The sequence below is a fragment of the Variovorax sp. M-6 genome (assembly GCF_052114385.1).
In the GTDB taxonomy this organism is placed as follows: domain Bacteria; phylum Pseudomonadota; class Gammaproteobacteria; order Burkholderiales; family Burkholderiaceae_C; genus Variovorax.
In genome coordinates this window covers 1-54,640 of sequence record NZ_JBFREQ010000029.1, presented here as the reverse complement: position 1 = coordinate 54,640, position 54,640 = coordinate 1, and the positions used below count along the sequence as shown (strand labels likewise).

The window sequence follows — 54,640 nt, the reverse complement described above, 5'->3', positions numbered from 1 at the left end:
GGCGGACGGCTTCGAGGCAGTGCCGGGCCATGGTCTCGATGCCGTGCTTCATCGCGTGGCCGGGCGCAAGCGCATCGGTGTCGATGTCGGCGCCCAGCCGCCAGACGCGGTGGAGGGTTCCTGCCTTCATGCCAGCACCTCCCTCGGATCGGTCACGCGTCCGCGCAACGCGGCGGCGGCGACGGTGTACGGCGAGCCCAGGTAGACCTGTGCTGTCGCCGAGCCCATGCGGCCCTTGAAGTTGCGCGCGGTGGTCGAGATCACGGTGATGTCGTCGCCCATCGGATCGCCATAGCCCGCGCAGGCACCGCAGGCGGTCGGAAAAAGCTCGGCGCCGGCATCCATCAGAGCCTGCAACACGCCCTCCTCGCGTGCCCGGTCCTGATCGCGCAGGCTGGCCGGCGCCACGATCAACCGCACGCCGGCGGCAACCTTGCGGCCGCGCAGCACCTGGGCGGCGGCCCGCAGGTCATCCAGCTTGGCGCCGGTGCAGGCGCCGATGTAGGCGACGTCGATCGGCGTGCCGGCGAAGCGGCCGACGCCATGCGCGTTGGCCGGACTGTGCGGCGCCGCCACCTGTGGCTCCAGCGCGGCGGCATCGAATTGATGGCGCGTGAATTCGGCGCCGGCATCGGTGAACCACGGCGCCGGGTCGACCGGCGGCGCGCCCGCTTCGGCGAGGAAGGCCGACGTCGTGGCGTCGGGCGCGATCAGCCCGGCCTGCGCACCCAGCTCGGCGCTCATGTTGGACAGCGTCATTCGCTCCTGCATCGACAGCGCGGTCACGGCCGGTCCGCAGAACTCGACCGCCTGGTAGCGGCCGCCGTTCATGCCGAAGCGGCCGATCATGTGCAGCATCATGTCCTTGGCGGTCACGCCGGCCGGCAGCGCGCCGTCCCACCACATCTGGATCGTCTCGGGCACGCGCAGCCAGATCTCGCCGGTGACCACGACGCCCAGCATCTCGGTGCTGCCGACGCCGAACATGTAGGCGCCGAAGGCGCCGCCGGTGGGCGAATGCGAATCGCCGCCCACGCACAGCATGCCGGGGCGGATGTGGCCGTGCTGGGGCACCACCACATGGCAGATGCCCTGGCTGTCGTAGACATGCGGCAGTTGCTGATCGCGCGCCCACTCGCGCGCAATGCGCACGATGCTGCGCGAATCCTCGTCGCGCTCGGGCACGTAGTGATCCATCACGAGCACCACGCGCGAGCGGTCCCAGATCTCGGCGCCGAGTTCCTCGAGCATCGGTTGCAGGCGCCGCGGACCCGAAGAGTCGTGGAACATCGCGAGGTCGACCGCGCAGGTCACGATCTCGCCCACCGCCACGCGGTCGTGTCCGCTGGCGCGCGCGATCAGCTTCTGCGCCAGCGTCTGGGGCATGGTCCGGGCGGTTTCCAAGGCGTTCACTCCGGCTTGGCCCCGGAAAACTTCACGACCCGGGCCCAGCGCTGGATCTCGCTCTGCACGAAGGCCGAGAACTGCTCGGGCGAATTGCCGACCGGGATCGCGCCTTCGCTGTCGAGCCGCCGCCGCATCTCGGGCTGCTCGATCGCCTTGCGGGCCGCGTCGCTGACCTGGCGCGCCAGTGGCGCCGGCATGCGGGCCGGGCCGAACAGACCGAACCAGGCGCTGGACTCGTAGCCGGGCAGCACCTCGGCGATCGCCTGCACCTCGGGGAATGCGGGCAGGCGCCTGGCCGTGGTCACGCCCAGTGCCTTCAGCTTGCCGGCCTGGATGTGGGCCTGGACATTGCCCACGGCCGCGAACATCAGCTGCACCTGCCCGGCGAGCACATCCTGCACCGCCGGGGCGGTGCCGCGGTAGGGAATGTTCACGATCTCGGCGCCCGACTGCATCTTGAAGGCCTCGCCGGCCATGTGCAGCGACGAGCCGACCGCGCCGATCGCGAAGTTGAGCTCTCCAGGCCTGGCCTTGGCCAGCGCGATCAGCTCACGCACATTGTTCGCGGGAACCGACGGATTCGCCACCAGGATCGATGGCGAGGTCGCGACGCAGGTCAGCGCCGTGAAGGCCTTGACCGGATCGAAAGGCAGCGAGGGATAGAGCGTCGCGTTGATCGCGTGGCTGGTGAAGCTCATCAGGAGCGTGTTGCCGTCGGGCGCCGCCTTGGCGACCGCGTCGGCCGCGATGTTGCCGCCGGCACCGGGACGGTTCTCGACGATCACGGTCCGGCCGAGCAAGGGCCCCATGCTCGCTGCCAGGGTGCGCGCCAGGGTGTCGGTGGAACCGCCGGCCGGCGCCCCGACCAGGATGCGCACCGGCGCGCTGCCTTGTGCAAGAGTCCGGCCCGCGAGGGCCGAGGCCACGGAGGCGATCAGGATGTCACGGCGTTTCACTTGGGTCTCCTTCTTGTCTGGCTTCAAAGGCCCAGATAGGCCCGGCGAAGCTCGTCGCTGCCGAGCAGATCCTGCGGCAGGCCGGAGAAGCGCACGCTGCCGTTCTCCAGCACATAGGCGCGGTCTGCGATCTCCAGCGACTGGCCGACGTTCTGTTCGACCAGCAGCACCGCCAGGCCGTCGTCGCGCAGCTGGCGAATCAGCGTGAACATCTCCTCCACCAGCAGCGGCGACAGGCCCAGCGACGGCTCGTCGAGGATCAGCAGCACGGGCTCGGCCATCAGGCCGCGGCCGATCGCGAGCATCTGCTGCTCGCCGCCGCTCATGGTGCCGGCGTGCTGGCGCAGGCGCTCCTTCAGGCGGGGAAAGATGCCGAACACGCGCTCGAGATTGGCCACGCGACGGGCGCGGGCGCGCGTGAACGAGCCCAGCTCGAGGTTCTCCAGCACGCTGAGGTTCGGGAACACCTTGCGGCCCTCCGGCACCTGGATCAGGCCGGCCTTGACCACCTCGCGGTAGTGCGCACCGCTGAGGTCCTGGCCATCGAAGCGCACCGTGCCGCTCCAGGCGGGACTGAGGCCGCAGACCATCTTGTTCAGGGTCGACTTGCCGGCGCCGTTGCTGCCCAGCAGCGCGACCATCTCGCCCGCGTTCACCTGCAGGTCGACGCCGCGCAGCACTTCGACCCGGCCATAGCCGCCACGCAGCGCGCGGATGTCCAGCAGCGGCGTCATGCCCGCACCCCCTGCGACGCCGCCGCCTTGCGCAGCCGTGCCGCCGTGCCGTGGCCCAGGTAGGCCTCGACCACCTTGTCGTTGCCGGTGACCTCGGCCGGGCTTCCCTCGGCGATCAGCTGTCCCTGCGCCAGCACCCAGACATGCTCCGCCAGGTGCATCACGGCCTGCATCACGTGCTCGATCATCAGCACGGTCACGCCGCCGTCCGCGATGCCGCGCACCACCGGCATCATCTCGGCGATCTCCTGCGGGTTGAGGCCGGCGAGCACCTCGTCGAGCAGCAGGAGGCGCGGCTGCGTCGCGAGCGCGCGGGCCAGCTCCAGCCGCTTGCGCCCCGCCACGGTCAGGTCCGAAGCGGGCTTGTCGAGCTGGGACGCCAGGCCCACGCGCTGCGCGATCTCCTGCGCGCGCTGCAGCGCCGCGCCGCGCCCGGGCAGATGCAGGTGGGCGCCGACCGCGATGTTCTCGCGCACCGTCTGCGCCGCGAAAGGCTTGACGATCTGGAAGGTGCGCGTCATCCCCAGCAGCGCGTTGCGATGCGGCTCGCGGCCAGTGATGTCCTGGCCGGCGAAGCGCACCGTGCCGCGGTCGGGCTTGAGGAAGCCCGACATCAGCGCGAACAGCGTGGTCTTGCCGGCGCCGTTCGGACCGATCAGGGCGCACAGGCTGCCTTCGGGTACCGAGAGACTGACGTCCTGCACCGCCTTCAGGCCGCCGAAGGAGCGCGAGACGCCGCTCAACGCAAGCAGCGCTTCAGTCATGGCGCCCTCCCTTCCCGGCCCAGAGCTGGCGCACCGACAGCCCCATGCCCGCGATGCCGCGCGGCAGGAAGACCACGATCAGCACCAGCACCACGCCGTAGATCACCATGTTGATGCCCGGCAGTTCGCCGAACAGATTGCGCGTGAGGTCCGACAGCACATGCAGCACGGCCGCACCCAGCAGCGGGCCCCACAGCGTGCCCATGCCGCCCACGATGGCCGCCACCAGCGCCTCGATCGATGTGGCCGAGCCGTAGGCGATGCCGGGGTCGATGTACTGGAACACCTGCACGTAGAAGGCGCCGGCCGCGCCCATGAAGGCGCCCGAGATCGTGATCGCCGCGAGCTTGACGCGAAACGGATTCACGCCGACGGCGCGCGCCGCATCCTCGTTGTCGCGCACCGCCTGCAGGTAGGCGCCGAAGCGGCCGTTGCGCAGCCACCAGGTCACGAGCAGCGCGGCGGTGACGAAGGCCAGCATCAGCCACAGGTAGCCGCTGCGCGACGCGAACTGCAGGTTGCCCGCCGATTCGCGCAACGGCACCATCAGCCCGACGCCGCCGCCGGTGAAGGGCACCGACAGCGCGACGATGCGGAACACCTCGGCGAAAGCCAGCGTGACGAGCGCGAAGTACGAACCCTTGAGCCCGTAGCGGAAGGTCAGCGCGCCCACGAAGAGCCCGACTGCCGCGCTGCCCGCCACCGCCAGCGGCAGCGCGACCCAGGGATTGATGCCGCCCTGCAGCTGGGCGATCGCCTGGATGTAGGCGCCGGTGCCGAAGAACAGCGCATGGCCGAAGGAGAACTGCCCACCGAAGCCGCCCAGGATGTTCCAGGCCTGCGCGATCAGCGTCGCGTACAGGGCCATCATCACGAAGTTGAGCGCCACGCCGGACGAGGTCGCGAGCGGCAGGCAGGCCACCGCCAGCGTGAAGAGCGCGATGCCGGCAAGGTCGCGCAGACCGCTGCGGGAAAGCGTCGGGCGGCTCATGCCCTGGCTCCGAACATGCCTTCGGGCCGGAACAGCACGACGCCGATGAAGATCGCGAAGATGCCGATCTGCCCCAGCGACTCACCCAGGTAGAGCCCGCCGAGCGACTCCACCACGCCCACCAGAAAGCCGCCCACCAGCGCACCGACGAAGCTGCCCATGCCGCCGAGCACCACGATGGTGAAGGCCACCAGGACGAAGCCGCCGCCCACCTGCGGATTCACGTAGTAGGCCGGCAGCAGGAAGCAGGCGGCCGCACCGAGACAGGCCAGGCCGATGCCGAAGCTCATCGCATAGACATGGTCGACGTCGATGCCCATCAGCTTGGCGCCCTCCTTCTCCTTGGCCACCGCGCGGATGGCGCGGCCGAGGTCGCTGCGGCCCATGATCCAGAACAGCACCGCCGACACCACCAGCGCGCCCGCGAACGCCACCAGCTTGGGCACCGCGATCATGGCCGGGCCGATGGCCACCGTGGCGAGCGAATAGGCGGTGTCGATGCTGCGCGTGTCCGACTTGAAGAACAGCAGCGCGAGGTTCTCCATGACGATCGCGATGCCCAGCGTGGCGAGCAGGATGTTCTCGTCCTTGCCGTGGCCCGCACGGTTGATCACCAGGCGCTGCAGGCCATAGCCCAGCGCGAACATGCCGGGCACCACGATCGGCAGCGCCAGGTAGGGATCGATGCCCCAGCGCTCCTTGAGGAAGTACACCGCATACAGCGCCAGCATCAGACAGGCGCCATGGGCGAAGTTGATGATGTGCAGGACGCCGTAGATCAGCGTGAGTCCGAGCGCGATCAAGGCATACACCGCGCCGGTCGTCAGGCCGTTGAGCACCGACGGAAAGAGAATGCTGAAATCCAACATCCTGCGGGCGCGTCAGGCAGAACGCAGAGGAAACATCGGCTCCACCTCGCGGAAGTCGCGCGGGATGATCACCTTGATGTCGTTCTTCACCACCTGCGTCATCAGCGGCTGCGCGCCCTCGTTCTGGCCGTTGACGAAGCGGGTCGGCCCGTACGGCATGATGTGGCCCGAGAAAGTGCTCTTCTCCAGCGCGTCGATGATCGCGGCCCGCTCGCTCGATTTCGCCCGTTCCAGCGCATCGGCCAAGACGCCCATGGCGGTGTAGGTCATGAAGACCTCGTAGCTGAAGAACTGGCCCTTGGCCTCGACCCGCTTGCGCAGTTCCTGCGCGCGCCGGTCCTTCGGGTTGAACCAGTGGTTGCAGTCGATGATGCCGTTGGCCGCGTCCGGGAACTCCTTCACGAACTTGTAGCTCGACGCGGCACCGCCCAGCACCGAGAAGATCGCCTTGGGCGCCACCTTCTGCTGCTGCATCGTGCGCACCAGCAGCGMGTACTCGTTGTAGTAGTTGGCCGGAATCACGATGTCGGGGTTGAGCGACTTCATGCGCAGCACGATGTTGTTGAAGTCGCGCGTCGGATTCGCGTGCTTCACCACCTCGACCACCGTGAAGCCGAAGCCCGGCAGCTCGCGTGCGAGCAGCTGCGCCGTGCCGGCACCGAACAGCGACTCCTCGTGGACGATCATCACGGTCTTGGCCGGGCTGCCCGCCGCCTTGTTGAGCACCAGCAGGTTGGCCATCGCGACCTCGGTCGACTTCTTGTAGCCGGGCCCGAAGCGGAAGGTGTTCTTGAGGCCGCGCTCCACGATCTGGTCGGCCACGCCGACGTCGACCACGTGCGGCAGGTTGTACTTGGCCGCCGCCTGCGTGGTCGCCAGGCAGATCGCCGAGGCGAAGGCGCCGACGATCGCCGAGACCCCGGCTTCGTTCATCTTCTCGACCTCGGCAGCGCCGGCCTGCGGCTGCGACTGCGCATCGCCCAGCAGCGCCTCCAGCTTGGCGCCGCCCAGCGACTTGATGCCGCCTGCCTGGTTGATGTCCTCGATCGCCATCTGCGCACCGAGCCGGCATTGCTGGCCCGAGTAGGCCAGCGCGCCGGTGACCGGATGGAGCACCCCGACCTTCACCGGCTTGGGCTGCGCGCCGCCCACCAGCGGAAAGGCGATCGAGGTACCGAGGGCGGCAGTCTGCGACAGGAAGCGGCGGCGATTCTCCATGGGGAACTCCTAGGGTTAGATGAACTGGGCGGAAAGCTCTTTGCTGACCCACACCTTGGCGTCGATGTCGCCGACGCGGGACAGCTGCATCTCGTAGGCGTAGCGGTCGGGGCGGTACAGGCCGTGCAGCCATTGCACCGGCCGTTCGTCGGCGTCGTAGACCAGCCGGCGCACTGCCAGCAGGGCCGAGCCGACCGGGACGTCGAGGTGCTGCGCCAGCGTGGCGTCGGCCAGCCGGGCCGTGATGGTCTGGTGCGCGCGGCCGACCCGCACGCCGGCTTCCTCCAGCAGCACCAGGATGGGCTTGCGGGACAGTTCGCGGCGACCGAAGCGGCGCGCGACCTCACCCGGGACATAGGTCGTGATGTGAGACAGCGGGCCCTCGCGCGTGGAACGCACCCGCACCGCTTTCTGCACCGCATCGCCCGGGCGCAGCTGCAGGGCGGCGGCGACGCTGGCCGAGGCCGTGACGGTCTGCACATCGATCACCTTGACCGAAGTGCGCAAGCCCATGCTCACGAGGTTCTCGAGCAGGCCGCCGAGGTGGGCGCGCTGTGCGCCGTCCGCGCCCTGGGCGACCGACGGCACCGGCGCGCCGATCGGACGCGTGCCGCGGCCGGGTTCGCGGGCGATCAGGCCGTCGGCCGCCATCTTCTCCAGGGCGCGCCGCACCGTGACGCGGGCCACGCCGAACTCCTCCATCAGCGCGAACTCGCCCGGCAGGCCCTCGGCAAAGCGGCCTTCGGCGAGTTGCTCGCACAGCACCAGGTAGATCTGGTGGTACTTGGGCAGCGGCATCTGGGACATGGGCGCTGATGGTGGCGCTGTTCACATGTCCCGTCAATAGGACATTTGAGGGCATGTCCTGCGCCCCATGCCGACACGGGCCCGGCCCGCCCTCTGCGGGCGCTTCGCTACCGCGCCGGGAAGCGCTTCAGCATGGTGCGTCCCAACGAGGTGATCTCGTTGACGGTGGCCGGCGGCTGCGTATAGCCGTCCAGCGTGCGCAAAGGCTTGGGAATCGTCGCCTTGATATGCCCGGCCATGCTGAGCACGCGCACGGCGTCGACCTCCGCACCGGAGGTGACGGCGACGGGCAGCTCCTGGGCTGCCAAAAGGTGAAGTAGATACATGGCCACGTCGACAGTATGCCGCCTGCGCCCGGGGCGGCTGCTTACACTCGCCCCACCTCCGCACCCCGTCCAGCGCCATGCACATCCAGGAAGCCGTTGCCAGTCGCCACTCCATCCGGGCCTTCCTGCCGACGCCGGTCGACGGTGCAACCATCCGCAAGGTGCTGGAACAGGCGGCACGCGCGCCTTCGGGCGGCAACCTGCAGCCCTGGCACATCGACGTGCTCGCGGGCGATGCGCTCGCGTCGCTGAAGTCGCGCATGCGAGAGCGCCTGGCCCAGGGAGGCGAGCCGGAACCGACCGACTACGACGTCTACCCCCCCGCCCTGCGCGCGCCCTGGCGCGACCGCCGCTTCCAGGTCGGCGAGGCGATGTACGCGCGCCTGGGCATTCCGCGCGAGGACAAGGCCGCGCGGCGACGCTGGTTCTCCCGCAACTTCGACTTCTTCGGCGCGCCCCTGGCGCTGTTCTGCTCGGTCGATCGCACGATGGGCCCGCCGCAGTGGTCGGACCTCGGCATGTACCTTCAGACCGTGATGCTGCTGCTGCGCGCCGAAGGCCTCGACAGCTGCGCCCAGGAATGCTGGGCCATCTACCCCGCCACCGTCGCCGGTGCCATCGCGTTGCCGCCCGAGCGCATGCTGTTCTGCGGCATGTCGATCGGCCACCGGGATCCCGCGCATCCGGTCAACGGCCTCGTGAGCGACCGCGCGCCCACGAGCGAGTGGCTCACTTTCCGGGGGCTCTAGGCTCAGCCCGCGGGCTTGACGTCGCTGAAACGCGGCGCGCGCCGCTCGACGTTGGCGCGCACCGCCTCGGTCTGGTTGGCGCTGCCGATCAGCGCCTTCTGCTCGAGCGATTCGGCCAGCAGCAGCTCGGCGGCGCCCGCGCCCATCGCCGCATTGAGCAGCCGCTTGCCGGCGCGGATCGCATCGGGGCTCTTCTGCGCGATCTCGTGCGCCATCTTGAGCGCCTCGGCCAGCGGGTCGGCCGCCAGCCGGGTGGCGAAACCGAGCGCCACGGCCTCCTCGCCCGAAAAGATGCGCCCGCTGAAGGTGAGCTCGCGCACCACGTCGTCGCGTGCCAGTTCGCGCATCAGCACGATGCCGCCCATGTCGGGCACCAGGCCCCACTTGATCTCCATCACCGACAGCCGGGTGTCCGGCGCGACCAGCCGCACGTCGGCGCCGAGTGCCACCTGCAGGCCGCCGCCGAAGGCGACGCCATGCACCGCCGCGATCACGGGCACCGGCACCTGGCGCCAGACCATCGCCACCTGCTGCGCAGCGTTGGCAATCCCGTGGGTGCGCGCCATGATGTCGGCGTTCGCCGCGCCTTCGCCCAGGACGGCGCCCGCGCCCTGCCCCATGCGCTCGAAGGACTGCATGTCGAGCCCCGCGCAGAAGGCCTTGCCGCGGCCCGCCAGCACCACCGCGCGCACGCCGGCGTCGCTGCACAGGCGGCTGCCGGCGTCGATCAGGGCGTCGAACATCGCCGGGTCCAGCGCGTTCATCTTGTCGGCGCGCGACAGCTGCAGTTCGACCACGCCGTCGGCATGGCGGATGGATTCGATGCGATCGTTCACGGTGTCTCCTGGTAATCGGTTGGGCTTGGGTGAAAGCGAGTATCGATGCTCGGCGATGATCGCGGTGTCGCCTAGCCAACAGACCCTTGCCATGCCGCTCGCCCGCCGCCAGTTCCTTCGATCCGGAGCCGCCGCCGCCGTCGTCTCCCTGTTGGGCGAGGCCTGCGCCGTGCCGGCCGGCGAACGCCGCCTGGGCTTCAGCGCCGTGACCGCCACGCTGCGCGACGCGGTCACCGTGCCGCCCGGATACGAGGCGCAGGTGCTCTATCCCTGGGGCACGCCGACCGGCGTCGCGTCGTCGATGCCGGCCTTCGCCCCCGATGCCTCGAACAGCGCGGCCGACCAGGCGATGCAGGCCGGCATGCACCACGACGGCATGCACTTCTTCGCGCTCGACGGCCGCGCCGATCGCGGCCTGCTGGTGATGAACCACGAATACACCGACGAACAGTTGCTGCATCCGGACGGCACCACGCCCTGGACCGCGGACAAGGCCCGCAAGTCGCTGCACGCCATGGGCGTCTCGGTGATCGAGATCGAACTCGGCGCGTCGGGCTGGCGCCAGGTGCTGCCGTCGCGCTACGCCCGGCGGGTGCACGGCCGCACGCCGATGCGCATCGCGGGCCCGGCGGCCGGCAGCCCGCTGATGCGCACCGCCGCCGACCCGGCCGGCGACCGGGTCGACGGCACTTTCGCCAACTGCGCGATGGGCGTCACGCCCTGGGGCACCTACCTGACCTGCGAGGAGAACTTCCAGGTCTATTTCGGCGCGCCCAAAGAGGCTGCGACGCAGGTCAGCGCGGCGCAGCGACGCTACGGGCTGGGCAGCGGCTCATGGGTCGACTACTGGCGGGTCGACGAGCGCTTCGACCTCGCGAAGCACCCGAACGAATCGAACCGCTTCGGCTGGGTGGTCGAGATCGACCCCTTCGATCCCGCGTCCGTGCCGGTCAAGCGCACCGCGCTGGGCCGCAAGCACCAGGAGAGCGCCACCTGCACGCTGACCCGGGACGGCCGGCTCGCGGTCTACATGGGCGACGACTCGAACTTCGAGTACATCTACAAGTTCGTGAGCCGCGACAAGGTCCGGCCCGGCAGCGATGCGGCCGCACGGGCCGCCAACCGGCACCTGCTCGACGAGGGCACGCTGCACGTCGCGCGCTACGACGCCGGCGGCCGCGGGCAGTGGCTGGAACTGCGGCACGGCCACGGCGGCATCGACGCCGCGAACGGCTTCGCCGGCCCGGCCGAAGTGCTGATCCATGCGCGGCTGGCCGCCGACATCGTCGGCGCGACCTGCATGGACCGACCCGAATGGATCGCGGTCGATCCGGCGAGCGGCGAGGCCTACGTCGCGCTGACCCACAACCGCCAGCGCGGCCGGCCAGGCATGCCGCCGGTCGACGCCGCGAATCCGCGCGCCGACAACCTGTTCGGCGGCATCCTGCGCTGGCGCGAGGACGGCCGCGACGCGGCGAGCACCACCTTCGACTGGGACCATTTCGCGCTGGCCGGTGACCCCGCCGTGCCGGGCGCGGCCGTGCGCTATCCGAGCGCCGACGCCGACGCCTTCGGCAGCCCCGACGGCCTGCACTTCGACAGCGGCGGGCTGCTCTGGATCCAGACCGACATGAGCGGGCCATCGATCGGCAAGGGCCCGATGGCCGCGCTGGGCAACAACCAGATGCTCTGCGCCGACCCCGCGAGCGGCCGCATCAAGCGCTTCCTGGTCGGCCCGAGCGGCTGCGAGATCACGGGCTGCGTGCTGACGCCGGACCGACGCAGCCTGTTCGTCAACATCCAGCATCCGGGCGAGACGCGCGACGGGGCCAGCGGCAAGCCGAGCAGCGCCTGGCCCGATGGCACCGTGCCCGGCAGCGCCCGCCCGCGCTCGGCCACGGTGGTGGTGCGGCGGCAGGACGGCGGTATCGTGGGCAACTGAAGCAACAACGGAGAGGAAACAGGAAATGGCCATTCGCATCGTTCGCCTCGGCAGCGACCGCGCACCCGACGAGGGCCTGCGCATCGGCACCGTGCGCCGGCCGCCGCGCGGCGTCCCCAAGGCCGAATTCGCCTCGCAGAACTGGTATGACGTCTGGTATCCGAACCTGGCGCCCTCGGTCGAGACGATGAAGCAGGCGCAGGCCGCGCTGGCTTCGGGCGTGCCCGCGCAATGGGCCGCCTTCGGCCGCAAGTACAAGAGCGAAATGGCCGAGGCCGATGCCAGCCGCAGCCTGGACCTGCTGGCGGCGCTCTCGCACCAGAGCGCACTCTCGGTCGGCTGCTATTGCGAGGACGAGGCGCATTGCCACCGCTCCTTCCTGCGGGCGCTGCTGGCGGAGCGCGGCGCGAAGATCGTGGATTGATGGCGGGACGTGGCAAGGATCAGGCCGCGCGGCAGTCCTTGAACTTCACCACGAGTGCCGGGGGCCCGTCATAGGCCTCGTTGCTCGCGTACTTCCCGATCAGCTTGCCGGTGTTGTATTTGCCGGTGCCGGTCAGGCATTCAGCAAAGAGCCCTTTCTTGCGATCGACGTCCATGAAGCCCGTTTGCTTGTGCGGCGCCTTTGCCTTGAACGCCACCTCGCGGCCGATGAATGCATCTTCATCGCCGGCACCCTTCATGATGATCTTCACGAGCGGCTGCAGTTCCATCGGTGCGGCGGACCTTGCCTTCGGTGCTTGCGCAGTCGAAGGCGCGGGCGCAGGAGCCGGCGCCGCAATGGGCTGAGCGGGCGCAGGCTGAGCGCTCTTTGCCGGGGGCATGGCACATCCAGTGATCATCGAGGCGGCAAGGGCCAAGGTCGTGAAGCCGATCGAGTGGATGGCCGAAATGCCGCGGGTGCTTTTCTTCATTGGGTTCAAATTTGCACGTAATTGGGATGCATGGAGTTTCTCCAACTAATGCCACTCCACAAAAAGTCCGGCACGAAAACCGCGCATTAAGTCACAACCCCTGGACGTGGCCCAGCGAGTCGCCCGAGCCATCGGTGGCCTCAGGGCTGTGGCAGTATCCCGCCCTCCTCGCAGCTTCGACAAATCAGAAACGGCCATGTCCCTGACGCTCCTCTTCCTGCAGCTCACCGTCATTCTGGCCACCGCTCGCGCCTGCGGACTTGCGCTTCGCATGGTCGGCCAACCGATGGTGATCGGCGAGATGGCTGCCGGCCTGCTCCTGGGGCCGGTGGTGCTCGGCGCACTTTTTCCTCAGTGGCACCAGCAGCTCTTTCCCCCGGCCTCGCTGCCAGCCTTGTCGTCTCTCGCCACGGTGGGTGTCGTCCTTTTCATGTTCATCGTCGGAGCCGAACTGCGCGCCCCCAGCGGCATGGGGGCACAGCTCAGGGCCGCGACCCTGGTGGGGATCTCGAGCATGGTCCTCCCCATGGCCCTGGGGCTGGCGATCGCCCCGTTGCTGTATCCCGTGCTCGCGCCACGGGCGGTGGCCTATTGGCCCTTTGCGCTTTTCGTCGGCGTGGCGCTGTCGATCACGGCGTTCCCGGTGCTCGCCCGCATCCTCAAAGACCGCAACATGACCCGCACGCGCGTGGGCCAGCTGTCGCTTGGCGCGGCGGGCGTGGTCGACGCGCTGGCGTGGGTCCTGCTGGCGCTGGTCGTCGCGCTGGCGAATGCCGGCACCGGCCTGCAAGGATTCGTCCGGATTGGGCTCGGCATGGCGCTGCTCGTGGCGGTGGTGTTTCTCGCCCTGAAGCCGGCGCTTGCCTGGATGCTGCGCACGTACGCGCCAGACGGCGAACCCTCTTCGATGGTGTTGGCGGCGCTTTTGATCGGCTTGTTCGTGTGCGCGATGCTCACCGAATGGCTGCACCTGCACGCGGTGTTCGGCGCCTTCCTGTTCGGCATTGCGCTTCCGCGCGACGACCGGCTGCTGCGTGCGCTGATCGACCGGATCGAGCCCCTATCGATCGTGGTGCTGATGCCGATCTTTTTCGCACTCGCCGGCCTGGGGACCAGCGCCAGCGCGTTTGCGAGCACCGGCCTTGGCCTCCTGGGCCTGATCCTGCTGGTGGCTACCGTCGGAAAGATCGTGGGTGGCGCCGTTGGCGCGCGGGCATGCGGCTACGGCTGGCGCGAGAGTCTGGCCACGGGCTCCCTCATGAACTCGCGCGGTCTGATGGAACTGATCGTGATCAAGGTCGGACTCGACGCCGGGCTGATCGGCTCCGAACTGTTCACCATGCTGCTGGTGATGGCGCTGGCCACCACCGCCGCAACCGGCCCGCTGCTGTCCTTGATCTCCTGGCGCAGCCCCGCGCCTGGAGACCGCTCCACGCGGGCCTAGCGTCGCCGGTGCGCGCACCCTTGACACCCCCTACTCGTAGAAGGAGGGCGACAGCTTCTGTCCGTCACGCTGCGCCTTGTCGTGGTTGATCCAGAGCTGGGCCTTTTCCTTGGCCAGGATGTTCGCAAGCCGCTGCATCGAGGCCACGGTCTGCTGCGCGTTGAAATTGATCGAGGGGACGCGCCCGTTGTCCCAGTTGTCCTTGAAGTGGGCGGCATCACCGGAAAGCAGGACGGCGCCGGTCCGGGGCAGCTTCACGAGCAGCGATTGGTGCCCCACGGTATGCCCAGGTGACGAGATGATGACGACACTGCCGTCGCCAAATACGTCGCGGTCGCCCTCGAGCGTGGTCACCGTGTCGCTGGGCCGGGACCGAAGGGGGCTTCCGGTCGGGGATTCGTATTCGGCTTTTTGCACCAGCAGCATCGCGTTCGGGAACATGCCGACATTGCCGATGTGATCGACGTGGCTGTGAGACAGGGCGACGTACTTGATGTCCGACGGCTTCAACCCGAGTTCATCGATCTGCGCCGCGAGCGTCTTCGGCAAGCGCCAGGTGATCGCGCGCGGGTCGGAGGGTCGCAGGCCCTCGGGCATGGCCGCCACCGCATCGGAGACGCCCGTGTCCCACAGCATCCAGCCCTGCGCATGCTTGATGAGGTAGCAGCTTCCGGCAAATGGCATCGACTTGCCCACGTTGACGCCCGGCGACCAGCGCGAGATATCGCCCGCGACGCCCTCGCCACAGTTCAGGATGTAGAGACGCTGCACGCCGGACGGCGGCGCTTGCGAAACGATGGGCTGCGAGCACGCCTGCAGCAGGGACAGGACCGCCGCGAGGCCGGCCGCCATCAGGCCGAGACGCTTGACAAACATCATGTGCTTCCTTTCCACCTCTCGAATTGCAGGCGACGCTGCCCGCTCGACGGTCCGGCGGGCAGCGTTCCGTTGGCACCTACCGAGCTGCGAGCTGGACTTTCGAGACGGCCTGCTTGATCAGGTCGGCAACGGCCTGCGGCTTGGACACGTAGACCGCGTGGCTGCCACCGGTTTCCGCAACGGTCGCACCTGCGCGCTTGGACATCAGCCGCTGCGCAGGCGGCGGGATCATCCTGTCGTCGGTGGCCACGAGGTACCAACTGGGCTTTGACTTCCACGCCGGATCGGAAACCGCGCCGCCGAGTGCGTCGACACCCCAGGGCACTTGCGAGTTGGCCATGAAGGCGGCGGTGTCTGCGTCCACATCGGCCGCGAACGAGGCGGCGAACTTCGACTTGTCGAGCAGCAGGAAGCCGTCTTGCGGCGGCAGGATCGGAGGCACGGGAGCGCCGGGCGGCGGATCCTTGATCAGGGTGTTGACGGACTCGCCCTTGTCGGGGGCGAACGCGGCGATGTACACCAGACCGGCGACCTTGTCGTGCGTGCCCGCTTCCGTGATCACGACACCCCCGTAGGAATGCCCGACCAGGACCACGGGTCCGGGCTGCGCCGCGATGACGCGCCGGGTGACGGCGACGTCGTCGGCCAGCGAAATCGTCGGGTTCTGGACGATGGTCACGTCGTAGCCGTCCTTCCTCAGGATCTTGTAGACGCCTTCCCAGCCCGACCCGTCCACGAACCCGCCATGGACGAGTACGACACTCGGCTTGGTCGCCGTGGCTGGCGTTGCGGCCGCGGCACCGCCGCCTCCTCCTGCGATCATGGCTGTGCTCATGGCAGCGGAGAAGAACCTGGAGAACTGACGCAGGGACATTTGAGACTCCTTCTGCGCGCGATGCGCGCTCAACACATTGAGTGCGATGGAGGAACGCCGCTGAAAGCCGCACACAAATCTCTCCGCGGTCAATCAACTTTAGATCTAGATTGTTTAAATGTCAACTATCTAGACTTGAAGTATTGTCACTGTTGCTCCTTGGCCTCCACGTAGTAGGTCCGGATCGGCTCCGCCTTGCCTTTGACCAGTGCCGGCGGCATGGGCCGCAGGCGAAACTGACCATCGACCGCGCGGCGAATGTCCTCCGTGATCAGCAGATCGACTTCGAACTTGCTGGTCAGCCCTTCGACCCGGGAGGCGACGTTGATCGGGTCGCCCGTCACGCTGAATTTCGAAAGGCCCGCCGTGCCGATCACGCCCGCCACCACCTCCCCGCCATGAATGCCGATGCCGAAGCGGAGCTCAGGCAGGCCCTTCTCACGCAAGGTGGCGTTGTAGCGCGCCAGTTCCGCGCGCATTTCCAGAGCGGCCAGCACGGCATCTCGCGCCTGCCAGGGGTTGGACTCCATGGCGCCGAACAGGGCCAGCAGGCCGTCGCCCACGAACTCGGTGACATGGCCGTGATGAGGGGCAATGGCCACCGTCATGTGGCGGAAGTAGTCGTTCAGGATGCTCACCGTGACGGCGGGGTCAAGCCGATCGCACAGGGCCGTGAAGCCGCGCAGGTCGGCAAACAACATCGTCACCTGGCGTCGCTCGGGCGCGAAGGCATCGCCCGGACGCGTGAGCCGCTCCACCACGTCGGCCGGCGCGAAACGCTCGAACTGACGCTGCAGTTGCTCCAACCTTTCATCGGCGGCCAGCAGCAGCTTCTCGAGCTGGTCGTTCTGGCGCTGACCGCGCAGGACGAACACTGCCAGGCCGGACAGGACGATCGCCCCGACCGCGGCAAGGACCCAGGCCAGCGCCATCATTCCAGCAACATCGCCAGCCGAACGGTCCCATTCGCCAGCGATGCCACGCCAATGGCTTCCAGCAGCGCGTCGGCGCCCAGTTCGGCACCGAGGGCGCGTGTCTTTTGCTGGATCGACGAAGGTTCGTAGTACACCGTGTCGCGCGCCCAGGCCAGGAGGCCGGCTTCGCGTTGCGCCAGGCGGGGGCAACGAAGCGTCGCCATTGCGCTTTCGATTTCGGCCCGACTCAGGCCCTCTTCGAGCAGCATGTGGATCGCCGCAGCTTCGCAATGCGGGCAGCCGAGCGTGCGCGCGACCACGGCGAACATCAGCGCCTTTGCGCTGCGGCTCAGCACCCCGGTCTCGAACGAACCGTCGAGCGCCGCCTTCATGACGTTGCCTGCACGCAGGCCGGCAAGGGGCGCAACCACCGCCCCGAAGGGGCCGGCAGCCAACGCGGCCCGATCCAGCGGCGGTTCGGCCGGCCTGCCCGGCGCGAACTTCTTCATCAACGGCATCGCGAGCGCGAGCAGCCAACGGAACGGTCCGCTGGCCATGCGTTCGAACTTCTGTTCCGGTGGGCACGCCAACAGGGTGCTGACGCGGTTGTAGAAGCAGCCGAGCGAGATCGCAAAGGCGATCTCGCCTATTTGCGCCGGGGTGTAGCCGAGCTGGAGCAACGCGGCACGCTCGGCCGCGGCCGGACGTGGCCTCGATCGAGCCAGACTGCGACAGAAGACGATGTACGCGCGCTCCTTGTCGTCCAACTCGGCTGTCTGCACGTCGCGTTCGACTTGCTGGATGAAGGTCTCGGAATAGCCCAGCACCTTCATGTAGGCGCGGTTCGCGCCATAGCAGTAGCGGCACGAATTCTCCTGTGCCGTCACCATGCTGCCTATGCGGTACAGCCGCTCCGGCAAGGCGACCGGCACATAGTTCGTCGCCTCGTAGGCGGCCTCGCGCAACCAGCGGCTGGGCGCGACCCGGCGGTCGACCTCGAGGACGTGGGCGCCGCGTCGCTTGAGTTCGGCTTCCCAACTCGCATCGTGCACCGCCGGCAGGACCGGGTCGCTCCACTGGATTTCGCTCAGCAATACAGCCATCAGCCACTCCACCGAGATCGGACGCAGCGTTCTTCGCCGGCATTTTCATGCCGACCCCTTGCTGCACAGGGCTTCCGGGGTTCATCCGCGGACATGATCTTTCGAATGTCCGCGATCAACGCTTGCGAGGCAATCCCCCAGCACGAGAATCAAGCCTCTCGATGGCCGCAGTATCCGGCGCGCATCTCATCGCGCAGAGCCCCGGCAAAGCCGCTGCCTGCTACAGCGGCACCGCCTTCAGCACGCCGCCAGCGCGCACGAAGTTGCCTGCGCCAAGGTGATGAATGGTCTGCAAGTCCACGTTGTCCTCTCGAAACAACCAATGCCCTCCGGCGAAGATGCGCGAATCCGCCGCCGCGGCCACCACCTCGCCGAAGCAGGTGTCATAGGCATCTTCGGTATGCGGCTCGCTGATCAAGCGGCATTCGAGCCAAGCGGCGCAGCCCGCCTCCGGCACGGGCATGCCCAGCACAGGGCCGCGGCTCGCCTCGATGCCGAAGCGCTCGAACTTGTCGAGCGTGCGGCCGCTCGTGCCGCCGATGGCGTAGGTCAGATCCACGCGCGCCGTGCCGGGCAGGCAGATGCCGAATGCGCCACTGGCCGCAACCAGTTCGCGCGTGAAGGTGTTCTTGTCGATCACCACCGCGATGCGCGGCGGCGTGAACTCCACCGGCATCGACCAGGCGGCGGCCATCACGTTGCGGCGGGCGCCGTCGGCGCTCGTCACCCAGACGGTCGGGCCATGGTTGACAAGGCGGCTCGCATGTTCGAGCGCGACCGGCTGGAAGTGATTCATCATGGGCATCCTTGTGATTCGCACCCGGCATTGTGGACGCCCCTCCCCGCCCTGAAAAAAACAACAGGCCGCGGCCTCAGCGCATCGCTCGCGCAATCCCCTGCGCCGCATTGCGCAGCTTGTGCAGCTGCTGCAGCGCCTGCGGCAGCGGCATCCGCACCGCCGGCGCCTGCAGCGCCACGGCGCAGCGCACCGGCCCTTGCGCATCGTCGCGCACCGGCACGGCGACGCAGACCAGCCCAGCGATGAACTCCTCGGCATCGACCGCATGGCCGTCGCGCCGGATACGGTCGAGTTCGCCCTCCAGCACTTCGCGCGAACCCAGCGTGTGCGCGGTGTAGCGCCGGTACTGGAGCTGGTCGAGCAGGCGCTCGCGCTGCGGCTTCGGCAGATGGGCCAGGAACAATTTGCCGCTCGCCGAGCAATGCAGCGGCACGCGCGAACCGGGGCCGAGTTCCAGCCTGAGCGGAAACGCGGTCTCGACGCGATCGAGGTAGATCACCTCGGCGCCCGACAGCGCCGTGAGGTTGCAGGTCTCGCCCACGTCCGCCACCAATTGGCGCAGCGCCGCATGCCGAACGCCGGTCGACGTGCTGCCGCGCAGCACCGTCTCGGCGAAGCGCATCAGCCGCGGCGTGATCGCATAGCGCCGGCCGTCGCCCCCGCGTGCCAGCAGGCCGCCGACTTCCAGCTGCTGCAGCATCCGGTGCACCGAGGGCTTCGGCTGGCCGCTCAGGCGCACGACGTCGACCAGCGTCTGGGGCTCGGGGGTGGCGCACACCAGTTCCAGCAATTGCAGCAGGCGCAGGCCAGGCGTGGCGGCGTGTTCGGCCTCCTCGGCAGGAGACAGTTCGGAGTAGCTCATCTCAAATCTCGATAAACGAGACAAAAAAACAATAATTCAGAGATTTTGCCGCAAAACTTCGTTAAAGTACGCGACAGTACATTTTGATTCCGATGAGTATTCCCCTAGACAACCTGGTCATCACCGGCGCCTGCGGCGGCCTGGGCAGCGCCTTGGCCGCCGAGGCGCTGGCGCGCGGGGCCAAGGTCGCCCTGGTCGGGCTGGACCTCGCCACGCTCGAAGCGCTGGCCGCCCCGGCGCCCGGACGCTGCGCCATCTATACGCCGGACGTCAGCGACAGCGCCGCGATGCAGGCGATGGCCGAGGACTGGACTGGCCGCTTCGGCTCGCCCGATGCCGTGATCGCGAACGCCGGCGTGGCCGGCGGTTTCGACACCGCGCAGGCCTGCGACCTGGCGGTGTTCCGCCGCATCCTCGAGATCAACCTGCTGGGCGTCGCCACCACCTTCCAGCCCTTCGTCGCGCCGATGCGCGAGCGCGGCCGCGGCATGCTCGCGGGCATCGCCAGCCTGGCCGGTCGCCGCGGCCTGCCCGGCAACGGCGCCTACTGCGCCAGCAAGGGCGGCCTGATCCGCTACCTGGAAAGCCTGCGCGCCGAGTTGCGGCCGAACGGCGTGCGGGTCTGCACCGTGAGTCCGGGCTACCTGCGCACCGCGCTGACCGCCGGCAACCGCTTCGCGATGCCGGGGCTGATGGCGCCCGAAGCCGCGGCCAGCGCCATCCTGCGCGCCCTGTCGCAAGGGCAGGAGCAGCTGGTGCTGCCGCGCCGTCTCGGCTGGCTGTCGAATGCCCTTGGCCTGCTGCCCGATGCCTGGCACGATGCACTGCTGCTGCGGCAGCCACGCAAGCCGCGCGCGGGCGATCCCGGCGCCACGCCGATCCCGGGCTTGCCCGCAGACGCCACGTCCCGCGCGCCAGCCGCCCCGCCCGAATCCACCGTGCACTGATCGCGCGGCCACCCTGAAGCCGGAGTTTTCTTTCGTGAGCCAACCTGTGACCGCACCCGTGCCCTCGCACCAGCAGATTGCCCTGATCGGCGCCGGCCCCTCGGGTCTCGCCGGCGCGCGCAACTTGCAGAAGCTCGGCATCCCGTTCCAGGGCTTCGAGGCCTACGCCGACGTCGGCGGGCTCTGGAACATCGGCAATCCGCGCAGCACGGTGTACCAGTCGGCGCACCTGATCTCGTCCAAGCGCACCACCGAGTTCGCCGAGTTCCCGATGGCCGACAGCGTGGCCGACTACCCGAGCCACACCGAGCTGTGCCGCTATTTCAGCGACTTCGCCGATCACTTCGACCTGCGCCGCCACTTCCGCTTCGGCACCCGCGTCATCCGCGTGGAGCCGCTGACCGAGACCGCCTCGACGCTCTGGCGCGTGAGCGTGGACGCCGGCGACGGCCGCATCGAGAGCGCCGACTACAAGGGCGTGATCATCGCCAACGGCACGCTGTCCGAACCCAGCATGCCGCGCTTCGAAGGGCACTTCGACGGCGAGCTGCTGCACACCTCGGCCTACAAGCATGCGAAGCTGTTCCAGGACAAGCGCGTGCTGGTGGTCGGCGCCGGCAACAGCGGCTGCGACATCGCGGTGGATGCGGTGCACTATGCGCAGAGCGTCGACCTCTCGGTGCGCCGCGGCTACTACTTCGTGCCCAAGTACATCTTCGGCAAGCCGGCCGACACGCTCGGCGGCAAGCGGCCGCTGCCGGCCTGGATCAAGCAGCGGCTCGACGCCAAGGTGCTCCAGTGGTTCACCGGCGACCCGGTGCGCTTCGGTTTCCCGAAGCCCGACTACCGCATGTACGAATCGCATCCGGTGGTGAACTCGCTGGTGCTGCACCACATCGGCCATGGCGACATCGGCGTGCGCGCCGACATCGCGCGCCTCGACGGCCACACGGTGCACTTCAAGGACGGCAGCGCGCGCGACTACGACCTGATCCTGTGCGCCACCGGCTACAAGCTGCACTACCCCTTCATCGACCGCACGTGGCTCAACTGGCAGGGCATGGCGCCCAAGCTGTACCTGAACATCTTCGCGCCGGGCTTCGACAATCTCGCCGTGCTCGGCATGATCGAGGCCAGCGGCATCGGCTGGCAGGGACGCTACGAGCAGGCCGAGCTGGTGGCGCGCTACTTCAAGGCCCAGGCCGACGGCCGCCCGCAGGCGGCCGCGCTGAAGCTTGCCAAGGCCGGCCCGACGCCCGACCTCTCGGGCGGCTACAGCTACCTGAAGCTCGAGCGCATGGCCTACTACGTCCACAAGGACAGCTATCGCCGCGCCGTGCGCGAGGCTGCCGCCGCGCTCGCCTGAGGAACCCACCCATGCTGCCTGTCGACGAGATCCGCCTCAATTTCAATCCGGCCTCGCTGATCGCGCTCAACGCGGTGCTCGGCTTCCTGATGTTCGGCATCGCGCTGGACACGCGCGTCGCCGATTTCAAGCGCGTGATGCGCATGCCGGTGGCGATGGCGGTCGGCATCGCGGCGCAGTTCATCGTGCTGCCGGCGGTCACCTTCGGGCTCACCCTGCTGCTGAATCCGGCGCCGAGCATCGCGCTGGGCATGATCCTGGTGGCCTGCTGCCCGCCCGGCAACGTGTCGAACATCCTGACCCATCGCGCGGGCGGCAACGTGGCGCTGTCGGTGTCGATGACCGCGATCTCGAACCTGATCTCGATCGTCGTGATGCCGCTCAACTTCGCCTTCTGGGGCGGGCTGCATCCCACGGCGGCGCCGCTGCTCAAGGCCATCGCGCTCGACCCGGCCGAGATGGTGCTGCACATCGTGGCGATCATCGGCGCGCCCTTCGTCATCGGGCTGGCCTGCTCGCACTGGCTGCCGCGGCTCACCGAGCGCATCAAGAAGCCGGCCCGGATCCTGAGCTTCGTCTGCCTGATCGGCTTCATCCTGGCGGCGATCGCCGGCAACTGGCGCTACTTCCTCGACTATGTCGGCCTGGTGCTGGTGGCGGTGGTGCTGCACGACGCACTCGCCTTCGCCACCGGCTATGCCTGCGCCACGGCCACCGGCCTGGCGGAGTACGACCGCCGCGCGGTCAGCTTCGAGGTCGGCATCCGCAATGCCGGCCTCGGGCTGGTGCTGATCTTCGGTTTCTTCGGCGGCCTCGGCGGCATGGCGGTGGTCGCCGGCGTCTGGGGCTTCTGGGACATCGTCGCGGGCCTCGGGCTCGCCGCCTGGTGGGCGCGCCGCCCGCTGTCTTCACCGGCCGCGCGTTCGGCCTGAATCATGGATGCAGTTCTGCCCCTCGCGGCACGGCGGGTGCTGGTCACCGGCGCCGACGGTTTCCTCGGCCGCACGGTGGTGGCCGCCCTTGCCGCCCTGCCCGACATCGACTGCGTGCTGGCGCTCGACGTGCGCGAAGTGCCGGCCACGCGCCGCGTGCCCGGCGTCACCTATGCGGTGCAGGACGTGCGCGGCGCGGAACTCGGCGCCACGCTCGGGCAGCATGCGCTCGACGCCGTGGTGCACCTGGCCTCGATCGTCACGCCCGGGCCCGGCAGCACGCGCGAGTTCGAGCACTCGGTCGACGTGCTCGGCACCCGCAACGTGCTCGAGGCCTGCGTCGCGCACGGCGTGCGGCACATCGTCGTGTCCTCGAGCGGCGCCGCCTACGGCTACCACGCCGACAACCCGGCCTGGATCGACGAGGACGATGCGCTGCGCGGCAACCCCGCATTCGCCTACTCGGACCACAAGCGACTGGTGGAGGAGATGCTGGCCCACTACCGCGTCGACCACCCGGCGCTGCAGCAGACGGTGCTGCGCATCGGCACCATCCTGGGCACCCGCGTGCACAACCAGATCACGGCGCTGTTCGACAAGCCGCGCATCCTCGCGATCCGCGGCAGCGACAGTCCCTTCGTGTTCATCTGGGACGAGGACGTGACCGGTTGCGTGGTCCATGCCATCACCACCGGCCGCACCGGCTGCTTCAATGTCGCCGGCGACGGCGCGCTCACGTTGCCGCAGATCGCGGCGCTGCTGCACAAGCCCCTGTTGTCGATGCCGGCGTCGCTGCTGAAGCTCGCGCTGGCGGTCGGCTCGCGGCTCGGCATCAGCCGCTACGGCCCCGAGCAACTCGACTTCCTGCGCTATCGCCCGGTGCTGTGCAACAAGCGGCTCAAGACCGAATTCGGCTATGTGCCCAAGAAGACCAGCCTGGAGGCGTTCATGGCATTCAAGGCCGCGCGCTGCGCGCACGGGACGCAATCCGGGCCGGTGTCCACGTGAGCGCGGCGAAGGCCGCGCTTCGCGCCAACGGGCGCTCTGCTGACGCCCCCTTGGGAGGCCACGACCACACGCAGTGAGGGAGCGTGGGGGCCATTCCTCTTCAGCGCTGCGCCTTGTCCTTCTGGTTCTGCGCCTCGATGCGCTCGCGCGCCGCCAGCCAGTCGGCATCGCTCCATTGCCGCAGCTCGTAGAAGTTGCCGCCGGTGGCCAGCGCGTTGCCGCCGTCCATCATGATGCTCTGGCCGGTGAGCCAGTCGCACTGGCCGCGCGCCATCAGGAAGGCGGCCAGGTTCTGCAGTTCGCTCATCATTCCGGTGCGCGCCATCGGATTGCTGGCCTTGCTGCGGGCGCCGGGTTCTTCGCCGGGGTTCAGGCGCTTGCTCATGCCCTCGGTCGGGATCTCGCCCGGTCCCACGGCGTTGAGACGGATGCCGTAGCGCGCCCACTCGGTCGCCAGCGACTTGGTCATGACCTCGATGCCGGCCTTGCTCATCGCCGACGGCACCACGTAGGGGCTGCCGTTGTCGACCCAGGTGACGATGATGCTCATCACGCTGCGGTACGGATCGCCGGCCTTCCACTTGCCTTCCTTGGCCTCGGCGACCCAGCGCTTGCCCACCGCCTGGGTGACGTAGAAGCTGCCGTGGAAGACGATGTTGGCGACCGCGTCGAAGGCCCGCGGCGACAGCGCCTCGGTGGGCGAGACGAAGTTGCCGGCCGCGTTGTTGATCAGGCCGCTGAGGCCGCCGCTCTCGAACAGGCTCTGCACCATCTCGTCGACCGCCTGCGCATTGCGGATGTCGACGCCGAAGGTGTCGATGCGACGCGCCGGAAACTGGTTGCGCCACTCGGCCGCGGTCGCTTCGCAGACGGCCTGCCGGCGGCCGCAGATCGCGACGTCGGCGCCCAGGCTCAGGAAGCGCTCGGCCATCGCGCGCCCGAGGCCGGTGCCGCCGCCGGTCACGAGGATGCGCTGGCCGGCCATGAGATCGGATTGGAACATGTGGGTCTCCTTGTCTTCGGTGTGGATCGGGCTTCTGCCAGCCGCATCGTAGAGCGCTTGCCCCAACCCGGTAAGCTCCCAAGGTGACACCCTCCGAAGGACGCCCACCGATGCCGAACCCCACTTCCGCCACCTACGCGCCGCTGGCCGGCGTGCGCGTGTTGAGCCTGGCGCTCAACCTGCCCGGCCCCGCCGCCCTGCTGCGCTGCCGCGCCATGGGCGCCACCTGCCTCAAGTTCGAGCCGCCCTCGGGCGACCCGATGGGCCACTACAACCCACCGGCCTATGCCGCGCTGCACCAGGGCGTGACGGTGGAAGTGGTCGACCTCAAGGCCGAGGCCGGCCGCGAACGCCTGCACCGGGCGCTGGCCGACTGCGACGTGCTGCTGACCTCGTTCAGGCCCTCGGCGCTCGCCAAGCTCGGACTCGGCTGGGAGGCGCTGCAGGCGCGCCATCCCAGGCTGTCGCAGGTCGCGATCGTCGGCGCGCCGGGCGAGCGCGCCGAAGAGCCGGGCCACGACCTCACTTACCTGGCCGAAAGCGGGCTGGTGACCGGCACCGCGCTGCCGCCCACGCTCTACGCCGACATGGGTGGCGCGCTGCTCGCGAGCGAGGCGGTGCTGCAGGCGGCGCTGCACGCGCGGAGCTCACCGGATGCGGGCATCTATCTGGAAGTGGCGCTCAACGCCGCGGCCGACTGGCTCGCGCTGCCGCGCACCTGGGGCCTGACCACGCCCGCCGGCGCGGTTGGCGGCGCCCATGCGGGCTACCGGGTCTATCCGTGCGCCGACGGACGCGTGGCGGTGGCCGCGCTGGAGCCGCACTTCGCGGCCCGGCTCTGCGAGGCGGCCGGCCTGGCCGCCGGCGACATGCTGGCGCCCGTCACGCACGAGGCGCTGGCCGCATGGATCGCCCGGCGCACGCGCGCCGAGCTCGATGCCGTGGCGCGCGAACGCGATGTGCCGCTGCTCACGCTGGCCGGCTGATCCGGCAGCTAGGGCGAGTCTCCCTGCGCGATGGCGCCGTCGAGAGACGCACGGCGCTCCTGCGTCCGCCCCAGTGCCGCCGACAGGATGGCCCATGCGAGCACCACCGGCACCGCGCACAGCGCAATCGCGCCGATCTTGAGTCCGATCGCGTGCAGCGCGTCGTAGACCCAGCCGTAGAGGGCATCGGAGCCCCGGTAGATCACGACGTCGATCAGGTTCTTCGCCTTGTATTTTTCCTCGCGCCCGACGACGGTGAAGAACACCTGCCGCGCCGGATTGGCGATGGCGAAGTTCATCCACCGCTGGGCCACCTGGAACACGACCACCACCGCAAGGCTCGGCGTCGCCGCCAGCGCGAGAAAGCCGATGACGTAGACCGCCGGCAGGGCACCTGCCGCCGCGCCGGTGCCGAAGCGCTGCAGGAGCCGGCCCGTGGCGAATACCTGCGTGGCCAGCGTGAGAAGTCCCACGGCCAGGTCGATGCCCGCGAAGATCCGCGTCTGCGCACCCGCGCCCTGCACGGTGGCCGCCACCACGTTGGCCTGAGCCAGATAGAGCATCGTCGCGCCGAAGGACAGCAGGCTCACCCATGCGCCGACGCCGAGCAGGTACGGCGAGCGCAGCAGCCCCGACAACCCGGCAAGGGCACTGCCGCCCACGCGGGGCTCGTCGCGCCGAGGACCGCGCGGGTGTCCCCCCGCGCCCCGCTCGAGCCGATGCGCGCAGAACACCGCGATCTCGAGAAACACGATGGCCGCGAGCAGCAGGTTGTGCGGCCCCAGCGGCACCGAGAGCGCGATGGTGATCACCGGCCCCAGCAGCGCGCCGGCCGTTCCGCCCGCGCCGATGAATCCGAACAGCCGCTTGCCCTGCTCGCTCGTGAAGAGATCGGCCATGAAGGACCAGAACACCGCGACGGCGAACAGGTTGAAGACGCTGACCCAGACGAAGAACACACGCGCCACGATCACCGGCGCGATGTCCAGTGCCAGCAGCGCCCAGAACACCGCGAGGTTGGCGACGAAGAAGTGGTAGACGATCGGGATGAACCGTGCACGCGGCAGCCTCGCCACCAGCACGCCGTAGAGCGGCTGCGCGACCAGCAGCGTCACGAAGGTCGCGGTGAACAGCCACGGCAGCGCGCGCGTGCCCCCTGCGATACCCATCTGGTCGCGCAGCGGCCGCAGCACGTAGTAGCCCGCCAGCAGCGCGAAGAAATAGCCGAAGGACCACAGCGCGGCCGCCAGCTCCTGCGGCGTCGCCGGAACCGCCCGCCGCAGCCAGCGCCGGAATGGCGTCATGGCGCCAGCGATAGCTTCTGCCTGAGTTCAGCCGCGCTCACCGCCTGTCCGTAGCCTGCCGCGCCGCGCTGGAATCGCCGGGCATCGGCCAGCTTGCCGACCACCACGGGGTCGAAGCCGGCATCCCTGACCAGCCCCGCCGCGACCCTGACGGCTTCAGGATCGTCGCCCGCGATCGGTATCGCCAGCCTCGGCGCGGGCCGGTGGGCCTCGCGGGCGAAGATCGCGTAGGACATCGTGTTGAACGCACGCACCAGCCGCGCGTTCGCGAGGTACTTCTGCGATACGACGCCGATGCCCTCCTGCTCCACCTCGTCGGCCACGGCCCCATCGCGCGAGGCCACGGCGTTGCAGGCGTCGAGCAGGATCTTGCCCTGCAGCGCCGCGCCGTGGTCGCGGCCGATCTGCGGCAGCGCGCCATAGGGCACCGCGATGAAGAGCGCATCGCCGAAGGCGATCGCCTGCGCCACGGTGCCGGCGCTCGCGAGCGGGCCGAGGCTCGCGACCAGATCCTTGAGTTCGTCGGGATGGCGCGACGACAGCATCACCGGATGGCCGGCCTTGACCCACAGCCCGCCGATCGTGCCGCCGATGCGGCCCGCGCCGATGATGCCGATGCGCAGGCCGGCCGTGGCCTGCGCCAGGGCGCGGTCCGGCCGGAGCGCAGCGAGGACGGTCCATGCGCCGCCCGCCGCGAGCAGGCTGCGGCGGGTGCGAACGAAGGGTTGATGTTGCGACATCGAAACCTCCTGGAGTTGCCGGCGATCATCCGCCGCCGGCCGAACTCGCGCAAGCAGCCCGAAGCGCGCTCAGAGCTTGATGCCCGCGGCCTTCACGGTCGGCCCGAGCACGCCCACCTGCTCCTTGACCATGGCCTCGAAGCGGGAGGTGCTCTCGGGCGTGGCGACGATGCCGAGCTCGATCAGCTTTTTCTGCACCTCGGGCATCACCAGCACCTCGTTGCAGGCGGCGTGGAGCCGCGCGACCATCTCGGCCGGCAGCCGGGCCGGGCCGCTCAGTCCGAAGAAGTTCTCGAGCACCAGCTTCGGCTGGCCCAGCTCCACGATGGTCGGCACTTCCGGCATCAGCGGCGAGCGTGCACCGCCGGTCACGGCGAGCGGCACCAGCTGGCCGCTCTTGAAGAACGGCACGTAGGCGGTGATGACGTCGATGCCGACCGGGATCACGTTGGCGATCAGGTCGGTGGTCATCGGGGCGCCGCCGCGGTACGGCACGTGCACGAGGTTCGCGCCGGTGGTCTTGCGGATCAGCTCGCCGTGGATGTGGCCGATCGATCCGGGGCCGCCGGAGCCGAAGTCCAGCCGCCCTTCCTTGCGTGCCCGCGCCTCGAGTTCGGCCCACGTGCCGATGCCCGAGGGCTTGCTGGCCATGATCACCAGCGGCGCCGAGCCCAGGTAGGCGATGTGGGTGAAGGCGGCGACCGGGTCGTAGGGCTGCTTGTCGAGGGCGAACGGGCCGAGCGCGATCGGCGTGGTGTTCGACAGCATGAAGGTGTACCCATCCGGCGCGGCCGCCGCCACCTGGGCGCCTCCGATGGTGCCGCCGGCGCCTGGCTTGTTGTCCACCACCACGGCCTGGCCCAGCTTCTTGCCCAGCTGTTCGGCCATCACGCGGGCCAGGATGTCGCTCGATCCGCCGGGCGGAAAGGTCACGACGATCTTGATCGGCTTGTCCGGCCACTGGGCGAAGGCCGGCAGGCCCAGCGCGGCGACGCCGGCGGCCAGCAGCTGGAGTGCGCCGCGGCGCGTGGGGTGAGTCTGGGTGGTCATGTGGTGGTGCAGCAAAAGGAATGCCCGACTCTAGGAACGCAGCCATGGCACGCCAATCGCTAGGCAGCAATCAGCGGCATAGCAAAGCGCCGCCCCGGAGCCCGCCGGCGACTGGCGCCGGTGCCCCGAGGCACCAAAACTGTGCAGGAGACAGGCATGTCACGCACCAACGACCCCTTCGACACCTACCTGCTGCGCGTCTTCAGCATCCTGATGAACGAACGCAGCGTGTCGCGCGCGGCGACGCGCCTGAACCAGTCGCAGCCCGCGGTCAGCACCGCGCTGAAGCGCCTGCGCGAGATCTTCGACGACCCCCTCCTGATCAAGGACAAGCAGCGCATGGTGCCGACCGAGCGCGCGCTGCAGCTCGAGGCCTCGGTGCGCGTGGTGCTCGGCGAGATCGACGCCCTGCTCTCGCCCGGCGACGTCTTCGACCCGGCCACCACGCGCCAGACCTTCCGCATCGGCACCCCCGACTACCTGGCGCCGCCGCTGATGGCGGCCGTGGTGCACTACCTGCGCACCACGGCACCCGGCGCACGGATGCTGCTGCAGCCGCTCGGCCAGGACTACGACTTCGAAGCCGCGCTCGCCGAAGGCGCGCTGGACGTCGTGATCGGCAACTGGCCGCAGCCGCCCGAGCACCTGCGCACCACGCTGCTGCTGGAGGACGAGATCGTCTGCCTGGTCGACCGCGACCACCCGGGCGTCGGCGGCCTGACGGTCGCGGACTATCTGCAGGGCTCCCATGTGGTCCCGCTGCTCTACAGCGGACTGCAGCGCGGCGTGGTGGAAACCCACCTGGCGGCCCAGCGCCTGGCCCGCACGCCCACCGTGACCGTGCCCTACTTCTCGATGGCGCCGCACCTCCTGCCCGGCACCGACCTGATCTTCACGACCAGCCGGCACTTCGCCCAGCACTTCGCGGCGCTGCTGCCGCTGGCCGTGCTGCCCTCCCCGATCGCCTTCCCGCCGATGCGCTTCTACCAGCTCTGGCACGGGCGCAACCAGCATGCGGCGGCCCACATCTGGTTCCGCTCGCTGCTGTCGGCGGTGATGCGCACCGCGAGCGCCACCCGCCACCTGCGGGTCAGCACACCGGCCATGCCGCAGACCCGGCTGGCCGCCTGAGACCGGCGCGTCGGCCGGTTGGCGTAGGCCGTCCGAAAAAAGGGACGGCGGCGGGACTTTGAATCAAAATGCCGGTCTTCGTCGACCGGCCCCCGTCTCCATGTCCGCCGCCCCTCCTCGCCCGCTGCTGAGCCCCGAACACATCGCGATGATCGACAAGGGCGTCTCGGCCATCGTCGCCTCGCGCAACGCCGCGCACCGGCCCAGCCTGATGCGCGCGGTCGGCGCCGCCATCGCAGCGGACGGCAGCGAGATCACGGTCTACGTCTCGCGCAGCCAGTCGCGCCAGCTGCTGCAGGACATCGCCGCCACCGGCCACATCGCGGTGGTCTTCAGCGAACCGCTGAGCCATCGCACGGTGCAGGTGAAGGCCCGCCGCGCGGAGCTTCGGGCCGCCACCGAGGCCGACCACCCCTTGCTGCGCCGCTACCTTCGCTCGATGGAATACGAGGTCGGCTGCGTCGGCTACGACATCCCCTTCGTTCGCGCGATGCTGGCCTTCGCGCTCGACGACGTGGTGGCGATCCGCTTCAGCCCGACCGAGGCCTTCGACCAGACCCCCGGCCCGAAGGCCGGCAGCGCGCTGCCCTCGGCTTGAACGCTGCGATGAACACCCGCACCACACCCCCCTCGCTGCATGCGATCCGCGCCTGCTTCGAGGGTGCGATCCCGGCGATGATGGCCACTTGCTCGGAGGACGGCACGCCCAACGTCGCCTACATCTCGCAGGTCTACTACGTCGACGAGCGGCACGTTGCGCTGTCCTTCCAGTTCTTCAACAAGACCCGGAAGAACATCCTGGCCAATCCGCACGCCACGGTGCTGGTGATGGACGCCAGAGTCGCCACCTTCTACCGGCTCGGGCTGCGCTACCTGCGCACCGAGACCGGCGGACCGCGCTTCGAAGGCATGAAGGCGCAATTGGCGGGGATCGCCTCCCACTCGGGGATGGCGGGCGTGTTCCGCCTGCTCGGCGCCGACATCTACGAGGTCGAGGCCATCGAGCGGCTCGAAGGCGACGGCCTGCCGCCGCCGCCGCCGCGCCACGGCCTGCTGGCGGGCGTGCGCCGGTGCGCCGAACGGCTGTCCGCCTGCTGCGCGACCGACGAGCTGCTGCAGGCCGTGCTCGCTGTGCTCAACGACCAGCTCGACGTGCGCCACGCGATGGTGCTGATGCGCGACGGCGCGACCGAGCGCCTCTACACGGTGGCGAGTTGCGGCTACGCGACCTCGGGCGTCGGCTCCGAGATCGAGATCGGCCACGGCGTGATCGGCGTCGCCGCACGCGAGGGCACGCCGGTGCGCATCAGCCACATGACGAATGCGGCCAGCTACAGCCACGCGGTGCGCAGCAGCATGCGGGAGATCGAGCCCGGCCTGGTGCTCGAGACCGAGATCCCGTTTCCGGGCCTGCCCGAGCCGCACAGCCAGCTCGCGGTGCCGATCGTGTCCAGCGGCCGCCTGCTCGGCGCGCTGTTCGTCGAGAGCCCGCAGGACATGCGCTTCGGCTTCGAGGACGAGGATGCGCTGGTCGCGATCGCCGGCCACCTGGGCGCCGCGCTCGAACTGCTGCGCACCGCCGACGAGCCGGCCGCCGCGGCCGAGCCGCCCGCGCCTGTGCCGCAGGTGTCGGCCACGGGCGCGCCGGTCGCGGTGCGCCACTATCTCGCCAACAACAGCGTCTTCATCGGCGACAGCTACCTGATCAAGGGCGTGGCCGGTGCCATCTTCGGCAAGCTGCTGCGCGAGCATGCGCAGCAGGGCCGAAGCGAATTCACCAACCGCGAGCTGCGGCTCGACCCGGCGCTGCGGCTGCCCGACCTGTCGGACAACCTGGAGGCGCGGCTGGTGCTGCTGCAGCGGCGGCTGCAGGAGAACTGCCCGCACATCCGGATCGAGAAGACCGGCCGCGGCCGCTTCCAGTTGCGCGTCGGGCGGCCGGTCGCGCTGACCGAGATCGCAGGCTGAACCGGGCCTCAGCCCTGCGCCAGTCCCGGCACCGCCGGCAGGCCCAGGCTGGCGCTGAGCTTGCTCCATTCGCGCTCGCTCAGGTGCGGCCGCACCACCTCCAGCGCCGCGGCGAAGGCCGGCGCCGGCGCATGCGCGCGCATGTCGCCCAGCATCGCGGCGCGCTCGGCCGGGTTCATGAACGGCACCATCCAGCGCAGCACGAACATCATCTCCTCGGGCGGGATCGAGGCCACCAGCGCATTCTCGATCTCGATCAGCTCGGCGTCGGTGTAGCGGGCCCAGAGCACCGCGTTGTGGGCGGTCTCCTCGACATGCATGTGCTCGAAGTTGTGGGCCACGAACAGCGACAGCGCGCGGTACAGCGCCAGCGTGCCGGCGGCCCGGGCCGTCGGCGCGCATTGCAGCAGGGCCGTGGTCTCATTCGCCAGCGCGACGATGGCCTGCAGGTGCTCGTCGTGTTCGTGCGCGATCTTGCCGCTGGCGCCGGGCGCGCGGGCCTCCATGGCGGTGTGGACGAAGTCGTTCTCGTGCTGCAGGTGGGAGCGGCAGAAGTCGAGCAGCTCGAGCACCCGCTGCGTGACCTGCGCGAGTTCCAGCGCATCGTCGCAGTCCATCCGGCCGACGGCCAGCAGGGTGTCGGCCATCAGCGCGCGCAACGCCTTGTGGATGCCGGCATACAAATCGACGCGGGGCGCTGCGGCCTCCGCGACATGGCGCAGTTCGCGCTGATCGATGTTCATGGGGTCCCTCTTTTCGGTTCAGCGGCAAGCGCACCGTGCGCCTGCCTGCTGGAAAAGAAGTCTAGGAATCCACGCCCGCGCGCGCCGCTAAGAATTGCTTAAGCAATCCCTCACCAAACCTTAAATTTCGCGCGCGGCCCGGGGGCCATTTCGCTCAATTCTTGTAGCGCAGCGTCCAGCGCCAGAGCGGCCGCGGCGTCAACAGCATCAGGAGCACTTGGCCCGAGCGAAGGGAAAGCCGCTCCCGCCAGGCAACATCGGGCGACAGGAAGGATCGCCAGGCGTTCATGCGTTCGCCATCCCGTGCATAGCGCACGGCGACGACCAGCATGTATCGGTTGAAGCGCTCGCGCTTCGCCGCTTCCATTTCGGGGGGCACGCGCAGCTCGCGCGCCAGCTCGTAGGCCCGGTGAGCGTCGACGCCGCGCCCGGCGCTCGTGACGGATCCAGCCTGCACCCTGTAGCGCGACACGACCTGGGCAATGAACTGCGCCCAGCCGCCGCTGTTGGCCAGACGCACCGCAAAGGCCCAATCCCCCACGTTGCCGTCGCGCTCGCCGCGCATGCATTGCAGATAGGTCGCCCTTTCCACCAGGAAGGCATTGGAGGGAATCGACTCCGTCAGGCACCACGCCCACCCCGGGCGCGTCGCACCCGGGCCCTGCCTGCCGTACCACTGATCGCTGGCGCCGGATCGCTCGGGGTCGACCACGCCGGCCTCGTCCATGATCAGCTGCGTACCGAACCACAACTTCACGCGCGGGTCGGTCTGCTGGATACAGGCATTCGCCAGCAGGCGCAGCGCACCGGGACACAGCTGGTCATCGTTGTGCAGGAACAGCAGGTGGTCGTACATCGCGCGCGAAGCCAGGAACCATTGGTTGGGGTAGGTTCCCTTGGACGGCTCGCTCGGGAGGTACTCGATGAGATCCGCCAGGCCGCTCGCCGCGACGACAGCCTGGTTGTCCGCCCAGTACGAGCGCGGACTGTCGTCGCCGATGATGATCTCGCCGATCAATGAGCGGTCCTGCTGCGCGATGCTTGCGAGCGCTTCGCCCAATTGCTCCGGCCGGGCGTAGGCCGGAACGAGGATGGAGATCATCACGACACGGCAGATGCGGGCGCTGCTGGCATCGAATTCCCCGGTTGCGCAGGAAAAAGCAACGGCCGGTCAAAGCCAGCGGACCCACACCACTATTGCTGACCAATAGCTGACTTGAAAGCCGTTTCGCCGAATATTAGTACGAAATAGCGCAGTACTAGCAGCATGACGCACACCAACCGATCCGTAGCAACACCTCGTTACGCGTGCTGTTGGTCGGTGTCAGGGTCTTGGTGCACTGGGTTCAGTCCTGCCGAGCCTGGGCGGCGATGCGCCGGCCGAACCAGTCGTCCAGCATGGCCTTCTCGAAGCGCAGCCGGTCGCTGTCCCCATAGCGATTGACCCTCATCAGGTAGTTCAGATCGGCCACCTGTTCCTCGGCGCTGGCGATCACCCGGTCGCCGCGCGTCAGCGTGTAGTGCAGCGTGATGCGCGGCCAGGTGATGTCGCGCAGGACGCGCACATCGGCGCCGGTGCGGAAACGAAACGGCTCGAACCACCCGGCCAGATCGATGTCCAGCACCTCGATGCGCAGCGCGTCGCCCGCCGGCAGGCCGCGCTCGGCCAGCTGCCGCAGGTGCCGCTCGATGTCGCGCAGGACTTCGGCGCGCTGCCGCTCGGTGCCGTGGGGATGCGAATAGGCGGCGTCGGTGAACTGGCCCGGATCGACGAAAACGACCGACAGATCGGCGGCGGACACTGCCGCCGACGCTCCGGCGGCGAGGATCGCCGCGAGTGTGGAAAGCAAGCGTCGGGGCATGGCGTCTCCTGTCGAGGCTCGGCCCTCTTCGACACCGCGGCGCGACCCCGGGTTCCGCGCCGGCACGCTCCAGGGTCCGGGTGTCGCGTTGCGTCAGGGCGCCGGGAGCTTCAGGTCAGTCAGCTTGCGCGCAAAGCGCAGCAGCCAGAGCCGCGTCGGCCGTTCAAGGTCGCTGCCGCGCGTGATGCGTGCGCCGACGACGCCCGCCGGGCAGCCGCTCACGATCGCGCCGGCGGCATCCACGGTACAGTCCTCGATGCTGCCGGCGACCCGCTGGCCGCTGGCGTCCAGCAGCGTGGTGGCGACCCCGAAGTCGTTGTCGTTGACGAGCGCCAGCGTGTGCTCGTCCACCAGCGTCAGGCCCTCGGCCTTCTCGGCCAGCCAGCCGAGCGCGTTGAGGTCGAGCAGCTCGGTCTTCTTCAGCGTCACCACGCCCGACCAGTCGGCACCGTTCGACGCCGCCTGGGTGATGCTGCTGATCTCGAGGTTGTGGTCGAGTGCCGTGATGTCGGTCGCATCGGCCGGAATCTCGACCAGCACCAGCTTGTTGAACACCTTGGCATCGCTCTTGCGCGCGCCCTGCTCGATCACGATGAAGCGCCCATTGCCCAGGCTCACGACGTCGCCGAGCTTGGCGTTGCCGGTGCGGTCCTTGTCGTACTGGCTGCCGTCGATCGGGTAGGCGTAGAGCTTCGAGCGCTCGGTGGCCGGATCGAACTCGAGCCAGCGCGTGAACTTCGCAAGATGGCGCACATCGGTCTTCTTGCCGCCGGGCGGCAAGGCCTGGATCGACTTGCCGGCACCGTCCTTCGGATCGATCGGGCTCTGCAGGAAACCGTGCAGCCGGCCGCTGGCGACGTCGAGCGTCAGGCCTTCCATGCCGCGATTGGGACGCCGCAGCGCCAGCACCGCGGGCAGGTCCGCCGCGCCGCTGCCCGGCGCGTACTTCTTCTCGATGACCCCGCTGTCGATGTTGATGCGAACGATGAAGGGACCGTACTCGTCGCTGCTCCACAGCACCTTGCGGGCCTTGTCGAGCACCAGCGTCTCGGGGTCCAGGCCGTTGGCGTCGAAGTTCGCCTTGGCCGGATCGAAGCGGTAGGCGTCGGTCAGCGGCGTCTCGCCGGTGGCGCCCACGCCCGACTGCGGAGGCAGGCCGCTGATCTTGCGGGTGGCGTCCTGCTTCAGCGCGACGCTCGTCTGCAGCACGGCACCGCCCTTGCCGACCGTGACCAGTCCGAAACTCGGCGCGAAGGACGGCGCCGGAAACACCTTGCTGATGTTGACACCGGCGCCGCCGGGCACCGGCGCGGCCGGGCCATCGCCGTTGGGACCGCGATCGGTGATGGCGTAGAACTCCAGCGCGCCATCGGCCGCCGTGCCCTTGAAGGCCAGGCCGGAGCCGTAGGCCGGCAGGAAGCCCTTCGGAAAATCGGCGCGCGTCTTCTCGTTGGCACCTTCGTAGGGCACATTGAACTTCGCGTCGGCCTGCAACTGGTGGCGGGTCACGCTCACCGCAACCGCGCCCAGCGCGTTGCTCTGGGTCGAGGTCTCGACCACCGGGGCGCCGAGCTGCGCGGCCAGCGTGTTCTCGAAGTGCTCGCGCGCCAGGGCGCGCCAATTGGCGTCGGAGACCCGCGTGGCATAGGGGGCGGGCAACGCTGCGAGCAGCGTGTTGAACGCACTGTCGAAGGTCGCAGCCGGGGCCGCGAAGTCGAGCGCTCCGGCCTTCAATGCGACCTTGAGCGCGTCCGTGATGCGAATGCCGTTGGACGGGTCGCCGTCCTCGTCGAAGCTCTGCAAGGCGATCAGGCGGTTGACCACCGCATCGGCCCTCAGGCCCTCCGGCGTGGCCTGCTGGCCCGCCAGCGCGAGCGGCGTGAGGGTGGTGCCGCAGGCGGCGCTGCCGAGCGCCAATGCGCCGAGGCTGAAGCTCACGGTCTCTCCCGCCTTGCAGGCGAACTCGCCCTTGGCCGAGGTGACCGCCTTGGGGGCCGTGCCCGCGACATAGTCCAGGCCTTCGACCGCCGCATCGAGGAAGACGCCGGCCACGCTCTGGCCCGCTCCACCGGTGCCCGTGCTGCCGCCGGCGCCCGAGCCTCCCGTGCCGCCCGTGGGCAGCACGAAACTGCCGCCGCTGCCGCCACCGCCGCATGCGGCCACCACGAGGCCGGCACCCACCGCCGCCAGCCACGTCATCCTCGATCGCTCGTTCATTGTTGTTCCCGCAGAGTGATGCCCGCGCACCATGCGCGAGCCCCGGGCATTAGCGCGGAAGTTTGTGACGCCGCCGTGAAAGTCACGCCCCGCATAAAGTCGCGATCGACGAGTTCTCCAAGGATCGGAAGCTCGGCATGCCGATCGAGCTGGTCTCGGCCGACTCCCAGGGCAAGACCGACATCGGCGCCACCAGGGCGCGCGAGTGGTTCGACCAGGACAAGGTCGACATGATCACCGACCTCACCTACTCCAACGTCGCGCTGGCCGTGACCCGCATCGCCGACGAGAAGAAGAAGCTCGCGATGGTCACCGGTGCCGGCGCCTCCACCATCAGCGACGACCAGTGCACCGCGCACAGCGTGCACTGGATGTACGACACCTACTCGCTCGCCAACACCACCGTGCCTGCGCTCATCAAGAAGGGCATGAACAGCTGGTGCTTCATCACCGCCGACTACGCCTTCGGCAACGCACTCGAGAAGGCGATCCCGGGCGACAAGGCCTTCGCGCCGCTGGCCGATTCGAAGTGCGCGCTGGTCAGGCGCTGACCCGCGCCGCGAGGCGCAGCCCGGTGATGAAACCGATCTGGCGCAGCGCCTCGGCGAGTTCCTGCGCCGGCTCGCGCAGGGTGCGCGATTCGAACTCCGCGAAGATGCCCGCCCGCGTGTAGTGCCGCACGCAGACGATGAACGGAAAGCCATGGCGCGCCTCGTAGGCGCGGTTCAGCCGCTCCAGGTTCTGTTCTTCGGCCGCCGACAGGGCCTCCAGCCCGGCGCTCTTCTGCTCGGCGATCGAGTCCGAGGTCATCGAGCCGGCGCGCACCGCGCTGCCCGACAGGGGCGGATGGCCGCGCAGGAACTCGATCTGCCGGGCCCTGCCGCTGGCCCGGACGCCGTCCATCATGGCCTCGTGCAGCGCCCGCACCGAGCCGAAGGGGCGCGCCGCCCAGGCCGCCTCGGCGACCCAGGGGGAGTGCTCGAAGATGTCGCCCAGGGCGGCGGTGAATGCACTGCGCGCCATCGCATTGACGGCGCTCAGGTCGAGGTGGGCTTGCAGCGTGGACATGCGCCCAGTGTAGGAAGGCGGCAGGCGTGCCTGAAGACACGCGGCGCTATACGGCGCATAGCAAAGCGCTCAGGGGCTCCTCTCGCTCAGTGCAGCCGGGCGGCGGGCGGCGCCAGCGTGCGCGACGCCGCCGTGAGCACGCCGCGCAGCCAGACATGCGCTGCCGCGCGGTGCTGCGACGAATGCCACAGCTGGTAGAAGCGCATCGCCGGAAACGGGATCGGCGACGGCACGATCGCGACGTCCAGGCGCTCGGCGTGGTACTGCGCGAAGTGGCGGCTGGTGGTCATGATCAGGTCGGTGCCCGGCAGCAGGCTCGGCGCCAGGCTGAAGTACGGGCACTCCACGCGCCGGTCGCGGCCGACCCGCATCGTGTTGAGGCCCGACTCGACCACGCCGCGCTGGTCGATGGAATACGGCATCGGCACCACGTGCGCCGCCTGCAGGTAGCGCTCGACGGTCAAGGCGCCTTCGGCCGCCCAGGGATGCTCGCGCGCGAGGATGCACACCACCTCGTCCTCCAGCAGCGTCGAGATGTGCAGGTGCTCCGGCGGGCTCGGCCAGTTGCCGATCACGATGTCGACCGCGCCGTCCTGCAAGGCCAGTTCGTAGTCGAACTGCGGGCCGAGCGGCATGGCGGTCAGCCGGGCGCGCGGCGCCTCGGTGCGGAAGGCCCGCACCACGTGGGCCAGGAAGGGCGGCGCCAGATAGTCGGGCATGGCGATCGTGAAGGCCTGCTCGGTCGTCGCCGGATCGAAGCTCTCGCCCGAACTCACGAGGCCGTCGATCAGCGCCAGCGCGGCCCGCGCCTGGGCCGCCGCCGCCAGCGCGCGCGGCGTGGGCACCATGGTGTTCTTGTCGCGCACCAGAAGGGGGTCGCCGAAAATCTCTCGCAGCCGCTTGAGCGCGGCGCTGATGGCCGGCTGGGACTGGTTCATGCGGATCGCGGTGCGCGAGACGCTCTGGTCGGCCATCAGGGCGCAAAGCACCCTGAGCAGATAGGTCTCGAACGGATCATCGGCGCGCGACACGGTAATTCAGACTCCGGATATCGACATTGCTATGTGCTCTATTGCGGCTGCCCAGTTTCGCACAGGGGCGCAAGCGGCCAACATTGGCGCAGCCGAATCCGGCCAGAACAAGGAGCTGAGACATGAGTGCACACGACATGGCGCTGCCCGGCGCCGTCGCCTCCCAGGACAAGGTCGACGCGACCTACGGCAAGATCTCGTGGCGGCTGCTGCCCTTCCTGGGCGCGCTCTGGGTGCTGGCCTGGCTCGACCGCGTGAACATCGGCTTCGCCAAGCTGCAGATGCTCGACGACCTGCGCTTCAGCGAGGCGGTCTACGGGCTCGGCGCCGGCATCTTCTTCCTCGGCTACTTCTTTTTCGAGGTGCCCTCGAACATGCTGCTGCAGAAGATCGGCGCCAAGAAGACCGTGATGCGCATCACCATCGGCTGGGGCCTGGTCTGCATGATGCAGGCCTGGGTCACGACGCCGACCCAGTTCTACCTGCTGCGCTTCCTGCTGGGCGCCTTCGAAGCCGGCTTCTACCCGGGCGTGATCCTCTACCTGACCTACTGGTATCCCTCGCAGCGCCGCGCCAAGGCCTTCGGCACCTTCATGTCGGCCTCGGCGATCGCGGGCGTGCTGGGCGGCCCGATCGCGGGCTGGATCATGACCTCGATGGGCGGCGTCCACGGCTGGCACGGCTGGCAGTGGCTGTTCGTGCTCGAAGGCATCCCCTCGGTGCTGGCCGGCGTCTTCGCCTGGTTCTACATGACCGACCGGCCGGAGCAGGCGCGCTGGCTCAGCGACGAGGAAAAGCGCGTCGTGCGCCACCAGCTCGAGCTCGACAACCGCCGGCTCGGCGACCGCGGCAGCGACTGGCGCCAGCTGTTCACCAACCCGAAGGTGTGGCTGCTGATCGCGATCTTCTTCTGCCTGCTGTGCGCCAATTCGACGCTGACCTTCTGGATCCCGACCGTCATCAAGGAAACCGGCTTCGTGACGCCGATGGCGATCGGCTGGATCGCCGGCGCGGCCTATCTGTTCGGCGCCGCCGGCATGATCCTGAACGGCCGCAACTCCGACCGCCGCGGCGAGGTGCGCTGGCACTTCAGCGGGGCCGCGATCTGCGGCGCCGCCGGCATGCTGCTGCTGGCGCTGGCGCTCGGCCTTCCGGGGTTGCCGGCCGTCGTGCCGCTGCTCGCGATGGGCCTGGCCCTGGTCGGCACCATGAGCGCGATCCCGGTGTTCTGGCAGTTCCCGAACATGTTCCTGAGCGGCGGCGCCGCCGCGGTCGGCGTGGCGCTGATCAACTCGATCTCCAACCTCGCGGGCTTCGGCGCCCCCTATGCGATGGGCCTGATCAAGAATGCGACCGGGCGGGTGGCACCGGGCCTCTACCTGGTGGCCGCGATCGAGTTGCTGGCCGCGGTGCTGGTGATCGTGTTCATCGCCCGCAGGCAGCCACCCAAAGAGACCTGACTCGCCCTCGTTCACCCCGGCCAGCCGCGGCAACCGATTCATCACACGCTCCGTCGACAACCCATGACCACGAAGACAGACACCGAAAAATACCTGCTCGAATCCATCCATCTCGCCATGGAGAACGTGCGCCAGCGCAAGACCTGGCCGTTCGGCGCGGTGATCGCCCGCGAGGGCCGCGTGGTGGCCACCGGCGTCAACGAGGTGGAAGCACTGTGCGACCCTTCGGCCCATGCCGAGATGCAGGCCGTGCGCGCCGCCGGCCGGGCCCTGAAGAGCACCGACCTGAGCGGCTGCACGGTCTACGCCAGCGGCTATCCCTGCCCCATGTGCCTCACGGCCATGTACCTGGCGGGCGTGAAGGAGGTCTACTACGCCTATTCGAACGAGGACGGCGAGCCCTACGACCTGTCGGCCGCCCGGGGCTACGTCGAGTTGGCCAGGCCGATCGAGCAGCGCGAAATGAAACTCATCAGCCTGCCGGTGCGGCCCGAGGGCGAAGACCTGTACGAGGCCTGGCGCCGGCGCTAGGCAAGCTTGCCTAGAACGCGGGCTGCGCCTTGCGGCCGCGCGATGCGCGCAGTAACCTGAATTCGGGGGCGGGTGCCGCTCGCCCGGGAGTGCCGTCATGTACGAACGCATCCTCGTCGCCACCGACGGCTCCGAGCTGTCGGAACAGGCCGTGTCCAGCGCGATCGACCTGGCCATCCTGACGCAGGCGGAGTTGTTCGCCGTCAAGGTGGTCCATCACCAGTCCGCCGGCTACTTCGAAGGGTCGCTGCTGCTCAGCCAGATGGAAGTTTCGCGCCTGCGCGAACAGGCCGATGTCGAGTCCCAGCGGGTGGTCGATGCGGTCAAGTCCAAGGCCGACTCCCGCGGCGTCAAGAGCACCACGGCCATCGTCGTGCGGGCCGAGGGGGTGTCCGAAGCGATCATCGAGACCGCCCGGGTCCACCATTGCGACCTGATCGTGATGGCCTCGCACGGCCGGCGCGGTATCAAGCGCCTGCTGATGGGCAGCGAGACGCTGCACGTGCTGACGCATTCGCACACGCCGGTGCTGGTGCTGCGCTGAAGTCAGCGCGCGGGCGCCGCCGCGTCGCGCTGGCGATCCTCGCGCTTGATGCCCAGGTAGGTGGTACGGTCGATCTCGTGCAGTTGCGTCGGGTAGCGCTCGACCGCCTCGAACCAGCGGTTCAGGCGCTTGGTGTCGCGCTCCACCGGCGGCACGCCCAGGCCGTCGAGATACGCATCGAGCGCGAGGAAATAGCGCATCGCGTTGCGCTCCACCAGGCCGCGCAGGCCGCGGATGTATTCGGGATCGCCATTCGGCTTCTTGCGGACCACCGTGAAGCCGACCTTCTCGCTGCCGAAGGTCGCGAGGTAGGCCATGGTGGCGAGCCGCGCCACCACGTTGTGGTCGTAGGCGTAGGCGAAATGCAGAAAGGTCTGGTGCTCGCCGAGCGGCACGGCTTCGAGCATCACGCGATAGTTGCTGGTGCCCATCGGACCGGATTCCGCCGACAGGTCCACCAGCAGGTAGTCGTGCGTGGCCTGCGGCGCGCGGTGCACGAAGGACAGCTCGAAGGCCTGCTCGATCGGCTTGTCGTAGCGTGGCACCACGCTGAGCGTGAGCGTGTCGCCTCCGGGTCCGCGGGCGACCCGGCAGCGCCGGTTGTTGATGTGCAGCAGCAGCATCTCGCACCACTGCGAGGATTGTTCGAGCGCGCGCCGCACATCCTCCAGCGAGTGGTCGACGACGGCGTAGACGTCGCCCTGGAGCCCGCCATCGGTCTCGACCGAATCCAGCACGACCGGTCGCTTCAAGGGGCTGTGGGCGAGCTGGCCGCCCAGCTTGTGGTGCAGCTCGCGCAGGGCCTGGGCCGAGCCTGCCTCGAGCGCCGCCTGGGCGCCGGAGGCCCACGTGAACAGCGCCAGCCAGAGGCCGATTCGACACCAGAGCGAGAAAGGGGCCGGCAGTCTGTTCATGCCGACACGATACAGCGCCCGCGGCGCGCGCCGCTCAGCGACCCTTGCGGATCGCCTTGCCCGCGGAAGGCTTCGCGCGCCCTGCCCCGGTGTCGCGCGGCGGCAGTCCGGTGTGCTGGGTCAGGATGCGGCCCTTGACCGGCGCCGCCGGCTTGGCCGCCACCGCGGTCGAATTCTTGCGCCGGGCGCTGGTATAGCCGCCATCGGTGAGCGGCTGCCAGGTCGGGATCAGGTGGTGCTTGCCGTTGCCGATCAGGTCGGCCCGGCCCATCGACTTCAGCGCCTCGCGCAGCAGCGGCCAGTTGTTGGCGTCGTGGTAGCGCAGGAAGGCCTTGTGCAGCCGGCGGCGCTTGTCGCCGCGCACGATGTCCACCGTCTCGCTCTCGCGCGTGATCTTGCGCAGCGGGTTCCTGTTGGTGTGGTACATCGTGGTCGCGGTGGCCATCGGCGACGGGTAGAAGGTCTGCACCTGGTCGGCGCGGAAGCCGTTCTTCTTGAGCCAGATCGCGAGGTTCATCATGTCCTCGTCGCTGGTACCCGGGTGCGCGGCGATGAAGTACGGGATCAGGTACTGCTTCTTGCCGGCCTCGGCGCTGAACTTCTCGAACATCTGCTTGAACTTGTCATAGCTGCCGATGCCCGGCTTCATCATCTTGGTGAGCGGGCCCTGCTCGGTGTGCTCGGGCGCGATCTTGAGGTAGCCGCCGACGTGGTGCTGGACCAGTTCCTTCACGTACTCGGGCGACTGCACGGCCAGGTCGTAGCGCAGGCCGGAACCGATCAGGATCTTCTTGATGCCCTTGAGCGCCCGCGCGCGGCGGTAGATCTTGATCAGCGGATCGTGGCTGGTGTTGAGGTTCGGGCAGATGCCCGGATACACGCAGCTCGGCTTGCGGCAGGCCGATTCGATCTCGGGCGACTTGCAGCCGATGCGGTACATGTTGGCGGTCGGGCCGCCGAGGTCGGAGATGGTGCCGGTGAAGCCCTTGACGCTGTCGCGGATCGCCTCGACCTCCTTGATGATCGATTCTTCCGAGCGGCTCTGGATGATGCGGCCCTCGTGCTCGGTGATCGAGCAGAAGGTGCAGCCGCCGAAGCAGCCGCGCATGATGTTGACGCTGAAGCGGATCATTTCCCAGGCCGGGATCTTCGTCGCGCCGTCGTGGCTGCCGTTCTCGTCGGCATAGCCCGGATGCGGGCTGCGCGCATACGGCAGGTCGAACACGTGGTCCATCTCGGCCGTGGTGAGCGGGATCGGCGGCGGGTTGATCCAGACGTCGCGGGCCGTGGTGCCCTCGCCGTGCGCCTGCACCAGCGCGCGGGCATTGCCCGGGTTGGTCTCGAGATGCAGCACGCGGTTGGCGTGGGCATAGAGCACCGGGTCGGCGCGCACCTGCTCGTACGACGGCAATCTGATCACCGAGCGGTCGCGCGGCGGCACCTTGATTCTTTCACGGCTTTGCAGGGCCGGATTCGGCACGAAGGTCAGCGGCTTGATCGACAGGTTGACCGAGCCCGCGGCTTCCGCGGCCTGGGCCACCGACTGCGCCTCGTCTTCCTTGGCGCAGGTGGCGCCGTTGGCCTTGGCCTGGTCCGACACCATCAGGTAGGGATTGACGTGGGCCTCGACCCGGCCCGGCTCGTCGACGCTGGTCGAATTGATCTCGAACCAGCCCTCGGGGGTTTCGCGGCGCACGAAGGCAGTGCCGCGCACGTCGGTGATGTGCGCCACCGGCTCGCGCGCCGCCAGCCGGTGCGCGATCTCGACGATCGCGCGCTCGGCGTTGCCGTACAGCAGCAGGTCGCACTTGGCGTCGACCACGATCGAGCGGCGCACCTTGTCCTGCCAGTAGTCGTAGTGCGCGATGCGGCGCAGCGATCCTTCGATGCCGCCGAGCACGATCGGCACGTCGCTCCAGGCCTCCTTGCAGCGCTGCGAATAGACGATGGCCGCACGGTCGGGCCGCTTGCCGCCGATGTCGCCGGGCGTGTAGGCGTCGTCGCTGCGCACCTTGCGGTCCGCCGTGTAGCGGTTGATCATCGAATCCATGTTGCCGGCGGTGACGCCGAAGAACAGGTTCGGCTTGCCGAGCGCCTTGAACGGGTCGGCGCTCTGCCAGTCGGGCTGGGCGATGATGCCGACCCGGAAACCCTGCGCCTCCAGCATGCGGCCGATCACCGCCATGCCGAAGCTCGGGTGATCGACGTAGGCGTCGCCCGTGACCACGACGATGTCGCAGCTGTCCCAGCCGAGCGCGTCCATCTCGGCGCGCGAGGTCGGCAGGAACTTCGCCGTGCCGAAGCGGGCCGCCCAGTACTTGCGGTAGCTGGTGAGCGGCTTGGCGGCGCGCGTGAAGAAGGAGACGTCGACGGGGGCGTTCATCAGGGGGAATACGGCAATCGGTTGCCGCGCAGGCCTGCGGGCCGGGTGGGCCCGTGGTGGGCAACCGGCGATTTTAGGGTTTTCCATTGGATCTGTCGCCCCAAAGGGCAAATGGCCCCTCCCTGGCGCTCGACGAATTAATTGCTTTTGTCAATTATTCCATTGACAATGGCAATCATGTCGGACGCATCCCCCCTCTTGCCCGAGGTCGCCCAGGTCAAGGCGATCCGCGGCTTCAATCGCTTCTACACCCGCCGCATCGGCGTCCTCGACCCCTACCTGGACAGCGACATGTCGCTGACCGATGTGCGCGTGCTCTACGAACTGGCCCACCGCGCCGAGGCGGTGGCGAGCGAAATCGGCCGCGACCTGCACCTGGACGCCGGCTACCTCAGCCGCATCCTGCGCGGTTTCGAGGCCCGTGGATGGCTGCGTCGCCAGGCCCATCCGCGCGATGCGCGCCAGAGCCTGCTGGCCCTGACCGAAGCCGGCCACGCGGCGTTCGCGCCGCTGCAGCAGAAATCGCGCGACGAGGCTCTGGCGCTGCTCGCGCCGCTGGGAGCGGCCGAACGGCGCCAGCTGGTCGATGCGATGGCCACGCTGCAGGCCCTGCTCGAGCCGGGGGCCCGGCCGCCGGCCCGGCGCCAGGCCGCGGTGCTGCGCGATCCGGCACCGGGCGACATCGGCTGGGTGGTGCAGCAGCACGGCGAGATCTATGCGCGCGAATACGGCTGGAACAGCGACTTCGAGGCTCTGGTGGCCGACATCGCGGGCCAGTTCCTGCGCAAGTTCCAGCCGGCTTGGGAACGCTGCTGGATCGCCGAACTCGACGGCGAACGGGTCGGCGCCGTGTTCGTGGTGCGCAAGTCGGCCACCACCGCCCAATTGCGCATGCTGATCCTGAGCCCGAAGGCGCGAGGACTGGGCCTGGGCGCCCGCCTCACCGACGAGTGCATCGCCTTCGCGCGCGCCAAGGGCTACAAGAAGATGGTGCTCTGGACCAATCGCTGCCTGACGGCGGCGCGCGGCATCTACGCGGCGCGCGGGTTCAAGCTCGTCAAATCCGAGCCCTACGAGGGCTTCGGCCAGCAGCTGGTCGGCGAGACCTGGGAGTTGAAGCTCACCGCCGCCCCTGTCGCGCAAGTCAGTCCGAAGTGATCTTGCGCTCGCGCACGATGCCGCCCCACTTGGCATCTTCCTTGCGCATGAAGGCGGTGAGGTCGGCGCGCGTGGTGGGCTGCGGCGTCAGGCCGTGCTTGTTCAAGGCGTCCTTGACGCCCGGGTCGTTCAGCACCTTCACGATCTCCAGGTTCCAGCGCTCCAGGATCGGCGCCGGCGTCTTGCCGGGCGCCACGAAGGCATACCAGTTCAGCGCCTCGAAGCCGGGGTAGCCCGACTCGGCCACCGTCGGGATGTTCGGCATGTAGGCCGGCCGCACCGACCCGGTGGTGGCCAGCGGGATCAGCTTGCCGGCTTCCACCTGCGGCAGCGCCGTGGGCGGGGCGGAGAAGTAGGAAGCGACACGTTCGCCCAGCAGGTCCTGCAGGGCCGGCGCCCCGCCCTTGTACGGCACGTGGACCATCTCGATGCCGGCGCGCTGGTTGAACAGCTCCCCCGCCAGGTGGGAGGCCGAGCCGGCACCGGTGGAGGCGTAGTCCACGCCGCCGGCCTTCTTCTTTGCCAGCGCCACGAACTCGGCGAGCGTCTTCACGCCCAGGCCTTTGTGCACCACCAGCACGTTCGGAAAGTTGACGCCGCCCGAGACCGCGGCCAGGTCCTTGAACGGGTCGTAGCGAACCTTCATCACGTGCGGCGCGATGGTCAGCGGCCCGATCGAGCCGAACAGCAGCATCGTGCCGTCGGCCGGCCCGTTGGCGACCAGCTGGTGGGCGATGTTGCCGCCCGCGCCGGCCTTGTTGTCGACCACCACGCTCCGGCCGATGTTCTCGCCCAGCTTCTTCGCGATCAGCCGCGCCGCCGCGTCGGCCGCACCGCCGGCGGCAAAGCCCACCACCAGGGTCACCGGCTTGCTCGGGGGGAAGTCCTGCGCCTGGCCGAGGCCGGCCAGCAACAGGGAGGACGCGGCCAGGGTGGTGGCGCGCAGCAGGTGACGTCGGTTCATCGTGGGTCTCCGGAATGGTTGTCTTGTCTTGTTCAGTCGGCGCCGAGGCCGATCGGATTCGGCTGGCGCTTCTCGACCGCATGGCGCAGCAGCGCCGCGGTGCGGAAGATGCCGTGCGCGAACTTGCCGTAGGGCAGCGTGGCGAAGAGCGCCATCACCGCGCCCAGGTGCAGGCACAGCAGCAGTGCCAGGGCCGGCGTGCCGCGCCCCAGCCACAGCGCCAGGCCGCTGGCGCTGGTGAGGAACAGCAAGGCGATGAAGCCCAGGTCCATCGGCTTCTGGGCCGGGTCGCCGTGCAGCGGGTGCCGCCGGCGATTGAGCCGCCACAGTCCGGCCGTGCCGATCATCAGGCTCAGCCCGCCGGCCACGCCGAGCAGCTTGGGCAGGCTGGGCAACTCGTAGGGCGCCTGCCAGCCGAGCAGGTAGTGGTAGAGCGTGGCCACGCTGGTGGCCGCGAAGCACAGCAGGAAGCCGTAGAAGGTGAGGTGGTGGAAGCGCCGGCGCGACAGCGTGTAGGCATCGTCCTCGACGTGGCAACCCTCGCCGTGGCCGCCGTCGAGGTACTTCAGGCGCAGCACGGCATCGGCGGCCTCGGCCGCGGCCGGCGCGTGCAGCGGCGCGCCACCGGTGGCCGGCGTGATCTCGCGCCAGAAGCGGCTCACGCCCTTCCCCAGCGCGAACACGACGAACAGGAACACCGGCGCGAACAGGCCGACCAGCAGGTTGTGCGGGAACAGCCGATAGAAATTGCCCTCCAGCCGGCCGCCCCAGAGCGATCCGGTGCTGGCCACCGCGAGCACCAGAAACAGCGCCAGCGCCGCCGCCAGGGCCAGCGACAGCGTCAGCCCGTTGCGCTGGTACAGCCGGCCGAGCGCCGGCGGCCAGGCGTAGTCCGCATAGGTCTGCCCGCGCACCTCGGCCATCGCCCGCGGCACGTTGACCGCGAACTCGTGCGGCGGCGCGTACTGGCAGGCGTGCAGGCAGGCGCCGCAGTTGTGGCACAGGTTGGCCAGGTAGTGGATGTCGGCGCGGCCGAACTCGAGCCGCCGCGTCATCGCCGGGAACACGGCGCAGAAGCCCTCGCAGTAGCGGCAGGCATTGCAGATCTGCATCTGGCGGCCGACCTCGGCCTCGCTCGCGCTCAGGATCGGGATCACGCGCCGCTCGCCGCTCGCGAGCGATGCCGCCTCCCGGGTCAGGGCCTCAAGCTGCTGCATGGTCGAACTCCTTGCTCGCGGCCTTGGCGGCCTCGGTGCCCGCGATGCGGCCGAAGGCGGTGCCGATGGCCATGCCGACGCCCGCGGTGTAGCCCTTGCCGAGCACGTTGCCGGCCATCATCTCGCCGGCGACGAACAGGTTCGGGCTCGGCCGGCCGCCGAAGTGCACCGCCGCCCGGTCGTTCACCCGGAGGCCCAGGTAGGTGAAGGTGACACCGGGCCGCAGCGCATAGCCGTAGTAAGGCGGCGCGTCGATGGTCCGCGCCCAGTGCGTCTTGGCGGGCGCGAGCCCTTCGGTGCGGCAATCGTCGAGCGTCGTGTGATCGAAGCTGCCGGCACGGCAGGCCGCGTTGTACGCACCGAGGGTGTCGACGAAGGCCGCCTCGGGCAGGCCCAGCTTGCGCGCGAGTTCGGGCAGCGTATCGGCCACGGTACCGGGAAACACCGGCGGCATGAAGCGGCCGATGGCCTTGCGGTCGATGATCGAATACGCGATCTGGCCCGGCTGCTGCGCCACCAGGCGGCCCCAGATCGCATAGCGCTTGGGCCAGAAGTCCTCGCCCTCGTCGTAGAAGCGCAGCGCGTCGCGGTTGACCACCACGCCGAGCGAGACGCAATCGATGCGGGTGCAGATGCCGCCGTCGTACAGCGGCGCGCGGGCGTCGATCGCCACCATGTGCGCCTGCGTCGGATCGCCGATCGAGTCGGCACCGGCGTCGATCATGGCCTTGAGCAGCACGCCCTGGTTGAAGCGGGTGCCGCGGATCAGGAAGTTCTCTGCCGGCCGCTCGCCGCGTTCGTTCTCGCCCCAGGCCTGGCTGAGCCATTCGCGGTTGGACTCGAAGCCGCCGGCCGCCAGCACGCAACTGCGGGCCTCGATGCGCTCGCCGGCCGCGCTGCGCGCGGCCACGAAGCGGTCGCCATCGAGTTCGATCGAGACGATCGGCGTCTGGTAGCGGACCTTCACGCCGAGCCTCTCGGCGCTGCGGAAATAGGCGTTGACGAGGGCCTTGCCGCCCCCCATGAAGAAGGCGTTGGTGCGCGCCACGTGCAGCGCGCCCGACAACGGCGGCTGGAAGTGCACGCCGTGCCGCCGCATCCAGTCGCGGCAGGAGGAAGAGGCGCGGATCGCGATGCGGGCCAGGTGCTCGTCGGTCAGGCCGCCGGTCACCTTCAGCAGGTCCTGCCAGTACTCTTCTTCGGGATAGGCTTCGATCAGCACGTCCTGCGGCGCATCGTGCATGCAGCGCAGGTTGCGCGTGTGCTGGGAATTGCCGCCGCGCCACTCGCGCGGCGAGGCCTCGACCAGCAGCACGCTGGCGCCGGCCTCGCGCGCCATCAGCGCGGCGCACAGCGCGGCATTGCCGCCGCCGATGACCAGGACATCGATCATGCAGTTGTCTCCTCGTGGTGGAGGGCAACTGTAGGCAGCCGGGGCCTCGGGCGACAGTGCGCCCGGAGCAAGGGGTCTTCAGTTTTCGTGAAGGGTGGCGCCGGCCCAGCGCCCTTCCCGCACCAGCCGGCGCGCCACGTCGGCGAGCACGACCCGGGCCGCCAGCGCTGCCGGCGACAGTTCGTCGTCGGACAGGCTCGCGAGCAGGTTGCGGCGGCCGACCTGGGGATCGGCGATCCGGACCTGCACGAGAGGCTCATCGGCGAAGCGCGCGGTGGCCGCGCCCGGCTGGATGGTGGCGCCGTGCCCCGCGCGCACCGCATCCATCAGCAGCGCCAGGCCATCGATCTCGGCCACCACGCGCGGCGCGACCCGCGCCCGCGCGAAGGCCGCGGCGAGCGTGGCGCGCAGGCCGTGCGAGGCGCTCGGCATGATCAGCGGCAGCTCGCCCAGGCGCGCGATGCGCACTTGCGGCCCCTTCGGCAGGCCGGGCAGCCCGGCCCGGCCGATCACGAACAGCTTCTCGTCCAGCAGCGGCAGCACGCTCCAGCGCCGCGCGGTGTCGGTCTGGAACAGCACCGCGAGGTCGAGCTGGCGCGCATTGAGCATCGCCGCCAGGTGACCCGACAGCGTCTCCACCAGGTGCAGCCGGACCTCGGGATAGCGCTCGCCCATCGCCTGCATCAGCGGCACGCCGAGCACCGACGCCGTGGTCGGCGGCAGCCCGATGCTCACGTGGCCCGAGAGCCGCGCCTGCTGCGCCGCCCGCACCGCCTCGTCGGCATGCCGCAGCGTGAGCTGGGCCTGCTGCAGGAAGGCCAGGCCGGCATCGGTCGGCGTCACGCCGGTGGAGCTGCGCTGCAGCAGGCGCGTGGACAGCTCGCTTTCGAGCCGGCTGATCTGCTGGCTCAGGGCCGAGGTCGCGAGATCGAGTTCGAGCGCCGCACGCCCCATGCTGCGCAGTTCGCAGGTCTTGACGAAGTAGCGCAGCTGCCTCAGTTCCATGGCGGCTTCAGCGGGCGCAGGCGTGGGCCGCGCTCACTGCATGAACCAGCCGTGGCTCACCACCAGCGACTGGCCGGTCAGCGCGTTGGTCGGGAACGCCGCGAACATCAGCGCCACCCGGGCGACGTCGTCGGTGGTGGTGAATTCGCCGTCGACCGTTTCCTTGAGCATCACGTTCTTGATCACCTGCTCCTCGGTGATGCCGAGGGTCTTGGCCTGTTCCGGGATCTGCTTCTCGACCAGCGGCGTGCGCACGAAGCCCGGGCAGATCACGTTGGCGCGCACGTTGTGTTTGGCGCCCTCCTTCGCGACCGTCTTGGCCAGGCCGATCAGGCCGTGCTTGGCGGTCACGTAGGGCGCCTTCAGCAGCGAGGCCTCCTTGGAGTGCACCGAGCCCATGTAGATCACGCTGCCGCCGCGGCCCTGCGCGTACATGTGCTTCAGGCAGGCCTTGGTGGTCAGGAAGGCGCCGTCGAGGTGGATCGCCAGCATCTTCTTCCAGTCGGCGAAACTGAACTCCTCGACCGGATGCACGATCTGGATGCCGGCGTTGCTGATCAGGATGTCGATGCCGCCGAAGGCCTTGGCGGCCTCTTCGACGGCCGCGTCGACCTGCGCCTCGCTGGTGACGTCGACGCCGACGCCGATGGCCTGCGCGCCGCTTGCCTTGAGTTCGGCGGCGGTGGCGTCGGCGGCCTGCTTGTTGAGATCGGCGATCACGATCTTTGCGCCTTCCTGCGCGAAGACGACCGCGATTTCCTTGCCGATACCGCTGGCCGAGCCGGTGATGAAGGCGACCTTGTCCTTGAGCTGCATGAGTTTTCCTTGGTGGTGCGAGGTAGAGAGGAAGCGAGCAATCTGCGTGCCGGGCGAGGCTACTGGGCGGCGGGAATCTGCGGCAGCTTCAACGGATGGCGAATGCGCCGGGCATTCGGCTCGGTCAGGTCGAAGGTGGTGACCCCGTTCGCCAGCGAAGCGCTCTGGAGCCACTCGGGATGGTCCAGCGTGTTTCGGATGTCGCGCAGCCCGGCCTCCCAGTGCTCGTCGACCGAGGCACGCGAGAACTCGTAGTCCTTCGAGTCGAGCTCGTAGGGCTTGTCGCGGTAGATCAGGTGCACGATCTCGATCGGCTCGTGGCTCAGCTGGGCGCACACGGCCTGCACGCTGGGATCGTTTCGCAGCGGTGCCGGCAGCTTGCCGATCAGGTCGGCGATCGCCTGCTGCAGGTTCATGTTGGAGGCCAGCGCGTCGGTGTTCATCCGGGTGCGGCTCGAATAGGTGATGTCCTTCTGCCGCTCCATGGTCTCGGCGAGCGTGCGCGGCATCGCGCCGTGGGCACTGAACAGGTCGACCTGCAGCACCATCAGCGGCTCGCTGCGCGGATGCGTGTCCAGCACGTACTGCAGCGGCGTGTTGGAGACGATGCCGCCGTCCCAGTAGTCTTCGCCGTCGATGTGCACCGGCGCGAAACCCGGCGGCAGCGCGCCGCTGGCCATGATGTGCTCGGGGCCGATGCGCTGGACCGTGTTGTCGAAATAGACCGAGTTGCCGGTGCGCACGTTGACCGCCCCCACGCTGAAGCGGGTGTCGCAGTGGTTGATGCGATCGAAGTCCACCAGCCGCTCGAGCGTCGCCTTCAGCGGCGCGGTGTCGTAGTAGCTCAGGAGCGGCGCCGCGCCGCCGAGCAGCAGCGTCGGGTTGCGGCGCGGCTCGAAGAAACCCGGGACGCCGAACATCGCGACCGCGGCGGCGCTCCACTGGTTCCAGGCGGCCCGGTCGCCGCCCCACCAGCCCGGCAGGCGCTGTGTGGCGCCCGAGGAGACCAGGTCCCAGAACTCGCGCAGCCGCCGGACCCGCATCGCGGGCGCGTTGCCGGCGATCAGCGCGGCGTTGACGGCGCCGATCGACACGCCGGCCACCCAGTCGAGCGCCTTGTGCTTCTCGAACACGCCCGCATAGACGCCGGCCTGGTAGGCCCCCAGGGCGCCACCGCCCTGCAGGACCAGTGCCTTCCTGGCGGTCGTGATGTCGACCCGCGGGGTGGCGGGTCGGGCGGCGGCGCGAGGCTTCTTGGTGGCGGGCATGGCGTCATTTGACACCATCTGCCGCCAGCGCCGCCGCGCTCCGGCACCTCGGCGCGAGCTACATCTTCGGCAGCATCTGGCCCCGGATCTCGCCGCCCGGATTGGCCGCCGTATGGATGTTGGCGTACCACTTGCCCGCCATCAGATCGGCCGCCTGGGCCGGCGTGAGCGTGGCCTGGCCCTCGATCGGGCTGGCCGGCGACGCGAAGGGCAGCACGACGGCGGCGTTCGCGCCAGCGGTCGCCGGACCGTGGAAGTGCGCGGCGGTGGCCGGCCCGCTCAAGCCCTCGTAGGTGATCTTGTACTTGAGCACGTTGGTGTCCTTGTTCAGCCAGGCCTCGGCCATGCCGCTGCCGCGCGTCATGTTGGGCGGCACCTCGCTGGCCGCGTTCATGGCACCGCTGAAGCTAGCGGTATTGGACTTCGACATCATCCCGCAGCCCGCCAGGGCCGCGGTCGCGACGCCCGCGACGAGGGCCAGGCGCAAGAGTTTTCCGTATCGTGTCATGGGTGATCTCCATCGGGTTGCGATGTGCCGAGCTTAGGCAGGGACAGGCTCCCGCGATGTCGGCCACCGCCCCGACTTTCGGCACCGGTGGCATCATCCGGCGCATGAATGCCCTGCCCTCCGCCGCCGACGTCGCCGCCTTCTGGCGCGATGCCGGCCCCAGCCGCTGGTTCGCCAAGAACGAGGCCTTCGATGCCGAGTTCAAGGCGCGCTTCGAGACCGCGCACCACCTCGCCGCCACCGGCGCGCTCGATCACTGGGCGGCCGATGCCGAAGGCGCCCTGGCGCTGCTGGTGCTGCTCGACCAGTTGCCGCGCAACGCCTGGCGCGGCAGCGGCCGCATGTTCGCGACCGACGGCAAGGCGCTCGGCATCGCGCAGGCCGCCATCGACGCCGGCCTCGACCGGCAGATCGAGCCGGCGCTGCGGCCCTTCTTCTACCTGCCGTTCATGCATTCCGAATCCCTGGCCGACCAGGAGCGCTCGGTGCTGCTCTGCGGCGAACTCGACCCGAACACCCAGCGCTTCGCGGTGCTGCACCGGGACATCGTGGCGCGCTTCGGGCGCTTCCCGCATCGCAACCAGGTCCTGGGGCGCAGCAGCACGCCGCAGGAGCAGCAATTCCTCGACGACGGGGGCTTCGCCGGCTGAACGGCCGCACCGGCCTTCAATTTTCCGCGCGATGGCCGATATCCCTCTGACAGTCGGACTGGCCGGCATGGAGGAACGCACGTGAAACACTTGAAGATCGGCACCCGCCTGGGATTGGGTTTTGGCATGGTGCTGGCGCTGATGGCGCTGATGACGGCACTCGGCATCTGGCGCCTGCAGGCGGTGGCCGCCTCTGCCGAGGAGATCACCAGCCAGCCGCTGGCCAAGGAACGGATGATCAGCGACTGGTACCGGCTGGTCGCGGTCGGCGTGCGCCGGACCACCGCCATCGCCAAGAGCGCCGACCCGTCGCTCGGCCCCTTCTTCGCCGAGGAGGCCGCGAGTTCCACCAAAGAGGCGCAGGCACTGCAGAAGCAACTCGAGCCGCTGCTGAACAGCGACGAGGAAAAGGCGCTGTGGAAGGACTTCCAGGACGTGCGGACGAAGTACCTCGAGGGGCGAGACGCCGTGGTCAAGGCGAAGGCCGAGGGCACGATGGAGGATGCCAACCGGGCGCTGGAGCGCCAGTTCATGCCCACCGCCAAGGTCTATCTGGACAACGTCCAGCACTTGCTCGAGATGCAGCGGCGAACGATCGACGGCACGGTGGCCCAGATCGGCGCCAGCTACCGGTCCAGCCGCAACTTGCTGCTGGCGCTCGGGGCCCTGGTGCTGGCCCTGGGCGGCGCCTGCGCCTGGTGGCTTGCGATCGGCATCACGCGGCCGCTCGGCCGCGCCGTGCGGGTGGCGCAGACGGTGGCCGGCGGCGACCTGACCAGCCGCATCGAGGCCGGCACGCGCGACGAGACCGGGCAGTTGCTGCGAGCGCTCAAGGACATGAACGACAGCCTGGTGAAGATCGTGGGCGAAGTGCACCAGGGCACCGACACCATCGCGACGGCCTCGGGCGAGATCGCCACCGGCAACCAGGACTTGTCGTCGCGCACCGAGGAGCAGGCGAGCTCGCTGGAGGAGACGGCGGCCTCGATGGAAGAACTCACCAGCACGGTCAAGCAGAACGCCGACAACGCGCGGCAGGCGAATCAGCTGGCGGTGTCGGCCTCCGAAGTGGCGGTCCGGGGCGG

Annotated in this window: 56 protein-coding genes (1 of these 56 cut by a window edge); 19 read left to right on the top strand and 37 right to left on the bottom strand. The window is 69.1% G+C overall.

Annotation, left to right across the window (positions count from 1 at the left end):
- From AB4Z46_RS26865 to AB4Z46_RS26820, 10 genes are all read right to left on the bottom strand, one after another.
- Window positions 1-130, bottom strand: partial view of a LeuD/DmdB family oxidoreductase small subunit gene (locus AB4Z46_RS26865; RefSeq protein ID WP_442286605.1) — the start only. 377 nt of this gene lie to the left of the window's left edge; only the first 130 of its 507 coding nucleotides appear in the window; it begins with the start codon at window positions 128-130; the stop codon falls past the left edge of the window.
- Window positions 127-1,386, bottom strand: coding sequence for a 3-isopropylmalate dehydratase large subunit (locus AB4Z46_RS26860; protein WP_442286636.1), 1,260 nt, complete (start codon window positions 1,384-1,386; stop codon window positions 127-129). Before AB4Z46_RS26860 ends, AB4Z46_RS26865 begins: the two co-directional genes overlap by 4 nt.
- Before the next feature lie 23 nt (window positions 1,387-1,409).
- On the bottom strand, window positions 1,410-2,363 hold the full coding sequence (locus AB4Z46_RS26855) for a tripartite tricarboxylate transporter substrate binding protein (RefSeq protein ID WP_442286604.1): 954 nt from the start codon (window positions 2,361-2,363) through the stop codon (window positions 1,410-1,412).
- Window positions 2,364-2,386: 23 nt separating this feature from the next.
- Entirely contained in the window at window positions 2,387-3,097 is a 711-nt protein-coding gene (locus tag AB4Z46_RS26850; RefSeq protein ID WP_442286603.1) for an ABC transporter ATP-binding protein, read from the bottom strand.
- The gene (locus AB4Z46_RS26845) at window positions 3,094-3,861 is read right to left on the bottom strand and encodes an ABC transporter ATP-binding protein (protein WP_442286602.1); all 768 of its coding nucleotides are present in this window, start codon (window positions 3,859-3,861) and stop codon (window positions 3,094-3,096) included. Before AB4Z46_RS26845 ends, AB4Z46_RS26850 begins: the two co-directional genes overlap by 4 nt.
- A complete protein-coding gene (locus AB4Z46_RS26840) occupies window positions 3,854-4,852 on the bottom strand; it encodes a branched-chain amino acid ABC transporter permease (RefSeq protein ID WP_442286601.1) in 999 nt (332 codons plus the stop codon). Before AB4Z46_RS26840 ends, AB4Z46_RS26845 begins: the two co-directional genes overlap by 8 nt.
- Window positions 4,849-5,721, bottom strand: a complete 873-nt coding sequence (locus AB4Z46_RS26835) for a branched-chain amino acid ABC transporter permease (protein ID WP_442286600.1) — start codon at window positions 5,719-5,721, stop codon at window positions 4,849-4,851. Before AB4Z46_RS26835 ends, AB4Z46_RS26840 begins: the two co-directional genes overlap by 4 nt.
- 12 nt (window positions 5,722-5,733) lie before the next feature.
- Window positions 5,734-6,939, bottom strand: a complete 1,206-nt coding sequence (locus tag AB4Z46_RS26830; RefSeq protein ID WP_442286599.1) for an ABC transporter substrate-binding protein — start codon at window positions 6,937-6,939, stop codon at window positions 5,734-5,736.
- Window positions 6,940-6,954: 15 nt separating this feature from the next.
- A complete protein-coding gene (locus AB4Z46_RS26825) occupies window positions 6,955-7,746 on the bottom strand; it encodes a GntR family transcriptional regulator (protein WP_442286598.1) in 792 nt (263 codons plus the stop codon).
- 107 nt (window positions 7,747-7,853) lie between these two features.
- Window positions 7,854-8,072 carry a hypothetical protein gene (locus AB4Z46_RS26820; RefSeq protein WP_442286597.1) on the bottom strand — a complete coding sequence of 73 codons (219 nt, stop codon included), beginning with the start codon at window positions 8,070-8,072 and terminating at the stop codon, window positions 7,854-7,856.
- Window positions 8,073-8,149: 77 nt separating this feature from the next.
- On the opposite strand from AB4Z46_RS26820, the gene AB4Z46_RS26815 reads away from it, so the two are divergent.
- On the top strand, window positions 8,150-8,821 hold the full coding sequence (locus AB4Z46_RS26815) for a nitroreductase (RefSeq protein ID WP_442286596.1): 672 nt from the start codon (window positions 8,150-8,152) through the stop codon (window positions 8,819-8,821).
- A 2-nt stretch (window positions 8,822-8,823) separates the two neighbouring features.
- Here AB4Z46_RS26815 and AB4Z46_RS26810 read toward each other — a convergent pair whose 3' ends face one another.
- Entirely contained in the window at window positions 8,824-9,657 is an 834-nt protein-coding gene (locus tag AB4Z46_RS26810; RefSeq protein WP_442286595.1) for a crotonase/enoyl-CoA hydratase family protein, read from the bottom strand.
- A gap of 91 nt (window positions 9,658-9,748) precedes the next feature.
- Here AB4Z46_RS26810 and AB4Z46_RS26805 point away from each other — a divergent pair, with 91 nt between their 5' ends.
- Both AB4Z46_RS26805 and AB4Z46_RS26800 read left to right on the top strand, forming a co-directional pair.
- Window positions 9,749-11,599, top strand: a complete 1,851-nt coding sequence (locus AB4Z46_RS26805; RefSeq protein ID WP_442286594.1) for a PhoX family protein — start codon at window positions 9,749-9,751, stop codon at window positions 11,597-11,599.
- Between the two features lie 25 nt (window positions 11,600-11,624).
- Window positions 11,625-12,023 carry a DUF488 domain-containing protein gene (locus tag AB4Z46_RS26800; protein WP_442286593.1) on the top strand — a complete coding sequence of 133 codons (399 nt, stop codon included), beginning with the start codon at window positions 11,625-11,627 and terminating at the stop codon, window positions 12,021-12,023.
- A 19-nt stretch (window positions 12,024-12,042) separates the two neighbouring features.
- On the opposite strand, the gene AB4Z46_RS26795 is transcribed toward AB4Z46_RS26800, so the two are convergent.
- Window positions 12,043-12,513, bottom strand: a complete 471-nt coding sequence (locus AB4Z46_RS26795; RefSeq protein WP_442286592.1) for a hypothetical protein — start codon at window positions 12,511-12,513, stop codon at window positions 12,043-12,045.
- 106 nt (window positions 12,514-12,619) lie between these two features.
- Here AB4Z46_RS26795 and AB4Z46_RS26790 point away from each other — a divergent pair, with 106 nt between their 5' ends.
- Window positions 12,620-13,957 carry a cation:proton antiporter gene (locus tag AB4Z46_RS26790; protein ID WP_442286591.1) on the top strand — a complete coding sequence of 446 codons (1,338 nt, stop codon included), beginning with the start codon at window positions 12,620-12,622 and terminating at the stop codon, window positions 13,955-13,957.
- A gap of 30 nt (window positions 13,958-13,987) precedes the next feature.
- On the opposite strand, the gene AB4Z46_RS26785 is transcribed toward AB4Z46_RS26790, so the two are convergent.
- The 6 genes from AB4Z46_RS26785 to AB4Z46_RS26760 form a co-directional block, all read right to left on the bottom strand.
- Complete coding sequence (locus tag AB4Z46_RS26785) at window positions 13,988-14,833, bottom strand: N-acyl homoserine lactonase family protein (RefSeq protein WP_442286590.1); 846 nt, start codon at window positions 14,831-14,833, stop codon at window positions 13,988-13,990.
- Between the two features lie 79 nt (window positions 14,834-14,912).
- Entirely contained in the window at window positions 14,913-15,710 is a 798-nt protein-coding gene (locus AB4Z46_RS26780) for an alpha/beta hydrolase (RefSeq protein ID WP_442286589.1), read from the bottom strand.
- 146 nt (window positions 15,711-15,856) lie between these two features.
- Complete coding sequence (locus AB4Z46_RS26775) at window positions 15,857-16,645, bottom strand: adenylate/guanylate cyclase domain-containing protein (protein ID WP_442286588.1); 789 nt, start codon at window positions 16,643-16,645, stop codon at window positions 15,857-15,859.
- Window positions 16,642-17,739, bottom strand: coding sequence for a carboxymuconolactone decarboxylase family protein (locus tag AB4Z46_RS26770; RefSeq protein WP_442286587.1), 1,098 nt, complete (start codon window positions 17,737-17,739; stop codon window positions 16,642-16,644). Before AB4Z46_RS26770 ends, AB4Z46_RS26775 begins: the two co-directional genes overlap by 4 nt.
- Window positions 17,740-17,947: 208 nt before the next feature.
- Window positions 17,948-18,523, bottom strand: a complete 576-nt coding sequence (locus tag AB4Z46_RS26765) for a flavin reductase family protein (RefSeq protein ID WP_442286586.1) — start codon at window positions 18,521-18,523, stop codon at window positions 17,948-17,950.
- Window positions 18,524-18,599: 76 nt separating this feature from the next.
- Entirely contained in the window at window positions 18,600-19,388 is a 789-nt protein-coding gene (locus AB4Z46_RS26760) for an IclR family transcriptional regulator (protein ID WP_442286585.1), read from the bottom strand.
- 92 nt (window positions 19,389-19,480) lie between these two features.
- Between AB4Z46_RS26760 and AB4Z46_RS26755 the strand changes: the two genes are divergently transcribed.
- Genes AB4Z46_RS26755 through AB4Z46_RS26740 form a run of 4 tightly spaced genes read left to right on the top strand, consistent with a single transcriptional unit; the run spans window position 19,481 to window position 23,641 of the window.
- A complete protein-coding gene (locus AB4Z46_RS26755; protein WP_442286584.1) occupies window positions 19,481-20,335 on the top strand; it encodes an SDR family oxidoreductase in 855 nt (284 codons plus the stop codon).
- A 34-nt stretch (window positions 20,336-20,369) separates the two neighbouring features.
- Complete coding sequence (locus tag AB4Z46_RS26750; RefSeq protein WP_442286583.1) at window positions 20,370-21,701, top strand: flavin-containing monooxygenase; 1,332 nt, start codon at window positions 20,370-20,372, stop codon at window positions 21,699-21,701.
- Window positions 21,702-21,712: 11 nt separating this feature from the next.
- Entirely contained in the window at window positions 21,713-22,633 is a 921-nt protein-coding gene (locus AB4Z46_RS26745; protein WP_442286582.1) for a bile acid:sodium symporter family protein, read from the top strand.
- 3 nt (window positions 22,634-22,636) lie between these two features.
- On the top strand, window positions 22,637-23,641 hold the full coding sequence (locus tag AB4Z46_RS26740) for an SDR family oxidoreductase (RefSeq protein WP_442286581.1): 1,005 nt from the start codon (window positions 22,637-22,639) through the stop codon (window positions 23,639-23,641).
- Between the two features lie 100 nt (window positions 23,642-23,741).
- Here the strand turns inward: AB4Z46_RS26740 and AB4Z46_RS26735 are convergent, their stop codons facing one another.
- Entirely contained in the window at window positions 23,742-24,644 is a 903-nt protein-coding gene (locus tag AB4Z46_RS26735; RefSeq protein ID WP_442286580.1) for an SDR family oxidoreductase, read from the bottom strand.
- 110 nt (window positions 24,645-24,754) lie between these two features.
- On the opposite strand from AB4Z46_RS26735, the gene AB4Z46_RS26730 reads away from it, so the two are divergent.
- Complete coding sequence (locus tag AB4Z46_RS26730) at window positions 24,755-25,630, top strand: CoA transferase (protein WP_442286579.1); 876 nt, start codon at window positions 24,755-24,757, stop codon at window positions 25,628-25,630.
- 8 nt (window positions 25,631-25,638) lie between these two features.
- On the opposite strand, the gene AB4Z46_RS26725 is transcribed toward AB4Z46_RS26730, so the two are convergent.
- From AB4Z46_RS26725 to AB4Z46_RS26715, 3 genes are all read right to left on the bottom strand, one after another.
- A complete protein-coding gene (locus AB4Z46_RS26725) occupies window positions 25,639-26,934 on the bottom strand; it encodes an NTP/NDP exchange transporter (protein ID WP_442286578.1) in 1,296 nt (431 codons plus the stop codon).
- Window positions 26,931-27,674 (bottom strand): NADPH-dependent F420 reductase, encoded by a 744-nt coding sequence (locus AB4Z46_RS26720; protein WP_442286577.1) that lies wholly within the window; start codon window positions 27,672-27,674, stop codon window positions 26,931-26,933. Before AB4Z46_RS26720 ends, AB4Z46_RS26725 begins: the two co-directional genes overlap by 4 nt.
- A gap of 69 nt (window positions 27,675-27,743) precedes the next feature.
- Window positions 27,744-28,724 carry a Bug family tripartite tricarboxylate transporter substrate binding protein gene (locus AB4Z46_RS26715; protein WP_442286576.1) on the bottom strand — a complete coding sequence of 327 codons (981 nt, stop codon included), beginning with the start codon at window positions 28,722-28,724 and terminating at the stop codon, window positions 27,744-27,746.
- A 156-nt stretch (window positions 28,725-28,880) separates the two neighbouring features.
- On the opposite strand from AB4Z46_RS26715, the gene AB4Z46_RS26710 reads away from it, so the two are divergent.
- The 3 genes from AB4Z46_RS26710 (at window position 28,881) to AB4Z46_RS26700 (ending at window position 31,823) form a co-directional block, all read left to right on the top strand.
- Window positions 28,881-29,855: a LysR family transcriptional regulator gene (locus AB4Z46_RS26710; RefSeq protein WP_442286575.1), complete on the top strand. Its 975-nt coding sequence runs from the start codon at window positions 28,881-28,883 to the stop codon at window positions 29,853-29,855.
- A 100-nt stretch (window positions 29,856-29,955) separates the two neighbouring features.
- The gene (locus tag AB4Z46_RS26705; RefSeq protein ID WP_442286574.1) at window positions 29,956-30,453 is read left to right on the top strand and encodes a hypothetical protein; all 498 of its coding nucleotides are present in this window, start codon (window positions 29,956-29,958) and stop codon (window positions 30,451-30,453) included.
- Between the two features lie 8 nt (window positions 30,454-30,461).
- Window positions 30,462-31,823 (top strand): GAF domain-containing protein, encoded by a 1,362-nt coding sequence (locus AB4Z46_RS26700; protein WP_442286573.1) that lies wholly within the window; start codon window positions 30,462-30,464, stop codon window positions 31,821-31,823.
- Between the two features lie 8 nt (window positions 31,824-31,831).
- Here AB4Z46_RS26700 and AB4Z46_RS26695 read toward each other — a convergent pair whose 3' ends face one another.
- The 4 genes from AB4Z46_RS26695 to AB4Z46_RS26680 all read right to left on the bottom strand — a co-directional run bounded on the left by AB4Z46_RS26695 (window position 31,832) and on the right by AB4Z46_RS26680 (window position 36,645).
- A complete protein-coding gene (locus AB4Z46_RS26695) occupies window positions 31,832-32,566 on the bottom strand; it encodes a hemerythrin domain-containing protein (protein WP_442286572.1) in 735 nt (244 codons plus the stop codon).
- Window positions 32,567-32,720: 154 nt separating this feature from the next.
- Window positions 32,721-33,668 (bottom strand): glycosyltransferase family 2 protein, encoded by a 948-nt coding sequence (locus AB4Z46_RS26690; protein ID WP_442286571.1) that lies wholly within the window; start codon window positions 33,666-33,668, stop codon window positions 32,721-32,723.
- A gap of 244 nt (window positions 33,669-33,912) precedes the next feature.
- The gene (locus AB4Z46_RS26685) at window positions 33,913-34,428 is read right to left on the bottom strand and encodes a DUF3016 domain-containing protein (protein ID WP_442286570.1); all 516 of its coding nucleotides are present in this window, start codon (window positions 34,426-34,428) and stop codon (window positions 33,913-33,915) included.
- A 93-nt stretch (window positions 34,429-34,521) separates the two neighbouring features.
- The gene (locus tag AB4Z46_RS26680) at window positions 34,522-36,645 is read right to left on the bottom strand and encodes an esterase-like activity of phytase family protein (protein WP_442286569.1); all 2,124 of its coding nucleotides are present in this window, start codon (window positions 36,643-36,645) and stop codon (window positions 34,522-34,524) included.
- A 104-nt stretch (window positions 36,646-36,749) separates the two neighbouring features.
- Between AB4Z46_RS26680 and AB4Z46_RS26675 the strand changes: the two genes are divergently transcribed.
- Window positions 36,750-37,196 carry an ABC transporter substrate-binding protein gene (locus AB4Z46_RS26675; protein WP_442286635.1) on the top strand — a complete coding sequence of 149 codons (447 nt, stop codon included), beginning with the start codon at window positions 36,750-36,752 and terminating at the stop codon, window positions 37,194-37,196.
- Here AB4Z46_RS26675 and uraD read toward each other — a convergent pair.
- Together uraD and AB4Z46_RS26665 are read right to left on the bottom strand one after the other, a co-directional pair.
- The gene (uraD, locus tag AB4Z46_RS26670; RefSeq protein ID WP_442286568.1) at window positions 37,186-37,713 is read right to left on the bottom strand and encodes a 2-oxo-4-hydroxy-4-carboxy-5-ureidoimidazoline decarboxylase; all 528 of its coding nucleotides are present in this window, start codon (window positions 37,711-37,713) and stop codon (window positions 37,186-37,188) included. The genes AB4Z46_RS26675 and uraD overlap by 11 nt on opposite strands.
- Before the next feature lie 86 nt (window positions 37,714-37,799).
- Window positions 37,800-38,744, bottom strand: coding sequence for a LysR family transcriptional regulator (locus tag AB4Z46_RS26665; protein WP_442286567.1), 945 nt, complete (start codon window positions 38,742-38,744; stop codon window positions 37,800-37,802).
- A 122-nt stretch (window positions 38,745-38,866) separates the two neighbouring features.
- On the opposite strand from AB4Z46_RS26665, the gene AB4Z46_RS26660 reads away from it, so the two are divergent.
- The 3 genes from AB4Z46_RS26660 (at window position 38,867) to AB4Z46_RS26650 (ending at window position 41,279) form a co-directional block, all read left to right on the top strand.
- Entirely contained in the window at window positions 38,867-40,204 is a 1,338-nt protein-coding gene (locus AB4Z46_RS26660) for an MFS transporter (protein WP_442286566.1), read from the top strand.
- A 63-nt stretch (window positions 40,205-40,267) separates the two neighbouring features.
- Window positions 40,268-40,735: a nucleoside deaminase gene (locus tag AB4Z46_RS26655; protein WP_442286565.1), complete on the top strand. Its 468-nt coding sequence runs from the start codon at window positions 40,268-40,270 to the stop codon at window positions 40,733-40,735.
- A gap of 97 nt (window positions 40,736-40,832) precedes the next feature.
- Window positions 40,833-41,279: a universal stress protein gene (locus tag AB4Z46_RS26650; RefSeq protein WP_442286564.1), complete on the top strand. Its 447-nt coding sequence runs from the start codon at window positions 40,833-40,835 to the stop codon at window positions 41,277-41,279.
- Window positions 41,280-41,281: 2 nt separating this feature from the next.
- Here the strand turns inward: AB4Z46_RS26650 and AB4Z46_RS26645 are convergent, their stop codons facing one another.
- Both AB4Z46_RS26645 and AB4Z46_RS26640 read right to left on the bottom strand, forming a co-directional pair.
- Entirely contained in the window at window positions 41,282-42,193 is a 912-nt protein-coding gene (locus AB4Z46_RS26645) for a hypothetical protein (RefSeq protein ID WP_442286563.1), read from the bottom strand.
- Window positions 42,194-42,227: 34 nt separating this feature from the next.
- Window positions 42,228-44,576 carry a YgiQ family radical SAM protein gene (locus AB4Z46_RS26640; RefSeq protein WP_442286562.1) on the bottom strand — a complete coding sequence of 783 codons (2,349 nt, stop codon included), beginning with the start codon at window positions 44,574-44,576 and terminating at the stop codon, window positions 42,228-42,230.
- A gap of 177 nt (window positions 44,577-44,753) precedes the next feature.
- Between AB4Z46_RS26640 and AB4Z46_RS26635 the strand changes: the two genes are divergently transcribed.
- Window positions 44,754-45,734, top strand: a complete 981-nt coding sequence (locus tag AB4Z46_RS26635; protein ID WP_442286561.1) for a bifunctional helix-turn-helix transcriptional regulator/GNAT family N-acetyltransferase — start codon at window positions 44,754-44,756, stop codon at window positions 45,732-45,734.
- Here the strand turns inward: AB4Z46_RS26635 and AB4Z46_RS26630 are convergent.
- From AB4Z46_RS26630 to AB4Z46_RS26600, 7 genes are all read right to left on the bottom strand, one after another.
- Entirely contained in the window at window positions 45,721-46,698 is a 978-nt protein-coding gene (locus AB4Z46_RS26630; protein ID WP_442286560.1) for a Bug family tripartite tricarboxylate transporter substrate binding protein, read from the bottom strand. The genes AB4Z46_RS26635 and AB4Z46_RS26630 overlap by 14 nt on opposite strands.
- Before the next feature lie 32 nt (window positions 46,699-46,730).
- A complete protein-coding gene (gene tcuB / locus AB4Z46_RS26625) occupies window positions 46,731-47,915 on the bottom strand; it encodes a tricarballylate utilization 4Fe-4S protein TcuB (RefSeq protein ID WP_442286559.1) in 1,185 nt (394 codons plus the stop codon).
- Complete coding sequence (gene tcuA, locus AB4Z46_RS26620) at window positions 47,902-49,308, bottom strand: FAD-dependent tricarballylate dehydrogenase TcuA (RefSeq protein ID WP_442286558.1); 1,407 nt, start codon at window positions 49,306-49,308, stop codon at window positions 47,902-47,904. Before tcuA ends, tcuB begins: the two co-directional genes overlap by 14 nt.
- 78 nt (window positions 49,309-49,386) lie before the next feature.
- Window positions 49,387-50,313, bottom strand: coding sequence for a LysR substrate-binding domain-containing protein (locus tag AB4Z46_RS26615; protein WP_442286557.1), 927 nt, complete (start codon window positions 50,311-50,313; stop codon window positions 49,387-49,389).
- Between the two features lie 33 nt (window positions 50,314-50,346).
- A complete protein-coding gene (locus tag AB4Z46_RS26610; RefSeq protein ID WP_442286556.1) occupies window positions 50,347-51,129 on the bottom strand; it encodes a 3-hydroxybutyrate dehydrogenase in 783 nt (260 codons plus the stop codon).
- A gap of 59 nt (window positions 51,130-51,188) precedes the next feature.
- Window positions 51,189-52,397: a DUF3734 domain-containing protein gene (locus AB4Z46_RS26605; protein WP_442286555.1), complete on the bottom strand. Its 1,209-nt coding sequence runs from the start codon at window positions 52,395-52,397 to the stop codon at window positions 51,189-51,191.
- 58 nt (window positions 52,398-52,455) lie between these two features.
- Window positions 52,456-52,905, bottom strand: coding sequence for a CHRD domain-containing protein (locus AB4Z46_RS26600; RefSeq protein ID WP_442286554.1), 450 nt, complete (start codon window positions 52,903-52,905; stop codon window positions 52,456-52,458).
- A 56-nt stretch (window positions 52,906-52,961) separates the two neighbouring features.
- On the opposite strand from AB4Z46_RS26600, the gene AB4Z46_RS26595 reads away from it, so the two are divergent.
- Window positions 52,962-53,555, top strand: coding sequence for a DUF924 family protein (locus AB4Z46_RS26595; RefSeq protein WP_442286553.1), 594 nt, complete (start codon window positions 52,962-52,964; stop codon window positions 53,553-53,555).
- A gap of 81 nt (window positions 53,556-53,636) precedes the next feature.
- Window positions 53,637-54,640: methyl-accepting chemotaxis protein (locus AB4Z46_RS26590; RefSeq protein WP_442286552.1), on the top strand; the 1,004-nt coding region annotated here is incomplete at its 3' end.

Bases quoted from the DNA above. Each gene is read 5' to 3' on its own strand.
- AB4Z46_RS26860 (WP_442286636.1), bottom strand. From the start codon at position 1,386: ATGCCCCAGACGCTGGCGCAGAAGCTGATCGCGCGCGCCAGCGGACAC.
- AB4Z46_RS26850 (WP_442286603.1), bottom strand. From the start codon at position 3,097: ATGACGCCGCTGCTGGACATCCGCGCGCTGCGTGGCGGCTATGGCCGG.
- AB4Z46_RS26845 (WP_442286602.1), bottom strand. From the start codon at position 3,861: ATGACTGAAGCGCTGCTTGCGTTGAGCGGCGTCTCGCGCTCCTTCGGC.
- AB4Z46_RS26840 (WP_442286601.1), bottom strand. From the start codon at position 4,852: ATGAGCCGCCCGACGCTTTCCCGCAGCGGTCTGCGCGACCTTGCCGGC.
- AB4Z46_RS26835 (WP_442286600.1), bottom strand. From the start codon at position 5,721: ATGTTGGATTTCAGCATTCTCTTTCCGTCGGTGCTCAACGGCCTGACG.
- AB4Z46_RS26825 (WP_442286598.1), bottom strand. From the start codon at position 7,746: ATGTCCCAGATGCCGCTGCCCAAGTACCACCAGATCTACCTGGTGCTG.
- AB4Z46_RS26820 (WP_442286597.1), bottom strand. From the start codon at position 8,072: ATGTATCTACTTCACCTTTTGGCAGCCCAGGAGCTGCCCGTCGCCGTC.
- AB4Z46_RS26815 (WP_442286596.1), top strand. From the start codon at position 8,150: ATGCACATCCAGGAAGCCGTTGCCAGTCGCCACTCCATCCGGGCCTTC.
- AB4Z46_RS26805 (WP_442286594.1), top strand. From the start codon at position 9,749: ATGCCGCTCGCCCGCCGCCAGTTCCTTCGATCCGGAGCCGCCGCCGCC.
- AB4Z46_RS26800 (WP_442286593.1), top strand. From the start codon at position 11,625: ATGGCCATTCGCATCGTTCGCCTCGGCAGCGACCGCGCACCCGACGAG.
- AB4Z46_RS26795 (WP_442286592.1), bottom strand. From the start codon at position 12,513: ATGAAGAAAAGCACCCGCGGCATTTCGGCCATCCACTCGATCGGCTTC.
- AB4Z46_RS26785 (WP_442286590.1), bottom strand. From the start codon at position 14,833: ATGTTTGTCAAGCGTCTCGGCCTGATGGCGGCCGGCCTCGCGGCGGTC.
- AB4Z46_RS26780 (WP_442286589.1), bottom strand. From the start codon at position 15,710: ATGTCCCTGCGTCAGTTCTCCAGGTTCTTCTCCGCTGCCATGAGCACA.
- AB4Z46_RS26775 (WP_442286588.1), bottom strand. From the start codon at position 16,645: ATGATGGCGCTGGCCTGGGTCCTTGCCGCGGTCGGGGCGATCGTCCTG.
- AB4Z46_RS26765 (WP_442286586.1), bottom strand. From the start codon at position 18,523: ATGAATCACTTCCAGCCGGTCGCGCTCGAACATGCGAGCCGCCTTGTC.
- AB4Z46_RS26760 (WP_442286585.1), bottom strand. From the start codon at position 19,388: ATGAGCTACTCCGAACTGTCTCCTGCCGAGGAGGCCGAACACGCCGCC.
- AB4Z46_RS26755 (WP_442286584.1), top strand. From the start codon at position 19,481: ATGAGTATTCCCCTAGACAACCTGGTCATCACCGGCGCCTGCGGCGGC.
- AB4Z46_RS26745 (WP_442286582.1), top strand. From the start codon at position 21,713: ATGCTGCCTGTCGACGAGATCCGCCTCAATTTCAATCCGGCCTCGCTG.
- AB4Z46_RS26740 (WP_442286581.1), top strand. From the start codon at position 22,637: ATGGATGCAGTTCTGCCCCTCGCGGCACGGCGGGTGCTGGTCACCGGC.
- AB4Z46_RS26735 (WP_442286580.1), bottom strand. From the start codon at position 24,644: ATGTTCCAATCCGATCTCATGGCCGGCCAGCGCATCCTCGTGACCGGC.
- AB4Z46_RS26730 (WP_442286579.1), top strand. From the start codon at position 24,755: ATGCCGAACCCCACTTCCGCCACCTACGCGCCGCTGGCCGGCGTGCGC.
- AB4Z46_RS26725 (WP_442286578.1), bottom strand. From the start codon at position 26,934: ATGACGCCATTCCGGCGCTGGCTGCGGCGGGCGGTTCCGGCGACGCCG.
- AB4Z46_RS26720 (WP_442286577.1), bottom strand. From the start codon at position 27,674: ATGTCGCAACATCAACCCTTCGTTCGCACCCGCCGCAGCCTGCTCGCG.
- AB4Z46_RS26715 (WP_442286576.1), bottom strand. From the start codon at position 28,724: ATGACCACCCAGACTCACCCCACGCGCCGCGGCGCACTCCAGCTGCTG.
- AB4Z46_RS26710 (WP_442286575.1), top strand. From the start codon at position 28,881: ATGTCACGCACCAACGACCCCTTCGACACCTACCTGCTGCGCGTCTTC.
- AB4Z46_RS26705 (WP_442286574.1), top strand. From the start codon at position 29,956: ATGTCCGCCGCCCCTCCTCGCCCGCTGCTGAGCCCCGAACACATCGCG.
- AB4Z46_RS26700 (WP_442286573.1), top strand. From the start codon at position 30,462: ATGAACACCCGCACCACACCCCCCTCGCTGCATGCGATCCGCGCCTGC.
- AB4Z46_RS26695 (WP_442286572.1), bottom strand. From the start codon at position 32,566: ATGAACATCGATCAGCGCGAACTGCGCCATGTCGCGGAGGCCGCAGCG.
- AB4Z46_RS26690 (WP_442286571.1), bottom strand. From the start codon at position 33,668: ATGATCTCCATCCTCGTTCCGGCCTACGCCCGGCCGGAGCAATTGGGC.
- AB4Z46_RS26685 (WP_442286570.1), bottom strand. From the start codon at position 34,428: ATGCCCCGACGCTTGCTTTCCACACTCGCGGCGATCCTCGCCGCCGGA.
- AB4Z46_RS26680 (WP_442286569.1), bottom strand. From the start codon at position 36,645: ATGAACGAGCGATCGAGGATGACGTGGCTGGCGGCGGTGGGTGCCGGC.
- uraD (WP_442286568.1), bottom strand. From the start codon at position 37,713: ATGTCCACGCTGCAAGCCCACCTCGACCTGAGCGCCGTCAATGCGATG.
- AB4Z46_RS26660 (WP_442286566.1), top strand. From the start codon at position 38,867: ATGAGTGCACACGACATGGCGCTGCCCGGCGCCGTCGCCTCCCAGGAC.
- AB4Z46_RS26655 (WP_442286565.1), top strand. From the start codon at position 40,268: ATGACCACGAAGACAGACACCGAAAAATACCTGCTCGAATCCATCCAT.
- AB4Z46_RS26650 (WP_442286564.1), top strand. From the start codon at position 40,833: ATGTACGAACGCATCCTCGTCGCCACCGACGGCTCCGAGCTGTCGGAA.
- AB4Z46_RS26645 (WP_442286563.1), bottom strand. From the start codon at position 42,193: ATGAACAGACTGCCGGCCCCTTTCTCGCTCTGGTGTCGAATCGGCCTC.
- AB4Z46_RS26640 (WP_442286562.1), bottom strand. From the start codon at position 44,576: ATGAACGCCCCCGTCGACGTCTCCTTCTTCACGCGCGCCGCCAAGCCG.
- AB4Z46_RS26635 (WP_442286561.1), top strand. From the start codon at position 44,754: ATGTCGGACGCATCCCCCCTCTTGCCCGAGGTCGCCCAGGTCAAGGCG.
- AB4Z46_RS26630 (WP_442286560.1), bottom strand. From the start codon at position 46,698: ATGAACCGACGTCACCTGCTGCGCGCCACCACCCTGGCCGCGTCCTCC.
- tcuB (WP_442286559.1), bottom strand. From the start codon at position 47,915: ATGCAGCAGCTTGAGGCCCTGACCCGGGAGGCGGCATCGCTCGCGAGC.
- tcuA (WP_442286558.1), bottom strand. From the start codon at position 49,308: ATGATCGATGTCCTGGTCATCGGCGGCGGCAATGCCGCGCTGTGCGCC.
- AB4Z46_RS26615 (WP_442286557.1), bottom strand. From the start codon at position 50,313: ATGGAACTGAGGCAGCTGCGCTACTTCGTCAAGACCTGCGAACTGCGC.
- AB4Z46_RS26610 (WP_442286556.1), bottom strand. From the start codon at position 51,129: ATGCAGCTCAAGGACAAGGTCGCCTTCATCACCGGCTCGGCCAGCGGT.
- AB4Z46_RS26605 (WP_442286555.1), bottom strand. From the start codon at position 52,397: ATGCCCGCCACCAAGAAGCCTCGCGCCGCCGCCCGACCCGCCACCCCG.
- AB4Z46_RS26600 (WP_442286554.1), bottom strand. From the start codon at position 52,905: ATGACACGATACGGAAAACTCTTGCGCCTGGCCCTCGTCGCGGGCGTC.
- AB4Z46_RS26595 (WP_442286553.1), top strand. From the start codon at position 52,962: ATGTCGGCCACCGCCCCGACTTTCGGCACCGGTGGCATCATCCGGCGC.